The organism is Burkholderia sp. E168m22, from assembly GCF_001319805.1.
GTDB classification, from domain to species: domain Bacteria; phylum Pseudomonadota; class Gammaproteobacteria; order Burkholderiales; family Burkholderiaceae; genus Burkholderia; species Burkholderia orbicola.
Window position 1 is genome coordinate 1 of record NZ_BBSK01000023.1, and the last position, 47,632, is coordinate 47,632.

A 47,632-nucleotide genomic window follows, 5' to 3' on the forward strand; every position below is an offset into this window, starting at 1 on the left:
GATCGTCGTCCCGTCGAATTCGACGGTGCACGGGCTGGCCGACCTGAAGGGCAAGACGATCTCGGTGCCGTTCGCATCGACCGCGCACGGCATGCTGCTGCGCGCGATCAAGGCCCAGGGCTGGAACCCCGACACCGACGTGAACATCGTCACGCAGGCGCCCGAAGTGGCCGGCAGCGCGCTGAAGGCGAACAAGATCGACGCGCATGCGGATTTCGTGCCGTTCGCCGACCTGTTCCCGTACCGCGGCATCGCGCGCAAGATCTACGACGGCGCGCAGACCCACGCGCCGACCTTCCACGGCGCACTCGTCGATGCGGACTACGCGCAGCGCTATCCGGAAATCGTCGTGGCCTATCTGCGTGCCGCGATCGAGGCGAACCGCCTGCTCGCGCAGAACCCGGAAAAGTACAGCCTGCTGATCGAGAAGGTCACCGGCATCGAGGCGCCGGTCGACTACCTGTATCACGGGCCGCTCGGCATCCAGACCCGCGATCTGACGTGGAAGCCCGAATACCGGCAAGCGGTCGCGACGGCGATCGATACGCTGAAGCTGCTGAAGAAGACCGACTCCGCGCCCGACCCCGCGACGTTCGTCGACGACCGCTATATCCGCGCGGCGTTCAAGGCGTCCGGGCTCGATTACGACGCGGCGTTGAAACACTACGGCAAGCAGCCGCTCGTCGCGAACGATGCGACGACCGGCAAGCCGATCCGCGATTTCAACGACGTCGCGCAAGTGTGGCTCGCCAACGACGAACCGGTACGCAACTACGCGAGCCCCACCGCCGCGTTCGTGGCGCTCGGCAAGCTCGGCCCTTCCGCGAAGGTGCGGGCGGTGTTCGTGCACGACCATGCGAGCGGCCTGAAGCTGTTCGCCGACCAGGCGTGGTACGTGAAGGACGCGCACGGCGTGCTCACCGCGTTCCTGCTGAAGTCGGGCGCCGACGCGTACGCGCAGCAGGTATCGGGCGCTGTGGTCGACTACGCGGCCGCGAAGACCGTCACCGCGCAGGCGCTCGCCGCCCGCTGAACGTCGCGCGCCTTTCCCCTTCCATTCGTCGACCCCGGACTTCCGCATGGCTGCCACCCTCGACCTCGTCAAACGCCGTCTCGCCGACGCACCGCGCAGCGGTGACACCCGCTCGCCGCATTCCGCCGCGCGCCGCCGCTCGACCCCGATGCGCCGCCGCGCATGGCGCATCGCATCGCTCGCCGCCTGCATCGCGCTGTGGCAGGCGGCCGTCCACTGGCGGCTGTCGCTCGGCATCGTCACGTTCGCGAACGTGCCCGCGCCGAGCGACGTCGGCCCCGCGCTGGCAGCGTTCCTGCAATCGCCGAAGCTGCCGATGCACCTGTTCGCGAGCATCACGCGCGTGCTGGCCGGCTTCGTCGCGGCGGCGGTCACCGGCATCGGCCTCGGGCTCGCGATCGGCCGCTATCGCGCGCTCGAGGACACGCTGCTGCCGCCGCTCGAGATGCTGCGGCCGATTCCGGCCGTCGCGTGGATTCCGCTCGCGATCCTGATGTTCCCGTCGTCCGAGCTGAGCATGATGTTCATCACGTTCGTCGGCGCGCTGTTTCCGATCCTGCTCAATACCGTGCATGGCGCCGAAGCCGTCGACCCGCGGCTCGTCGCGACCGCGCGCAGCCTCGGCACGCGCGGCCTCGCGCTCTATGCGGAAGTGATCCTGCCCGGCGCCGCGCCGTCGATCTTCACGGGCCTGTCGATCGGAATGGGTACCGCGTGGTTCTGCCTCGTCACGGCCGAGATGATCGCGGGCCAGTACGGGATCGGCTATTTCACGTGGGAATCCTATACGTTGCAGAACTACCCGGACATCGTGGTCGGCATGGCGCTGATCGGCCTGCTCGGGATGGGCAGCAGCCTGCTCGTCAAGCGTATCGGCGCGGCGCTCACGCCGTGGTACGCACCGCGTGGAGGCCGATCGTGAGTACGCCGGACATTGCGTCGCCCGCGCCCGGCCGCATCGGCGTGCGCGCGCTGACGATCGAACTCGGCCCGCCGCATGCGCGCTTCGCGGCGCTCGATACGCTCGACGTCGACATCGCACCCGGCGAATTCGTCTGCGTGCTCGGGCCGTCCGGCTGCGGGAAATCGACGCTGCTCGGCGCGCTCGCCGGCCACGTCGCGGCCACGCACGGCGAAATCGTCGTCGACGGCGAACGCGTCGACCGCCCGCATCCCGATCGCGGGCTCGTGTTCCAGCAGCACACGCTGTTTCCGTGGAAGCGCGTGATCGACAACGTCGCGTTCGGCCCGAAGATGAAAGGCGTGCCCGCGCGGGAGCGCCGCCGCGAAGCGGCCGAACTGCTCGAGCTCGTCGGGCTCGGCGGCTTCGGCGCGCACTATCCCGCGCAGCTTTCCGGCGGCATGCAGCAGCGTGTCGAGATCGCCCGCGTGCTAATCAACCGGCCGCGTGTGCTGCTGATGGACGAGCCGTTCGGCGCGCTCGACGCGCAGACGCGCCGGATGATGCAGACGCTGCTGCTCGACATCTGGTCGCGCATCGGCACGACCGTGCTGTTCGTCACGCACGACATCGAGGAAGCGCTGTTTCTCGGCGACCGCATCCTGATGCTGTCGCCGCGGCCCGCGCGCATCGTCGCCGATATCCGCGTGCCGCTCGCGCGGCCGCGCACCGACGACAGCACGACCGAGCCCGCGTTCGTCGACATCAAGCGCCGCTGCCTCGCGCTGTTGCGCGATGCCGCCTGAGCGCACGTGCCCGCCCATTCACCGCACCGACTCTTTCCCATGACCGCTTCTTCCTCCGCTTTCCCGCTGCCCGGCGTGCCGGCCGCCGATCATGCCGCGCTCGTCGCGCGCCTCGCCGCAGCCGACGCATCGGTGCGCCGCATCGCGCTGCTCGAACTCGCCGATCTCGAAGCGCCCGAACTCGTGCCGTCGTTCATCGCGGCGCTGCGCGACGACCCGTCGGCCGACGTGCGCAGCGAGGCCGCGCGCGTGCTCGACGCATGGGAGCAGCCCGAGGTCGTCGACGCGCTGTGCCACGCGCTGCTCGATCCGGACAACGGCGTGCGCGCCACCGCCGCGCAAAGCCTGTCCGAACTGAAGGACGCGGCATCGGGCGCCGTGCTGTGCCGCTGGGCCGACCGGTCCGAGCCGTTCGTGCGCGGCGCCGTGCTGCGCGGCTTGCGCGAGTTGCGCGACCCCGACGCGTTCGCGCCCGCGCTGCGCGCGCTCGACGCGAGCGCCGCTGCCGTCCGAGCCGAGGCGGTCGTCGTGCTCGGCTGGCTCAAGGACGGCCGCGCGCTGCCGCCGCTCGCCCGCGTCGCGACCGCGGACGCCGACGCGGACGTGCGGCGCGCCGCGGTCGGCGCAATCGGGTTTGCGGCGGCGGGCGATACCGCCGTCGTCACCGCGTTGCTCGCGGCGCTGCGTGACGCCGAATGGCAGGTGCGCGAAGAAGCGGCTGCCACGCTCGGCAAGCTGCGCATCGCCGCTGCGCGCGACCCGCTCGTCGCCGCGCTCGACGACGACTACTGGCAAGTGCGCGTGCGTGCCGTCCGCGCGCTGGGCCAATTGCGCGATGCGGCCGCGGCGTCGGCCGTCGTCGCGCTGCTCTCGCATACGATCAGCAACCTGCGCAAGGAAGCCGCGCTCGCGCTCGGCGAATTGCGCGACCGGGCGACGCTGCGGGCGCTACACGACGCACTCGACGATCGCGACCCCGAAGTCCGCAAGGCCGTGCGGATCGCGATCGGACAGATCGACGAGGCGTCGCGATGATCGCGCCGACCGAAATCGCACTCGATCACCCGGCACGCGCACTGACGCTGCGCTGGCCCGACGGCGCGACGCAACGTATCGGCTATGCGCAGTTGCGCAGCGATTGTCCGTGTGCGGAATGCCGGAGAATCCGCTTCGATGGCGGCCGTATCGACGCCCGCGCCGGCCTGACGCTCGACGGCGTCGAGGCGCTCGGCTACGGCGTGCGCCTTCTGTTCGGCGACGGCCATGCACGCGGCATTTATCCGTGGCCGTACCTGGCGGGGATCGCATAGCGGCGATGGCGCGGCTTCCGCGCTCGCGCGGGTCACATGGCAGAGGCGCGTAAACGCTGCGATACTGACGCCCACGATCGTCGCCACCTACCGTGGGAGCCGCACCATGCAAACCGCAGTCGGATTCATCGGCCTTGGCGTGATGGGCACGCCGATGGCGCTCAATCTCGCGCGGGCCGGCACGCCGCTCGTCGCGTGGAGCCGTTCGCACGGCAGCGACGATGCGCTGCGCGACGCCGGCGCACGCGTGGCCGAAAACGTCGACGACGTCTTCGCGTCCTGCCGCACCGTGATCCTGATGCTCGCGAACGACGCGGCAATCGACGCCGCCCTTGCGCGCGGCTCACCCGGTTTTGCCGCCCGGGTCGGCGGACACACGATCGTCAACATGGGCACGAATGCGCCCGAATACTCTCGCGCACTCGCCGACGAAATCGCCGCCGCATCGGGCCGCTACGTCGAGGCGCCCGTGTCGGGCTCGCGCAAGCCGGCCGAAGCCGGTCAACTCGTCGTGATGCTGGCCGGCGCGCCGGAGGACGTCGACGCCGTACGCGCGCTGGTGAAGCCGCTGTGCCGCGACAGCTTCGTATGCGGCGACGTGCCGTCGGCGCTGACGATGAAGCTCGCCGTCAACCTGTTCCTGATCACGATGGTCACCGGTCTCACCGAAGCCACGCACTTCGCGCAACGCCACGGTATCGACCTTGCACGCTTCGCCGACGTGCTGAATGCCGGCCCGATGGCCAGCGACGTGTCGCGCGTGAAGCTCGGCAAGCTCGTCGCGGAAGATTTCTCGGTGCAGGCCGCGATCACCGACGTGCTGAAGAATGCGCGCCTCGTCGCCGAATCGGCACGCAGCATCGGCATCGCGTCGCCGCTGCTCGACATCTGCCATGCACTGTACGGTGAAACCGAGCGAGCCGGACATGGGGCGGCCGACATGGTCGCCGTGATTCGTGCGATCGAACAGCGTACCGGAGACGCGCGATGAGCCGCGTGCACGTAGTACCCGCGTTCGTTCGAACCGACAGGTAGGCGCGACCATGTCCGCAACCGGCACGTCCGCAACCGGCATGTCCGCAACCGGCAACGCTACCCCCTTGCGCCCCATTCCCGCCGTGATCGGCATCGTGCTGCGCGAACGCGACGTGCTGCTCGTGCGCCGCGCGAATCCACCCGATGCAGGCTGCTGGGGCTTCCCCGGCGGCAAGATCGAGCCGGGCGAGCCGCTCGCGGATGCGGTCGTGCGCGAAATCGCGGAAGAAGCGACGGTCGACGTGGAAGCGCTCGACGCCTTTACCGCGCTGGACGCGTTCGATTACGATGCGCACGGCGTCGTGCGCCAGCATTTCGTCATGGTCGCCGTGCTGTGCAGATGGCTGCGCGGCACACCGGCCGCCGGCGACGATGCGCTCGACGCGCGCTGGTTCGGCATCGACGAACTCGACCGCGACGATTTGCCGATGAGCGCCGGCGTGCGCGACATCGCGCGGCGAGCGATCGAGCGGGCGGCGGTGCCAGGCAACGCGCGACCGCCATCCGGCTGACACACCGCTGTCGCTTGCGCATCACCGCGACGCGTTCGCTCCGTCACGACGCCCGCTACCCGCCGAGCGCCAGATCACCACCCGTCAAACCATGATCAGAATCCGACAATCCACCGAGGCCGACGGCACATACGTTCTGGACATCTGGCGCAACGCCGTCGATGCCACGCATCACTTCCTGAGCGACAACGACCGTCGCGCGATCGAATCCGAAGTCGTCGCATTTCTGCCGGGCGCGCCGCTCGATCTAGCCGTCGACGAAACCGATCGCCCGATCGGTTTCATGCTGCTCGACGGCGGCCACATGGAAGCGCTGTTCGTCGATCCCGCCCACCATGGTGCGGGGGTCGGGCGGCGGCTGGTCGAAGAAGCGCTCAAGCGCCATTCCAACTTGTCGACCGACGTCAACGAACAGAACGAGGCGGCTGCGGGATTTTATGAACGGCTCGGATTCGAGCGCTGCGGGAGATCGGCACTGGATGGACAAGGTCGGCCTTATCCGCTGATTCACCTTCGTTATCGCGGTGGCGATCGGGACTGAGCCGGCGTCCCGACGAGAACGGGACGCTGTACCGGCCCGGTCCGGATGCGCTGAAACGGCACCGCACTTGCGGCATCGCGATCACCCCGAGGCGCTGCCGGTCCTCAGCGGCCAGCGCCCCAATACGTCGTAGTGCGACTTGCCGAGCCAGCTATCGATCAGGACGAAGTCGAACACGGTCCAGGTAATCGGCTCGATCCGATACTCATCGGGCCTCTGTGCGCCATACAGCAGCGTCACGTGCGGGGTGAAACTCGAGGGGAAAACAGGCACGCCTACCCTTTTCAACGCGTCTCGCAACTGCCGCCGAAAATCGATCAAGTCTTCCAGACCGGCCTTCCCCGTCAGCACCAGCGGCTGACGACCGGACCGCCTGTTGAAGCTGATGATCTTGTCGAACCTCACCGAGAAAGACGGCACTTCCATGCGATCCGCGACCGCGCGGGCTCGTGCAAGCGTAGCGCCCGGCACGTAAGCGAAGTCGCCTAGCGAGCCCAGCGTGATGTGCAGACGCTCGGTGTCCACCGGGCTGTCCTTCTCCTGCTGCAAGCTTTTGGCGACACCGGCAATGCGCGCGGCCGTGGCCGTGTCTGGCATCACGGCGAAAAAGAAGCGGTGCACGGGAGCCGGCGGCGGCGCATCGAATCCGGGTAGCGTCAGTTGAGTCACGGCAGCATGTCCGACTGGCGTGGAGCGAAATTTCATTATCGTCAATCGGTAGCCGGCCCGCTCGCTGCTCACCGCTAGACGAATCCGCCGTTCACACGCCTGAAGATGCTACCCTCTCGGCCACACTCGACACCCTCTGATGACGCCCCCGAATTCAACCATGCAAACCGTCGCGGTACTGGACTTCGAAACAACCGGCCTGTCGCCGAATCTGGGCGACCGTGCAACCGAAATTGCCGTCATCCTGCTGCGCAACGGGCAGGTCGTCGACCGTTTCCAGAGTTTGATGAATGCCGGCCGACGCATCCCGTCCGATGTCGTTGCGCTCACCGGCATCACGAACGACATGATCGCGACGGCGCCGCCGGCGTCCGAAGTCATGAAGGAAGCGGCGGCGTTCGTCGGCAAGCATGCGGTCGTGGCCCACAACGCCGGTTTCGACAAACGCTTCTGGCAGTCGGAACTCGGGATGCTCGGCATGTCGGCCGACCATGCGTTTGCGTGCACGATGCTGGTGGCGAGACGAATCTACCCGGACGCGCGGAGTCACCGCCTGTCGAGCCTCGCCGAGATGCTGCGGCTGCCGCAAACGGGTCGTGCGCACCGCGCGATGGTCGATGCGGAGATGGCCGGCCATCTGTGGTGCCGGTTGCAGCAGGATATTTCGCGGACTTACGGGCTGGATCGCATCGATCACGCGCTGATGTCGCGTGTTCAGGCGACGACCAAGGCGAAGGTGCCGATGTACTTGCGTTCGCTCGTGCGCGCGCACGCGTGAGCAATTCACGCACTGTGTAAACGCAAAACGGCTTGGCAACATCCAAGCCGTTTCTTGTACCCCGGCAGCGTCAGGCACGCTGCTTCATCAGCCCGGCCAGCAGTGTCAGCGCTTCCGTCAGATCGTCGAACGACGGGCCGCCGAGGCAAAGTCGAATCCCGCTCGCCCGATCTTCCGGGTTCACCATCATGGATTCCGGAGGAGTCAACTTGATACGCATCGCCGCGGCAGCGGAGGCGAAACGAATGGCGGCGTCACGCTCCATCGGCAGCCACGCGTTGTAGGCGCCGGGATGCGAGACCAGTTCGCCCGCGCCGAGCAGCGCGATGGCCAGACTGGATCGACGCCGCGCCTCATGGTGCAGGTCCCGCTGGATCGATGAGATGACGTCGGCGGCCAGCCATTCCTCGATCACTGCGCAAGAGAGCGGCGACGGCGCCATCGGCAGGTCCCGCAGCGCGTCTTCCGCGGCATCGTCGAATCCGACCGGCAGTGCGAGCACGCCGATCTGCAAACCGGGGCCAAGCGATTTGGACAGCCCGTTCACATGAAAGGTGATCTCGGGCGCCAACGCCGCAAGCGGCGGCGAAGCCGATTCGGCCGGCGCATAGACGCCGTCCTCGATGATCCACGCGCCCGCCCGGCGGCAAATATCCACGATGGCCTGCCTGCGTTCCGTGCTCATTGTCGCGGTGGTCGGATTGTGTAGCGTCGGTGTGAGATAGACCGCCTGGTTGCCGGTCGATGCGGCGCCGTCGAGTGCGTCCGCCAGTGCCTCCGGCGCCATCCCTTGCGCGTCGGTCTCGATGCCGCGCATCCGATATCCGTTGCGCCGAGCCAGCGCGATCGCGCCCGGATAGGTGATCCGCTCGGTCAGAAGCAGCCCTTGCGAGCCGCACGCAAGATCGAAGGCCAATGACAGCGCCTGGCGGGCGCCGCTCGTGAGCACCAGATGCGACGGTTCCACCATCAGGCCCAGCGTTTCGAGCCAGCGGGCCAGCACACGTCGGTGCTCCATATGCCCGGCGGCCGGTGCATAGAGATTGAGATGGTCCGCATCGATCTTGCGTGCGATCCCCGTCAGTGTTCGCGCCAGCAAGCGCGCGTCGAGCATGGCTGGCGGCACATTGAACGAAAGGTCGATCTGGCGATCATGGTGCGCCTGGCGGATCGCCACAAAGGTTCCGCGCCCCTTGATGCTGCGCGTCAGGCCTCGCCGTTCAAGCGCGGCATAAGCCTTCGTCACCGTGCCAAGCCCGATCCCCAGTTTCAACGCGAGATCGCGATGAGCGGGCAGTCGGTCGCCTCCCGTCAGCCGCCCTTCGACGATGTCGTCGGCCAGGGCGAGCACCAACCGCTCGGCGGTATTCGCATCGATGTCGGCAAGCCGTGGTGACCAGGGGGATCGCAGGAGCATGTTTGCCGCCCAGATATTAGTGTCACGTGACACTATTTATGAAAACAACAAGCGTAACATGCGCGATGTGATCGGATGAAGTCATGCATTTCTGGAGGCGCCTGATCGCCATGACGGGCGCGTGGAGAGTCGAATGTTCAGCCATGTAACCGTTGGCGCGCGTGATCTTGGGCGGGCAGGCCGTTTCTATGACGCGGTGCTCGCTCCGCTCGGACTGAAGCGTCGCGTCGTCACGTCCGATGGCGGGCCGCCGGCCCTGTGCTGGGTAACCGGTCAAACGCCGCTGCCGCGCTTCTATGTCTACCTTCCTTACGATGGCAAGCCGGCGACCATCGGCAACGGCAGCATGGTCGCCTTTCTCGCCCCGTCGCAGGAAGCCGTGAACACGGCCTACGCGAAGGGTCTCGAGCACGGCGGGACGGACAACGGTGCGCCCGGGTTACGCCCCCGCTACGGTGACGGCTACTACGGCGCGTATCTGCGCGACCCTGACGGGAACAAGGTCCATATCGTTCATCGCGGGGATCTCCAGCCGTGACGCTGGAGACACTCGCCTCTCTGGAGAACCTCGAATGATCGCCAGTCAGATCGCACTCGTCTACGGCACCTATCTCGTCGCCACAGCCAGCCCCGGGCCGAGCAACATGGCGATCATGGCAACAGCGATGCGTGACGGCCGTCTGCCGGCCCTCGTGCTGGCCGCCGGCGTCATCACGGGCTCGCTCTTCTGGGCGATCCTGGCGGCGACCGGCGTTTCCGCCGTGCTGGCGGCCTATGCCGAGGCACTCGTCGTGATCAAGATGGTTGGCGGTGTCTATCTGCTCTACCTGGCGTTCCGCACGGGCAGGTCGGCGCTGAAACCGGGCCCCGGCTTCGCGAAGATGGAACCCGGACGCCCGACACCGCCCTATCGGCGACTCTACCGTCAGGGCATTCTCATGCATATCGGAAACCCGAAGGCGGTTCTGGCCTGGATGGCCATCATGTCCCTCGGGCTTCAGGAACACGCGTCCGGCGGCACCTTGCCGGCGATCATCGGCGGTTGCGCGCTCCTCGGCGTCATCGTGTTTGGCGGTTATGCGGTCCTCTTCTCGACCGCTCGGATGATCGCCGTGTATGCCCGCCTCCGGCGCTGGATTGAAGGCACGCTATCCGCGGTGTTCGCCGTTGCGGGAGTCAACCTGCTTGCCTGGCAACGTTGATATCCCGGCTCGCCGGCGCCGTCACGAACTGATCTGAATTGAAAGAGCGATGTCATGAGCTTTGCGATCCATATGGTCGACGTCTTCGGCGCCGAACCGCTTTCGGGCAATCCGCTGGCGGTCGTCATCGGTGCCGACGCCCTGGCAACGGATGACATGCAGCGGCTGACGCGGTGGTTCAACCTGTCCGAGACCGCGTTTCTGTTGCCGCCCACGCATCCCGAGGCGGACTACCGGGTCAGGATCTTCACGCTGGACAGGGAGATGCCTTTTGCCGGGCACCCGACGCTCGGCAGTTGCCATGCGTGGCTCTCGACTGGCCGCGTGCCGAAGCGCGCAGCGGAAATCGTCCAGGAATGCGGAGTCGGGCTGGTTCCGATCCGACGCGATCACGAGCGGCTTTCGTTCGCCGCCCCGCCGCTGATCCGCTCCGGCGCGCCGACCCACGATGAATTGGACCGGGCTCGGCGACTGCTGGGGATCGAATCCGGCGATATCCTGGATGCCGCCTGGATCGACAATGGCCCCGGATGGCTGGGCATCAGGCTGGTATCGGCGCAGACGGTGCTTGCGCTCGATCCGCTCCGCAGTTGGCCCGGCCGGATCGATGTCGGTGTGATTGGCCCTCATGCAACGGGCGGCGATGCCGCCTTCGAGGTTCGCACGTTCTTCAGCGACCATCTGGGCGCTATCGTCGAAGACCCGGTCACCGGCAGCCTCAATGCTTCAATGGCGCAGTGGTTGTTCGCGACGGGTGTAGTCGAGGACGACTATGTCGCCGCCCAGGGGACACGCGTCGGCCGCCATGGCCGCATTCATTTGACCCGCGACGCGGCTGGCCAGATCTGGGTCGGCGGCAGGACGCGCACGCATGTCGAGGGCCGGCTCCAAGGCCTGTGAACAGGCAAACGAGAAAGCGGCAACCTGATGTTCGGGCGGGCTGGCGCACGTGACGCCCGTCCGGGTCGCGCCATACGCCGAGCAGCTTGCGCGCAGGACTACTACCGGTGTGGCACGACGACACCGGATCAACCCGAGCATTGTTCCGACGTTCGAAACCACGCAAGGAGTTTCAGCATGTCTGCCCTCCCGCAGAACCCGATTGCGCCATCCGGAACTACCGATCGCATCACACTGCCCGCCTCGGCAGCAGACACCTTGAGCATGCTGGTGCGCTACAAGTCCTGGGCGAACGGACTGACGTTCAAGAGCGTGATGGACCTACCGGCTGGCGAAGCCCTTCGGCAGAGACCAACGCGGTTCGGAAACATGGTGCATACCTTGAATCATGTCTATGTAGTCGACGACATTTTCAGACATCATCTGCAAGGAAAGAAGCACACCTACACCTCGCGCAACACCGACCACACGCCTGCAGTTTCCGATCTCTGGAACGCGGTTCAGGAAATGGACCGCTGGTACGTCGAGCTTGTCGACAACTGGTCGGACGAGGATCTCGCGACAGCCATTCGTTTCGAGTTTGTGGGTGGGGGAGAAGGCGTCATGACCCGCGAGCAGATCGTGCTGCATGTCGTCAATCACGCGACCTATCACCGCGGCTTTGTCGGCGACATGATGTATCAGGTGCCTTTTGTGCCGCCGTCAAATGATCTTCCGGTATTCATCAGGGATCACTATCGCGACGCTCGGTGAGCGCCCGGTCGCTGGCCCGGCGCTCACCCGCCACTTGTCTCGTCCGACGCCAGCCTGTTCCGCCGGCCGGCGGCCGCCATCGATAGCTGCCGCAACACATTGCTTCGTTACCGCAGTTTTTCGATGGCTGGCGATCGTCCCTGAAGGACGTCAATTCACTCCCACTCGATCGTCGCCGGCGGCTTACCCGAGATGTCGTACACGACCCGGTTGATCCCGCGCACTTCGTTGATGATGCGATTCGACGCGCGACCGAGCAGCGCATACGGCAGATGCGCCCAATGCGCAGTCATGAAGTCGGTCGTCTGCACCGCGCGCAGCGACGTCACGTAGTCGTATGTCCGCCCATCGCCCATCACGCCGACCGACTTGACCGGCAGGAACACCGCGAACGCCTGGCTCGTCAGGTCGTACCAGCTCTTGCCGACATCGGCCTCGCCGCACAGGCCGGCAGCCGCGTCCTGCGCGGTCGCGGTCGTGTTGCGCAGTTCCTCGATGAAGATCGCATCCGCGCGGCGCAGCAGCTCCGCGTATTCGCGCTTCACTTCGCCGAGAATCCGCACGCCGAGGCCCGGGCCCGGGAACGGATGGCGGTACACCATCTCCGGCGGCAGACCGAGCGCGACACCCAGCTCGCGCACTTCGTCCTTGAACAGGTCGCGCAGCGGCTCGAGCAGCTTCAGGCCGAGCGTTTCCGGCAGGCCGCCGACGTTGTGGTGGCTCTTGATCGTCGTCGCCTTCTTCGTCTTCGTGCCGCCCGATTCGACCACGTCCGGGTAGATCGTGCCCTGCGCGAGCCACTTCGCCTTCGACAGCTTCTTCGCCTCGGCCTGGAACACCTCGACGAACTCGCGGCCGATGATCTTGCGCTTCGCTTCCGGATCGGTCACGCCGGCCAGATGGCCGAGGAACTGGTCGGATGCGTCGACGTGCACGACCTTCGCGTGCAGGCGGCCCTCGAACATGTCGAGCACCATCTTGCCTTCGTTCAGGCGCAGCAGGCCGTGATCGACGAACACGCAGGTCAACTGATCGCCGATCGCGCGATGGATCAGCGCGGCCGCGACGCTCGAATCGACGCCGCCCGACAGGCCGAGAATCACTTCCTCGTCACCGACCTGCTCGCGGATCTTCGCGACGGCTTCCTCGATGTGGTTCTTCATGATCCAGTCGGGCTTCGCGCCGGCGATCTGCAGCACGAAGCGCTCGATGATCTGGCGGCCCTTCACCGTGTGCGTGACTTCCGGGTGGAACTGCACCGCGTAGTAGCCGCGCGCCTCGTCGGCCATGCCGGCGATCGGGCAGCTCGGCGTCGACGCCATCAGCGCGAAGCCCGGCGGCAGCTCGGCCACCTTGTCGCCGTGGCTCATCCAGACCTTCAGCATCCCGTGGCCTTCGGCCGTCGTGAAATCCTCGATGCCGTCGAGCAGGCGCGTATGGCCGTGCGCACGCATTTCCGCGTAGCCGAATTCGCGATGGTCGCTCCACTCGACCTTGCCGCCGAGCTGCACGGCCATCGTCTGCATGCCGTAGCAGATGCCGAGCACCGGCACGCCGAGATCCCACACGGCCTGCGGCGCGCGCAGTTGATGGTCTTCGTACGTGCTCGCGTGGCTGCCCGACAGGATCACCGCCTTCGGCGCGAACTCGCGGACGAAGTCGTCGGACACGTCGTTCGGATGGATTTCGCAGTAGACGTGCGCTTCACGCACGCGCCGTGCAATCAGTTGGGTGACTTGCGAACCGAAGTCGAGAATCAGGATTTTGTCGTGCATGGCTGCGGACGGGATGAAGAGAATAAGAAAAGCAGCGCACGAAGCGCTGCGTCAAAAGCATGGACAGCGGCGTCGGGCGGCAGGCGGCTCGCGCGACGCATCGCCGGTCAATCCTGCGACGGCGGGCGCGCGTCGAATGCGACGCTGCCTGACGCGCGATCGGATGCGGCCGATGGGGTCGCCGCGACCGGCGCCGAAGGCGCCACCGGACGGCTGACGACCGGCTCGACCCGCGGCTGCGGCGTGGATGCCGGCGCCGGTTCGACCGGACGCTTCGCGTCCCGGCTCTCGAGCGCCTGCGCCTTCTCACGCCGGCGCACGGCCGATGCGAGCCGCACACCGCCGAGACCGAGCACGATCAGCGCAACCCCGGCCACCGCCGACAGCACCCGGCCGGCGGCCGCCAGCGCGGGCCCGCTGCCGGTGCCGATCGACCACACGACCGTCAGCACGCCGGTCAGCCAGTTCACGTGGCCGACCACCCGTGCGACGGGCGCCGTGAGGTCGCCGTTGAACGCCGCATGAAACGCGAGCCACGCGAGCCCGAGCAGCGCGATCCCGAACGCCTGGCCGAGCATCGCCGGCTGGATGTTCGCCAGTTGCAGCGCGTCGAACAGCGCCTGCCAGGGCGTCAGCACGAACAGCACGCCGAACGCCAGCAGCAGCACGGCATCGACGATCAGCACGGCTCGCAGCAGCGGTTTCATCGGCGATCAGTCCACGTGGTAGTTCGGCGCTTCCTTCGTGATCTGCACGTCGTGCACGTGCGACTCGCGCATGCCCGCCGCGGTGATCTGGACGAATTCGGCCTTCTCGTGCAGCTCGTCGATCGTCTTGCAGCCGCAGTAGCCCATGCTCGCGCGCACGCCGCCGACCAGCTGGAACAGGATCGCGTTGACCGAACCCTTGTACGCGACACGGCCTTCGATGCCTTCCGGCACGAGCTTGTCGATGTTCGCCGAGTTGTCCTGGAAGTAGCGGTCAGCCGCGCCGTCCTTCATCGCACCGACCGAACCCATGCCGCGATACGACTTGTACTGGCGGCCCTGGTACAGGAACACGTCGCCCGGCGCCTCTTCGGTGCCCGCGAACATGCTGCCCATCATCACCGCGTTCGCGCCGGCCGCGAGGGCCTTCGACACGTCGCCCGAGAAGCGCACGCCGCCGTCGGCGATGCACGGCACACCGGTGCCCTTCAGCGCTTCCGACACGTTCGCGATCGCGCTGATCTGCGGCACGCCGACACCCGCGACGATCCGCGTCGTGCAGATCGAACCCGGGCCGATGCCGACCTTGACCGCGTCCGCGCCGTATTCGACCAGCGCCTTCGCGGCGGCGGCCGTCGCGATGTTGCCGCCGATCACCTCGACGTGCGGGAAGTTCTGCTTGACCCAGCGCACGCGCTCGAGCACGCCCTTGCTGTGACCGTGCGCGGTATCGACGACGATCACGTCGACGCCGGCCTGCACCAGCAGCTCGACGCGCTCTTCGTTGTCCGGACCGACGCCGACCGCCGCGCCTGCGCGCAGCTTGCCGTGTTCGTCCTTGCATGCATCCGGGTGCTCGGTCTGCTTCGTGATGTCCTTGACGGTCATCAGGCCGCGCAGTTCGAACGCGTCGTTGACGACCAGCACGCGCTCGAGGCGGTGGCTGTGCATCAGCGCCTTCGCTTCGGCGAGCGGCGTGCCTTCCTTGACCGTGACGAGGCGCTCGCGCGGCGTCATGATCGACTTGACCGGCTCGTCGAGGCGCGTTTCGAAACGCAGGTCGCGGTTCGTGACGATGCCGACGAGCTGCGGGCCTTCGACGACCGGGAAGCCCGAGATGCCATGCTGGCGCGACAGCGCGATCACGTCGCGCACCTTCATTTGCGGGGGCACCGTGATCGGGTCGCGGACGACGCCCGACTCGAAACGCTTGACCTTCGCGACTTCGCGGGCCTGTTCGGCCGGCGTGAGGTTCTTGTGGACGATACCGACGCCACCCTGCTGGGCCATCGCGATCGCGAGGCGACCTTCGGTGACCGTGTCCATCGCGGCGGACACGAGCGGCATGTTCAAGGAGATGTTGCGGGTCAGCTTGGTCTTGAGGCTGGTGTCGCGCGGGAGAACGTCGGAGAAGGCGGGAACGAGGAGCACGTCATCGAAAGTGAGTGCTTTTTGGATCAGACGCATGGCAAATCCTATGGGCGCAAAAGCGAATTATACGCGAAGCGCCGCGAATTTTCACAACACGAACAACGGCTTAGCCGGTTTCGGCCGTTCGGGGGCCGAATCGTTCGGATCGCCGTTCGGTTCGTTTTCGATCGTCTTTCGTTTCACCGCCGCATCGAGCCATTCGCGCAACCGGCGGCCGGCGGCATGTGCCCGTGTCGCGGCGGGGCCACACGGCCGCGACGGCGGCGGCCGCGCGCACGGCCCGGCGACCCGCCGAAGCGGCTTGCCAGCCCTGCTTCACGCCAGCCCGGCTGCACGGGCGATCATCGCCATGCCGCCCGCCACCACCACGCAACCGACGGTCCGCGCGACGCGCCCGCCGGCCGGCACAACGCGTTCGGCTGCGATCGCGACCGTCACGGCGGCCATCACGCGCAGATCCATCATGCCGGCCGCCAGCGCGACGGCCATCAGGTTCCCGCAACATGCGCCGCACCGGATCGCGGCGCGCACGCCGTACCGCCATGCCGTGACGGCCGCCGCCCGTGGCCGATGCACGTCGTGCGCCGCAGGGTGCCGGCAGCACGCGAGCCGGCGCGCCTTCCACCCGGAGAATTGCAACGCGCCCGCGGCCAGCACGATGGCGCCGGACACGAACGGCATCGCCCGGGCGAGCGCCGGCAGACGGGCGGCGGCCGTCGTCAGTACGGCACCGGCCGGAAACACGAGCGCGCCGAGCGCCATCCAGACCGAGAAATATCCCGCCCCCGCGACGACGACGAGCCAGGCCGACCGCGCCGCCGCCTGCGGGCCGATGCGTCGCCGGTAATGCCAGAGCTGCGGCGCGAGCACGGGCAGCATCATCGTCACCGTCATCGCGCCCCACATTCCGGCGAACGTCGCGAATGCGCGCCCGACGCCCTGCCCGCACGGTCGCAGCCAGGCGGCCGAGGCCATCCAGCCGCCGGGCATCGGTTCGCCACCCATCGCGGCCATCGACGCATGCTGCGCCAGCGTCGCCACCACGGCGACCGCGAACACGGCCGCGACCGCCACGCCGAATGCCCGCGGATCGAGGGCCGTCTCGCCGGTTATCGGCCCGGCTTTCGGCCCGGTGGTCGTTCGTGTCATCGCGTGCTCCCACCCGTGGCCACCGCGCTCAGCCGCGCGCGTACTCGTCGTGACGGCGCCACCACGGGCCGGCCTCGTTGCGGCCGCGCGGCGCGCGATCGAGCCACTGGTACATCCCCCACAGCCCGTCGAGGCCGCGCGCGTAGGTCGAATACGTGTGATAGACGGCGCCGTCCTCGCGCACGAACGCGCTCATCCCCGGCCGGTCGAGCGAATACGTGCGCGCGTCGGTGCCGCAGGTGGCCGCGAACTGCACGACGGGCGCCGGCGGCGGATCCATGTCCATCGCATGGCCGGCCCGCGCATAGTTGTATTCGACGTCGCCCGCGCGCTGCTGCGTTTCGGTGAACGACACGTTGAAGTCGAAGTTGAAATCGCTGCCGACCGACGACGCCCACGGGAACGTCCACCCCATCCGCTGCCGGTACACGAGCAGTTTCGCGAGCGGCGCGCGCGACACGGCCGCGAGCGTCACGTCGTGATGGGCCAGATGCACGGCAAAACCGTCGAAGCCGTCGGCGAGCGCCGAGCACGACGGGCAGCCCGCCTTGTAGTCGGGGCCGAACATGAAGTGATAGACGAGCAATTGCGAACGGCCGCGAAACAGGTCGTCGAGCGTCGCCTGCCCTTCCTCGGTATCGAACCGGTAGGCCTTGTCGACGCGCACCCAAGGCAGCGCCTGGCGCCGCCGCGCGAGTTCGTCGCTTTGCCGCGTCAGCGCCTTTTCCGCGTCGAGCAGCGCGCGGCGTTCGGCCAGCCATTCGTCGCGGGTTCCGGTGAGATGGGTCGTCATTGCGGGTTCCTCCTTCCGATGGGTATCCGGGCACGGCGTCCGAGGCCGTGTGCGTGGTGCTAGATTAGTGGCGGGCATCGGACCGGAGGGAGTGACAAGTGTGTCGGGATTCGGATGGATTCGCTGATCACGGCGGCCGCGCGCGCGCTCGCGACCGGTGACGCGCTCGGCGCGCTGAACCGCGTCGCGCTGCGCGACGATGCGCCGGCGCTCGCGCTGCGCGGCATCGCGCTGGCGCAGCTCGGCGATTTCGACCGGGCGCGCGCGCTCGTGCGCGCCGCCGCACGCGCATTCGGTGCGAAGGAAGCGGTCGCACGGGCGCGCTGCGTCGTCGCGGAAGCCGAGATCGCGCTCGCGTCGCGCGACCTGAGCTGGCCGACCCGCGCGCTCGACGCGGCTTGCGCGACGCTCGACACGCACGGCGACCGCGCGAACGCCGCGCATGCCCGCTATCTCGGCGTGCGCCGGTTGCTGCTGATCGGTCAGCTCGACGAGGCCGAACGGCTGCTTGCGCATCTCGATCCCGTGCCGCTGCCGCCCGCGTCACGCGCCACCCATGAATTGATCGCGGCCGGCATCGCGATGCGCCGCCTCCGCACGCACGCGGCCCGTGCGGCGCTCGACCGTGCGCGGACAGCCGCCCGCGCCGCCGGCATCGCCGCGCTGACGGCCGAGGTCGATACCGCGGCGCGCGTGCTCGACGCACCGGCCGCCCGGCTCATCGCGCGCGGCACGTCGCGACTCGTACCGCTCGACGAAGTGGAGACGCTGTTCGAGTCGAATGCGCTCGTCGTCGACGCGTGCAGCCACACGGTGCGCGATGCGCGCACGACCGTGTCGCTCGCGCGGCGTCCGGTGCTCTTCGTGCTCGCCCGTGCGCTGGGCGAAGCGTGGCCGGCCGACGTATCGAGAAACGCGCTCGTCGCCGCCGCGTTCCGTGCGAAACAGGCCGACGAATCGCATCGTGCGCGGCTGCGTGTCGAGATCGGCCGGCTGCGTGCGGTGCTGCGCCCGCTCGCGAACGTCGTCGCGACGCCGCGCGGCTTCGCGCTCGAACCGCTCGGCGTGCGCGAAACCGTCGTCCTCGCGCGTCCGGTCGACGATCGCCATGCGGCCGTGCTCGCGCTCCTCGCCGACGGCGAAGCGTGGTCGAGCTCCGCGCTGGCGCTCGCGCTCGGCGCCAGCCAGCGCACCGTGCAGCGTGCGCTGGATGCGCTCGCCGAAACCGGCAAGGTGCAGGCGCTCGGCCGCGCACGCGCGCGCCGCTGGATGACGCCGCCGCTGCCCGGATTCGCGACGACCTTGTTACTCCCGGTTGCGCTGCCGGGCGATTAGGATGGCCCCATCGAACGACGAGGTGACGAACATGAAACGCTCCACCGCAGAGATCCTTCACGAGTACGGCCCGTTCCCGGGCGTCGACGGCGTGCACGGCGTCACGTTCGACGGGCAGCACGTGTGGTACGCATCCGGCGACAAGCTGAATGCGCTCGACCCCGAGCGCGGCACGACCGTCCGCTCGCTCGACGTCGCCGCGCACGCGGGCACCGCGTTCGACGGCCGCCACCTGTTCCAGATCGTCGAGGACCGCATCGAGAAGATCGACCCCGAATCGGGTCGCGTGCTCGCAACGATCCCGGCGCCCGGCGGCGGCGCCGATTCGGGGCTCGCGTGGGCGGAAGGCACGCTGTGGGTCGGCCAGTACAGCGAACGCAAGATTCATCAGGTGGACCCGCAATCGGGCGCCGTGCTGCGCACGATCGAATCGAACCGCTTCGTCACCGGCGTGACGTGGGTCGACGGCGAGCTGTGGCACGGCACGTGGGAAGCCGACCAGAGCGACCTGCGACGCATCGATCCGCACACGGGCGAGGTGCTTGAGCAGATCGACATGCCGGCCGGCGTCGGCGTGTCGGGGCTCGAATCCGACGGCCACGACCGCTTCTACTGCGGCGGCGGCAACAGCGGCAAGCTGCGTGCCGTGCGCCGCCCGGCGCGCACGCGTACCGCCACCGACGGCACGGACGTGATACCCGATCCGGCAGACGGCTGATCCACCGCGTGCCCACGCTGCCCGAACGCGCCGCCGTGCCCCGAGTGCAGGAATGAACAAGACGCCGCCACGACGGCATCGCTAAGATGCGCGCACTTCAGTCATGTGTTCGGAGTGGTCGATGCAGCGCGGCGTGGTGTACGGTGTCCTGGCAGGCGCCCTGTGGGGCATGGTGTTTCTCGTTCCGCGGCTGCTGACCGATTTCTCGCCGCTGCTGCTGAGCGCCGGCCGCTATACGATGTACGGCCTCGTGTCGCTGGCGGCCGCACTGCCGGTCGCCCGCTCGCTGCTCGTGCGCTTGACCCGCGAGGATCTGGTCGCGCTGGTGAGGCTCGCCGTCATCGGCAACGTCGCGTACTACATGCTGCTGTCCGGCGCCGTGCACCTGATCGGCATCGCGCCCAGTTCGCTGATCGTCGGCGTGCTGCCCGTGACCGTCACGCTCGCGGGCCTCGGCGACCATGGCGCCATGCCGCTGCGGCGGCTCGCCGCCCCACTCGCGCTGGTGATCGCGGGTATCGTCTGCATCAACGTCGACCTGTTTACATCCGAAGCCGCGCATGCCACGACGCTCGCCCAGAAGCTCGCGGGCATCGCCTGCGCAGCGGGCGCGCTCGCAAGCTGGACCTGGTATGCGGTGGCGAACACACGCTACCTGCAGCGCCATCACCACTTCGGCGGCAACGAATGGTCGGTGCTGTGGGGTGTCGTGACGGGCCTGATCGGCGGACTCTGCTGGATGGCGATCCTCGCGCTGCCGGCCAACACGATACAGGCGGCCGTCCCGGCATCGCGCTGGCAGTTGTTCTGGCTGCTGAACCTCGCGCTCGCGATCGGCGCGTCCTGGCTCGGCAACGGGCTGTGGAACGCCGCGTCGAAGCGGCTGCCGCTGACGCTGTCGGGCCAGTTGATCGTGTTCGAAACCGTGTTCGCGATGCTGTACGCGTTCGTGTACGACCAGCGGATGCCGCACGCGCTCGAGATCGCCGCGCTCGTGCTACTGCTCGCCGGCGTATACGGCTCGGTGCGACGGCACGGCGACACGCCGGGCAGCGCATCGACAAACGCAAACGCCGCGGCCCATTGAGCGCCGCGGCGTTTGATCAGATCAATCGGAACGAAAAGCGCGTCAGCGCGCGTCCTTGTGCATCCACTTGCGGCCCTCGATCGAGCCGGCGCGGCGGGACTTGTCGACGCGCCGCTGTCGCGCGAGCTTCGGATCGACGATCAGCGGACGGTAGATCTCGACGCGGTCGTGATCGACGAGCGGCGCGTCGAGCGGTGCGAGCTTGCCGTACACGCCCGTCTTCGCGTGTGCGAGATCGATCTCCGGATGCAGCGCGAGCACGCCGCTCGCGTCGATGGCCGAGCGCACGGTCGCCCCTTCGGGCAGCGACAGCGGAATCAGCGTCTGGCGGTCCGGCAGCGCGTAGCAGACTTCGATCGACAGCATCGCGTCACCCCTTCCCGTAGCGTTGATCGGCGCGCTTCACGAACGAATCGACGAACGTGTTCGCGATGTGGCTGAACACCGGCCCGATGATCTTCTCGAGCAGGATGCTCGAAAACTCGTAGTGCAGCGCGAATTCGATCTTGCACGCATCGGCGCGCAGCGGGATGAAACGCCACGAACCCGTGAACTTCTTGAACGGCCCGTCCGCGAACTCCATGTCGATCCGGGTCGGACGCTGCTGCGTGTTGCGGGTCGCGAAATGCTGCTTGATACCCTTGAAGTTGATGTCGATGCGCGCTTCCATCCCGCTCTCGTCCTGACGGCGAACCTCGACACCGCCGCACCAGGGCAGGAAATTGGGGTAGTCGGCCACGTCGGTGACGAGGTCGAACATCTGTTCCGCCGAATGACGGATCAATACGGTTTTCTGGACATCTGCCATAAATCGCGCGGCATCGCTTAAAGTGGGAACGCCAAGCCGGGCGATACGCGCCCCGCTTTGCTAAAATCGTGATTTTAAACGAGTTGGCCCGATCCTTTCATGAGCATCATCGACAACAGGAAAGCGCACTTCGATTATCACATCGAGGAACGCTACGAGGCGGGGCTCGTGCTGGAGGGCTGGGAAGTCAAGGCGCTGCGCGCCGGACGCGGCCAGATCAAGGAAGGCTACGTCGTGGTGAAGAACGCCGAGATCTTCCTGATCGGGACCCATATCAGCCCGCTGCCCGAAGCCTCGACGCACATCAAGCCCGACCCGGTTCGCACGCGCAAGCTGCTGCTGCACCGCGAGGAAATCAAGAAGCTGATCGGCAAGGTCGAGCAGCGCGGCTACACGCTCGTGCCGCTTAACTTCCACTACAAGGGCGGTCGCGTGAAATGCGACATCGCGCTCGCGAAGGGCAAGAAGCTGCACGACAAGCGCGAAACCGAGAAGAAGCGCGACTGGGAACGCGAGAAGGCACGCATCATGCGCGCCGGCACCTGACACACACGGCGTTCATCGCAAACGACACGGCCCGCTCGAAGCGGGCCGTGTCGCTTTGGACTGCCTGAATCGCGCCGGCCGGTCGCGGCTGCGCGACGATTCGCCGCAGGACGATACGCACGCGGCAGCTGCGTGCGCATCGATGTCGGGCTCAGCTCTTCGCGCCGGCCCCCACGCCCGCGCTCTTGACGATCGTCAGCGCCGACGAGATCGCGGTACCGAGATCCGACAGGTTCGACGGCACGATCAGCGTATTGCCCTGCTTCGCGAGATTCGCGAACGCACCGACATACTGCTCGGCGACCTTCAGGTTCACCGCGTCCATCCCGCCTTGCGACTGGATCGCGCTCGCGATTTTCTGGATCGCCTGCGCGTTCGCCTCGGCCACCGCCAGAATCGCGGCGGCTTCGCCCTGCGCCTGGTTGATCGCGGCCTGCCGCTCGCCTTCCGACTTCTGGATCGCGGCTTCGCGCGCCCCCGACGCGAGGTTGATCTGCTCCTGCTTGCGGCCTTCGGATGCGGCGATCAGCGCACGCTTTTCGCGCTCCGCGGTGATCTGCGCCTGCATCGCATGCAGGATCTCCTTCGGCGGCGTCAGGTCCTTGATCTCGTAGCGCAGCACTTTCACGCCCCAGTTCGCCGCGGCGTCGTCGAGCGCCGACACGATGCTGTGGTTGATGAAATCGCGCTCCTCGAAGGTCTTGTCGAGCTCGAGCTTGCCGATCACCGAGCGCAGCATCGTCTGCGACAGCTGCGTGATCGCGAGCACGAAGTTGCTCGACCCGTACGACGCCTTCATCGGGTCCATCACCTGGAAATACAGCACGCCGTCGACCTGCAACTGCGTGTTGTCGCGCGTGATACAGACCTGACTCGGCACGTCGAGCGGAATTTCCTTCAGCACGTGCCGGTACGCGATGCGATCGACGAACGGCAGCACGATATTGAGACCGGGCGACAGCGTCGCGTGGTAGCGCCCGAAGCGCTCGAGCACCCATGCATGCTGCTGCGGCACGATCTTCACCGTCTTCGACACGATCACGATCGCGATGACGAGCAGGACAACCCAGATGATCAGCGAATCCATGAAGCATTTCCTCCTTGTTGTTGTATCAGCGGACGATCAGCCCGCGGGTTTCGCCACGACCACGAGGCAATTGCCGCGCACGGCGCTCACCTGGTACACGCGCGCATCGTCGCGCTCGCCGTGCGCGAGTTCGACGTCCCAGTCGGCACCGCGATACTGCACGCGCGCGCGGCCGTCACGCCACGCGTCGACCGTGACGGTCGAGCCGATATCGAGATTGACGTCGGGATTCGTCGACGTGTCGCGCTTCTGCTTGCGGCCGAGCCCCGAACGGCGCAGCACGATCATCGCGACGATCGCGACCGCGGCCGCCGCGCCGAACTGCACGTGCGGCGCGAAACCGGCCAGTTGCAACAACCCGCCGGCGAGAAAGCCGAGCGCGATCATCAACAGATAGAACGTGCCGGTCAGCAATTCGGCCACGACCAGCACGCCGACCCCGACCCACCAGAACAGATGCCCCGACATCATTGTGGTCTCCAGAAAAACGTCCCCGATGCTCACTATATTCGCTGCGCTCGCGGCTGTGCGAAGCGGTCGGTACTCTTGGACAGCCCGGCGAGTACCGAAGGAAAACGACCCCCACGCTCACTGCGCTCGCTGCCCCCCGCGGGGGCGGTCGGCACTCTTGGGGCGGCCCGGCGAGTACCGACGAAAAAAAACACCCCGGCGCTTACCGGGGTGTTTATAGCACGAACCTTGCATTTTGCCTTCAACGAAAGTGCGGCGGACCGCCCTTTCGTCGAAGTTGCATCACGACTCGTTACTTGCGGTTGGCGGCGAGCGCCTGCCACGTATCGATGATCGTGTCGGGGTTCAGCGAGATCGACACGATGCCTTCGTCCGTCAGCCATTGCGCGAAGTCCGGGTGATCGGACGGGCCCTGGCCGCAGATCCCGACGTACTTGCCCATCTTGCGGCACGTATCGATCGCACGCTTCAGCAGGAACTTGACGGCCGGGTCGCGCTCGTCGAAGTCGACTGCCAGCAGTTCCATGCCCGAATCGCGGTCGAGGCCGAGCGTGAGCTGCGTGAGGTCGTTCGAGCCGATCGAGAAACCGTCGAAGTGTTCCAGGAACTCTTCGGCGAGGATCGCGTTGGTCGGGACTTCGCACATCATCACAAGGCGCAGGCCGTTTTCGCCACGCTTCAGGCCGAACTTCTCGAGCAGGCCGACCACGCGCTCCGCCTGCTTCACGGTCCGCACGAACGGCACCATGATCTCGACGTTGGTCAGGCCCATCTCGTCACGCACGCGCTTCAGTGCACGGCATTCCATCTCGAACGCCTGCGCGAAGTCCTCGGCGATGTAGCGCGACGCGCCGCGGAAGCCCAGCATCGGGTTTTCCTCGTCCGGCTCGTAACGCGAACCGCCGATCAGCTTCTTGTACTCGTTCGACTTGAAGTCGGACAGACGCACGATCACCGGCTTCGGATAGAACGCCGCCGCGATCGTCGCGACGCCTTCCGTCAGCTTGTCGACGTAGAACTGACGCGGCGACGCGTGGCCGCGCGCCACGCTCTCGACCGCCTTCTTCAAGTCCTGGTCGATGTTCGGGTACTCGAGAATCGCCTTCGGGTGAACGCCGATGTTGTTGTTGATGATGAACTCGAGACGCGCGAGACCCACGCCGCCGTTCGGCAGTTGCGAGAAGTCGAACGCGAGCTGCGGGTTGCCGACGTTCATCATGATCTTGACCGGGATTTCCGGCAGCTCGCCGCGCTGCACTTCCGTGACTTCCGTCTCGAGCAGCCCGTCGTAGATCTTGCCTTCGTCGCCTTCCGCGCACGACACGGTGACGAGCGCGCCGTCCTTCAGGATGTCGGTCGCATCGCCGCAGCCGACGACGGCCGGCACGCCGAGTTCACGCGCGATGATCGCCGCGTGGCAGGTACGGCCGCCACGGTTCGTGACGATCGCCGCCGCGCGCTTCATCACCGGCTCCCAGTTCGGGTCGGTCATGTCGGCCACCAGCACGTCGCCCGGCTGCACGCGTTCCATTTCCGACGGATCCTGGATCACGCGCACGGGGCCCGCGCCGATCTTCTGGCCGATCGCACGACCCGTCGCGAGCACCTGCGACTGACCCTTCAGCTTGAAGCGCTGCTCTGCCTTGCCGGATGCCTGGCTCTTCACCGTTTCCGGACGTGCCTGCAGGATGAAGATCTTGCCGTCGCGGCCGTCCTTGCCCCACTCGATGTCCATCGGACGCTGATAGTGCTTCTCGATGATGACCGCGTACTTCGCCAGCTCGATCACGTCTTCATCCGTGATCGAGTAGCGGTTGCGCTGCTCGTGCGGCACGTCGACCGTCTTCACGCGACCCGGCTCGCCCGGCTGCGTGAATTCCATCTTGATCAGCTTCGAGCCGATCGAGCGGCGGATGATCGGGTACTTGTCCTGCGCGAGCGTCGTCTTGAACACATAGAACTCGTCCGGGTTCACCGCGCCCTGCACGACGGTTTCGCCCAGGCCGTAGCTCGACGTGATGAACACGGCGTCCTTGAAGCCCGATTCGGTATCGATCGTGAACATCACGCCGGCGGCACCGACGTCCGAGCGGACCATGCGCTGCACACCGGCCGACAGCGCGACTTCGGCGTGCGTGAAGCCCTTGTGCACGCGGTACGAGATCGCGCGGTCGTTGTACAGCGACGCGAACACGTGCTTCATGCGGTCGAGCACGTCGTCGATGCCGACGACGTTCAGATACGACTCCTGCTGGCCGGCGAACGAGGCGTCGGGCAGATCTTCCGCGGTCGCGGACGAGCGCACCGCGAACGACAGCTCGCTCGGCGAGCCGTTCTTCAGCACTTCGAACTGCGCGCGGATTTCCTGCTCGAGGCGCGGCTGCAGCGGTGCGTCGACGATCCATTTACGGATTTCGGCACCGGCTTCGGCGAGCGCCTTCACGTCGTCGATGTCGAGCGACTCGAGACGCTTGGCGATGCGATCGGTGAGGTCGTTGTGCTTGAGGAAATCGCGGAATGCGAGCGCGGTCGTGGCGAAACCGGTGGGTACGCGAACGCCTGCTTCGGAAAGCTGGCTGATCATCTCGCCGAGCGACGCATTCTTGCCGCCCACGATTTCCACATCGGTCATCCGCAACTGCTCGAACGGAATTACATACGCCTGGTCCTTTGCGACGTTTGCTGCGTTAGTCATACAAGCCCCTAAGTGTGAAAAAAATGCTCGATCGCGCAAGTGGGCTCGAACACGGGCGCTTGCAAAAAGGCGCGGCGCGTCTTGCGCAACCTGTTAGATAAACACTCGCAGCGGCGGAAATCTTCCGACCCGATTTGCAAAAATCCCGGCAGAAGGGCGATATTTTCAGACAAATCGCCAGACTTGCCGGGAGTTCCGGAATCGCGCGGCCCAGCCACGGGGCGCCGTTCGCGCCCTGCCCCCGCAATTGCTTATCCAACAGGTTGCCGCTATTCTACCGTGCCGGCTGCCGGATGTGGCGCGACCTTGTCACTGGGTCTGGAGGCTCGCCTCCAGCCGCCCGCGCAACTGCCCTTCACGCTCGACGTCCAGATTCATGCTGCCTACCGTATTCATCGTCTCCGACGGCACCGGGATCACTGCCGAAACCTTCGCGCACTCGATCCTCTCCCAGTTCGACCAGAAATTCCGTCTCGTGCGCGTGCCGTTCGTCGACTCGCTCGACAAGGCCTATGCGACCGTCGAAAAGATCAACGAGGCCGCCGTGCACGACGGCCGTCGCGCGATCGTGTTCACGACGCTCGTCGACAGCGAGTCGAACGACATCGTCAAACGCTCGAACGCGCTCGTGCTCGACATGTTCCAGCGCTTCGTCGAACCGCTCGAGCAGGAACTCGAGCTCAAGTCGAGCCACGCGATGGGCCGCGGCCACCAGAACGCGGACACCGAGGAATACAAGACGCGGATCGAGGCGATCAACTTCTCGCTCGCGCACGACGACGGCCAGTCGAATCGCAACCTGTCGGAGGCCGACGTGATCCTCGTCGGCGTGTCGCGCAGCGGCAAGACGCCGACGAGCCTGTATCTCGCGATGCAGTACGGCGTGAAGGCGGCCAACTACCCGCTGATTCCGGAAGACTTCGAACGCGGCAAGCTGCCGTCGGCGCTGGCGCCGTACAGCGAGAAGCTGTTCGGGCTGTCGATCGACCCGCAGCGCCTGTCGGAGATCCGCAACGAGCGCCGGCCGGGCAGCAAGTACGCGGCCCCCGAGAACTGCCGTTACGAGATCAACGAGGCCGAAGCGATGATGCGCCGCGAAGGGATCAAATGGCTGTCGTCGACGCACAAGTCGATCGAGGAAATCGCGACGACGATCCTGCAGGAAATCCGGCTCGACCGGCAGTCGTACTGAGCGCGGGTGCGCTGGCGGCCGTCAGGCCGTCGCCGAAAACAACAAGGCCGCGTCAAACGCGGCCTTGTTTCGTTTTACGGCACATGCACCGCGCGCGGCGTCACGCCGGCCGCTGCTGCCGCACCTGCTCGAACAGGCACACCGCGGCGGCAGCCGCCACGTTCAGTGATTCCATCCCGCCCGGCTGCGGAATCGTCACACGATGCGTGGCCGCGTCGCGCCAGAATGCCGACACGCCGGCACCTTCGTTGCCGAACACCCAGGCGACGGGCCCCGACAGGTCGCAGTCGTAGACCGCCTGCGCGCCGTGCGAGTCGGTCAGCGCGACCGGGACGTCGAGACGTTCGGCAAGCGCCTCAGCTTCGACGTCCTCATGGATCGACAGCAGGAAATGCGCGCCCATGCCCGAGCGCAGCACCTTCGACGACCACGCATAGGCCGTCCCCGGTGCGCAGAACACGTGACGCACGCCGGCCGCCGCCGCGCTGCGCAGGATCGAGCCGACGTTGCCGGCATCCTGCACGCCGTCGAGCACGACCGACGTGTGCGTCACGCGTTCGGGCAGCGGGTGCGCCGGCCGGTCGACCAGCAGCAGGAAACCGACGCCGTTGACGACGTTCGACAACTGCCCGAACAGCGCATCCGGCAGCGTGACGATCCGCTGCGTATCGATGCGCGCGACGATCGCCTGCGCCTCGGCGTGGCCGAGCGCACCTTCGGTCGTGACGCACAGTTCGGGCGTCGCACCCGTATCGAGGTACGCGCTTGCCAGATGGAAGCCTTCGAGCAGCGCCTGGCCACTGCGGCGCTGATGGGGCGTCGAACCCGCGAGCGCCTTCAGGCGCTTGTACAGCGGATTGTCGCGGGAAGTGATGCTTTTCATCGAATCAGGTCAAGCGCCGCACGAACCGGCGCGAACGAGCGCCGATGCGCTTCGCACGGGCCGTGCTCGCGGAGTGCGGCAAGGTGTTTCGCGGTGCCGTAGCCCGCATGCACGTTGAAGCCGTACACCGGGAAGCGTTCGTGCAGGTCGACCAGCATCCGGTCGCGCGTGACCTTCGCGAGGATCGACGCGGCCGAGATGCTCGGCACGAGCGCGTCGCCACTGACGATCGCCTCGGCACGCACGCTCAGCGTCGGGCAGCGGTTGCCGTCGATCTGCGCGAGCGTCGGCAGTACCGACAGGCCTTCGACGGCCCGCTTCATCGCGAGCATCGTCGCATGCAGGATATTCAGCGTATCGATCTCGTCGACACTCGCCGACGCGACGCAATACGCGTGCGAACGCGTGACGATCAGGTCGTACAGCGCGTCGCGCTTCTTCGCGGACAGCACTTTCGAATCGTCGAGCCCGTCGATCGGCTGTGCCGGATCGAGGATCACCGCGGCGGCGACTACCGGCCCCGCGAGCGGGCCGCGGCCGGCTTCGTCGACGCCGCAGACGATCTCGTCCGGACGGCTGAAGTCGAAACCGCCCTGCACGTCGCTCGACGCACGGCGGCGTGGCGCACGGATTGCGGTCATGCGCGCCCCTTGCGTTGTTCGAGCACGCGCACGACGGCCTCGGCCGCCTTCGCGGCCGTGTTCTGCCGCAGCGACAGATGCATTTCGGTAAACACTTCGGTCAGCGTGCGGCGGTTCGCGTCGTCGCGCAGCTGCGTGAGCGTCGCATCGGCGAGCGCCTCGGGCGTCGCGAAATGCTGCAGCAGTTCGGGCACGACGAAGCGCCCCGCGAGAATGTTCGGCAAACCCACATACGGCAGGTAGCCCTGCCGGCGCATGATCTGCCCGGTCAGCCAGGGCACCTTGTACGAGATCACCATCGGCTTTTTCAGCAGCGCGGCTTCCAGCGTGACGGTGCCACTCTTCACGAGGATCGCATCGGCGGCCGTCATCGCGACCTGCGAGCGGCCGTCGGTGATCGTCAACGCGAGTTGCGGATGCGCGTCGACGAGCGGCTGCAGCAGTTCGCGCAGTGCGGGCGTCGCGGCCGGCATCACGAACCGCACGCCGGGTTCGCGCTGCTGCATCAACGCCATCGCCGCGAAGAACGTCGGGCCGATCAGCGCGATCTCCGAGCGCCGGCTGCCCGGCAGCACCGCGATCACGGGGCCGTCGCCCGGCAGACCCAGCGCGATGCGCGCACCGTGCGTGTCGGGTTCGAGCGGGATGTCGTCGGCGAGCGGATGACCGACGTAGGTCGATGCGACGCCGGCCTTGTCGAGGATCGCCGGCTCGAACGGGAACAGGCACAGCATGTGGTCGACGGACTTCGCGATCTTCTTGATGCGGCCGCCGCGCCACGCCCAGATCGACGGGCACACGAAGTGGATCGACGGGATGCCCGCGTCGCGCGCGGCCTGCTCGACGTCGAAGTTGAAATCGGGTGCGTCGACGCCGATGAACGCGGCCGGCCGCTCGGCGAGCAGCTGGCGCTTCAGTTCGCCGCGAATCCGCAGGATCTCGGGAATCTGGCCCAGCGCCTCGACATAGCCGCGCACGGTCAGCTTGTCCATCTGCCAGTGCGAGTCGAAGCCCTGCGCGATCATGCGCTGCCCACCGATCCCGTAATACTGGGCCGATTCGGGCAGCCGCTCGCGCAGCCCGCCGAGCAGCGACGCCGCGAGCAGGTCGCCCGACGGCTCGCCGGCCACCATCGCGAGTCGCAGCTGATTGGTCGGGAGCGGCATCGCTTAGCGGATGATGCCGCGTTGCGACGCGTCGATGAACTCGACGAGCGCCGTCACCGGTGCATCGCCGTCGCCGCCCGCTTCCGCGAGTTCGCGCAGTTGCACCTTCGCTTCTTCCAGCGACAGGCCGTTCTTGTACAGCACGCGGTACGCGCTGCGCAGCGCCGAGATCGCATCGGCCGAAAAGCCGCGCCGGCGCAGCCCTTCGACGTTGATCCCGTGCGGCTCGGCCTTGTTGCCGGCTGCGATCACGAACGGGGGGATGTCCTGCACGAGCGCCGACGCGCCGCCCAGCATCGAGTGCGCGCCGATGCGCACGAACTGGTGCACGCCCGACATCCCGCCGATGATCGCGAAGTCGCCGATCTCGACGTGACCGGCCATCTGCGCGTTGCTCGACAGGATCACGTTGTTGCCCACGCGGCAGTCATGGCCGATGTGCACGTAGGCCATGATCCAGTTGTCGTCGCCGAGCGTCGTCACGCCGACGTCCTGCACGGTGCCCGTGTGGATCGTCGTGAATTCGCGGATCGTGTTGCGGTTGCCGATCACGAGCTTCGTCGGCTCGTCCTTGTACTTCATGTCCTGCGGACGACCGCCGACCGACGCGTAATGGCCGATGCGGTTGTCCTCGCCGAGCGTCGTATGGCCTTCGATCACGCTGTGCGAGCCGATCGTCGTGCGCGCGCCGATCGTGACGTGCGGGCCGACGATCGCGTACGGGCCGATCTCGACCGATTCGTCGATCTGCGCGCCCGGTTCGACGATCGCGGTAGGATGAATCCTGGTCATGCGCCGTTGCCTCTCGATATGATGTGTCGCGTTGTTCGCGTGATGTTACCCATGCGTGCCGCGTCGCTCAGGGCGCCGCGTCGGTCGTCTTGACCGTGCACATCAGTTCGGCTTCCGCCGCCACCTTGCCGTCCACTTCCGCCACTGCCTTGAACTTCCAGATGCCGCGGATGTAGCGCTCGAACGTCACGTTCAGGATCAGCTGGTCGCCCGGTTCGACCACGCGCTTGAAGCGCGCGCCGTCGATCCCGACGAAGTAATACAGCGTGTTCTCCGGGTCCTTCGGCTGCTCTTCCGCGAACGTCAGCAGCGCCGCGGCCTGGGCGAGCGCCTCGAGGATCAGCACACCCGGCATCACCGGCCGCTTCGGGAAATGCCCCTGGAAGAACGGCTCGTTGATCGACACGTTCTTCAGCGCTTTGATCCCTTTGTGCGGCTCAAGTTCGAGCACGCGATCGACGAGCAGAATCGGGTAGCGATGCGGCAGCAGCGTGAGGATCTTGTGGATGTCGAGATTGATTTTTTCAGTGCTCATGATGGTTCGTCTCACGCAGAGGCTGCGCGGTGGTGATGCAAAGGCTGAAGCGGGCCGCCGCGCGGCCCCGTCTGGCAAACCGGGCCGGTTGCGCTGGCCGTGCCCGGTTCGTGGTCTCGCATGATGCGCTCAGGCGTCGGTGCCGCCCTGGGCGGCGAGCGCGGCTTCGAGCGCCTTGATGCGCTCGCGCAGCTTGTCGAGGTTGCGCACGAGCGCGGCGCTCTTGTTCCATTCGCCGTGGTCGACGGCCGGAAACGCGCTGGTATAGATGCCGGCCTTCGGCAGCGACTTCGATACGCCCGACTTCGCGGTGATGATCACATAGTCGCCGAGCGTCACGTGGCCGGCGATCCCGGCCGCGCCACCGATCATGCAGTGGCGGCCGATCGTCGTGCTGCCCGCGATGCCGGCGCTGCCGGCGATCACCGTGTACGCGCCGATCCGGCAGTTGTGGCCGATCTGGACCTGGTTGTCGATCTTCACGCATTCCTCGATGACGGTATCCGCCATCGCGCCGCGATCGATCGTCGTGTTCGCGCCGATTTCGACGTCCGGGCCGATCGTCACGCCGCCGACCTGCGGGATCTTGACCCAGCTGCCGGTGCGCGCGTCGCCGTCACCGACGAAATCCGGTGCGAAGCCGAAGCCGTCGGAACCGATCACGGCGCCCGCATGGACGATCGCGCGCGGGCCGACCTTGCAGCCGTGGTACACCGATGCGTTCGGATAAAAGTGCGAGCCGGCGCCGATCGTCGTGCCGCGGCCGACGAACACGTTCGCGTCGAGCTGCACGCCGTCTTCGATCACCGCGCCGGCCTCGATCGTCACGTGCGGGCCGATCACCGCGGTCGCGGCGACCTGCGCGGCCGGATCGATCGTCGCGCTCGGATGCACGCCGGCCGCGCGCGGCGGCGTGGCGAGGTCGATGAACATCTGCGCGACGCGCGCGAAGTACGCGTAGGGATTCGGCGTCACGATGAAGTTGCGGGGGCCGGCCGTCCGGCCTTGAGCGGCCGCACCCAGCTTTTCCAGATCCTTCGGTGCGATCAGGACCGCACCGGCGCGGGTCGACTCGACCTGCGACAGGTACTTCGGGTTCGCGAGGAACGCGAGCTGCTGAGGGCCCGCCTGGTCGAGCGGTGCGAGCCCGCCCACCTTGCACTGTGCGTCGCCGGCGATCTCGCCGCCGAACCGTTTTACGAGTTCCTCAAGCGTCAATGCCATTCGTCGTCTGCTCCGTTCAGTTCGTCGAGCCGGACGCGAGCGCCTTGAGCACCTTGTCGGTGATGTCGATGCGCGGGCTGACGTACACGGCTTCCTGCACGATCAGGTCGTAATTCTGCTGCTCGGCGATCTGCTTGATGACCTTGTTCGCCTTTTCCAGCACGGCCGCCAGCTCTTCGTTGCGACGCTGGTTCAGGTCTTCGCGGAACTCGCGCTGCTTGCGCTGGAAGTCGGTGTCGAGCTGCGCCAGATCGCGCTGCTTCTGCGCGCGATCGGCCGCCGACAGCGACGCGCCGTTCTTGTCCAGCGAATCGGACATCGACTTCAGACGCGCCGCCAGGTCCTGCAGATCCTTGTCACGCTTCGCGAACTCGGCTTCGAGCTTCGTCTGCGCCGCCTTGGCGGGCGCCGACTCGCGCAGGATCCGATCCGAATTGACCGCCGCGATGCGGGCGACGTCCTGTGCGTGCACCGTTGCCGCGCCCAGGGCCAGCGCAACGGTCAGCGCGCACATCACTCGTTTCGAAAACTTACCGGTTAGCAAAATTACCCTCTCGTTGCTGTTGTCATGCGTTCGGTCAGAACGCCGTCCCGATCTGGAACTGGAATTTCTGGTACTGGTCGCCTTCGTGCTTCTGCAGCGGGAAGCCCAGGCTCAGCTTCAGCGGGCCGATCGGCGAGATCCACGCGAGACCCACACCGTAGCCGTAACGCAGGCCGTTGGCGCCCGTACTCGTGCCGCCCGGCGCATTGCCCCACACGTTACCGCCGTCGAGGAACGTGAACACGCGCAGCGTGCGGTCGTAACCCGTGCCCGGCAGCGGGAACGTCAGTTCGATGTTGCCGACCAGCATCTTCGAACCGCCGATCGGGTCGTTCGTCTTCGTGTCGCGCGGGCCCAGCGAGCTCGGCTCGTAGCCACGCACGGAGCCGATACCGCCCGCGTAGTAGTTCTTGAAGATCGGGTACGGGTTGCCGATACCGTTACCGTAGCCGCCTTGCAGGTTCAGGCCCAGGATGAAGCCGCGCGAGAACGAATAGTAGTACTGCGCCTGCAGGTCGGCCTTGTAGTACTGGATCTTGCCGACCGGCACGCCGTACTCCATGTTCGCCTGCGTGAAGTAGCCGCGGCTCGGAATCAGCGCGCTGTCACGCGCGTCGCGCGACCATGCGACCGTCAGCGGCACCGTGTTCGACACGCGGCCGAACTCGTTCACGTAATCCTGGTAGCTCTGCGGCGTGTTCGAATCGACGTCCAGGCGGTTTTGCTCGAAGCCCGCGCCGAAGTAGACGGTATCGACTTCCGAGAACGGAATGCCGAACTTCAGGTTGCCGCCCGCGCTGATGATCCGGAAGCTCGAGCTCGTCGAATAGTAGAGCGGCTGGTACGTGCGGTAGAAGACGTCGGTGATCCGCTTGATGCCGTCGACCGTGAAGTACGGGTCGACCTGCGTGACGGTCAGCGTGCGGTAGCTCTTCGCGGTGTTGACGTTCACCGACAGGCTCGTGCCCGAACCGAACACGTTGTCCTGCGACACGCCGGCCGACAGCACGACCTTGTCCGTCGACGAGAAGCCGGCACCCAGCGTGATCGCGCCGGTCGGCTTTTCGTCGACCTTCACGTTCACGTCGACCTGGTCGTTCGTGCCTTCGACCGGCACCGTCGTCACGTCGACGTTGGTGAAGTAGCCGAGGCGGTTCACGCGGTCCTTCGACAGCGCGAGGCGGTTCGAGTCGAACCACGAGCTTTCGAGCTGGCGCATCTCGCGGCGCACCACTTCGTCGCGCGTGCGTGTGTTGCCGACCACGTTGATGCGGCGCACGTACACACGGCGGCTCGGATCGACGACGAGGTTCAGGTTCACCTTGTGGTTCGCCTGGTCGATGTCCGGCTGCGCGTTGACGGTCGCGAATGCGTAACCGTATTCACCGAGCTTGTCGACGATCGACTTGGTGGTCTGCTGCAGCTTTTCGGCCGAGAAGCGGTCGCCCGGCTTGATCTTGATCAGCTTGTTGAGCTCGGCCTCGCGATCGAGCAGGTTGCCCGACAGCTTGATGCCCGACACCGTGTACGGCTCGCCTTCGTGCAGCGTGACCGTCAGGTACATGTCCTTCTTGTCCGGCGAGATCGACACCTGGGTCGACTCGATGTTGAACTCGAGGTAACCGCGGTTCAGGTAGTACGAGCGCACGGCCTCGAGGTCGCCCGTGAGCTTTTCCTTCGAGTACAGGTCGTTCTTCGTGTACCAGGAGAACCAGTTCGGCGTCGACAGCTGCATCTCGTCGCGCAGCGTGCTGGTGCTGAACGCCTTGTTGCCGATGAAGTTGATCTGGCGGATCTTCGCGCTCGGTCCTTCGGCCACCGCGAACAGGATCGACACGCGGTTCGCGTCGACCGGCGTGATCGTCGTCTTGACCTCGGCCGCATAGAAGCCGCGCGTCAGGTACTGGCGCTTGAGCTCCTGCTCCGCCTTGTCGACGAGCGCCTTGTCGTAGTAGCGGCCATCGGCGAGGCCGACCGCGCGCAGCGCCTTGGTCAGGTTGTCCTTGTCGAATTCCTTCGTGCCGGTGAAGTCGATCGACGCGATGGCCGGACGCTCCTGCACCTGCACGATCACGACGTTGCCCTGCGTGGCGACGCGCACGTCGTTGAAAAAGCCCGTCGCGTACAACGCGCGGATTGCTTCGGATGCCTTGTCGTCCGTGAAGGTATCGCCCTGCTTGATCGGCAGATAGGCGAACACCGAACCCGCTTCGACGCGCTGCAGCCCCTCGATCTTGATGTCTTGCACCACGAACGGTGCCGCTGCATGCGCCGCGAGGCCGTGCGCGGCGAGCGCGGCCGCTGCAACTGTCTTAGGTACAAAGCGATGAGGTTTGAACAACATGCATCCCCAATATTTAGCTGCATCAAATCGGGCGGCTGGCCAGCGGCCGCCGCCTGACGCTTCAGAAATGGATTAACCGAGCCAGATCGTTGAACAGCGCGATCGCCGACAACGCGACGATGCAGATCAACCCGGCTCTTTGCAGAATCAGCTGCCAGCGCTCCGAGACGGCTTTCCCGGTCGCGGCTTCAACCGCATAATATAACAGATGCCCCCCGTCCAAAACGGGAATCGGCAACAAGTTCAGGACGCCAAGGCTAATGCTGACAAGGGCGAGGAACGACAGGAACGCCGACGGACCGAGCCGCGCGCTCTTGCCTGCGTAGTCGGCGATCGTCACCGGGCCGGACAGGTTCTTCAGCGACGCGTTGCCCGTGATCATCCGCCCGAACATCTTCAGCGAATACACGGAAATGTCCCACGTGCGGTGCGCGCCGAGCCGCAGGCTCTCGATCGGCCCGTAGCGCACGTCCACCGATGGCGCGTGCATCGACAGCGCGGCGCCGATACGGCCGATCTGCTGCCCCGATTCGTCGTCACGCTGCATCTGCGGCACGATCGACACCGTCTGTGCGGCGCCATTGCGCTCGATCCGCAGCTCGAGCGGCTGGCCCGCATGGTGCTTCACCGTATCGATGAAACGCGCCGCGCCGCCGATCGGCTTGCCGTCGAGCGCCACCAGCTTGTCGCCGACCTTCAGGCCGGCCTGCTCCGCCGCGCTGCCCGGCTGCACCGACGCGACCGACAACGTGCCGCCGCCGGCCTCGAAGCCCAGATGGGCCATGAAGTCGTCGTCGAGCTGGCTGTCGGGCACGTTGCGGAGGTCGACGCGGAAGTCGAACGTCGCATTGCCGTCGCGCGCGCCGAGCACGACCTCGCGATGGTCGAACGCGGCCGACAGCAGCTTCCAGCGCAGGTCCGACCACGATCGCACCGGCTCGGACTCGCCGCCCTGCGCGTTGCGGATCGACACGACCGTCTCGCTGCCGTCGAAGCCCGCGCGAGCCGCTGCGGTGCCGGCGGCCGGCGGCGCGACGATCGCGGTCGGCTCGGTCACGCCGGTGGCGAATACGAGGGAAAACAGTGCGATTGCCAGCAGGAAGTTTGCAATCGGCCCGGCCGCGACGATCGCGATGCGCTTGTAGACCGACTGGCGGTTGAATGCCTGGCCGAGCTCTTCGGCCGGGACACCGCCCGGGCCCGGATCGCGCTCGTCGAGCATCTTCACGTAGCCGCCGAGCGGCAGCACGGACAGCGTCCACTCGGTGCCCGTCCTGCGGCTGACCCAGCGCGCGATGGGCTGGCCGAAGCCGATCGAGAAACGCAGCACCTTCACGCCGCACCAGCGCGCGACGCGATAATGTCCGTACTCATGCACGACGACCAGTACCCCGATCGCCACCGCAAACGCGACCAGTTCGACCAGCACGTTCATGAGCACCCCATTCAGACAGTACGCTCCACGCGTGGCGCAGGCGCTTTCGCAATGATCGCGGCGGCGAGGCGGCGAGCCTCGGCATCCGCCGCGAGGACGTCGTCGAGCCCGTCGGGCGCGCGGTTCGGCAGCGTGTTGAGCACGGCGTCGACCGTCGCCGCGATCGCCATGAAGCCGATCCGGCGCTCGAGAAATGCTTCGACCGCCACTTCGTTCGCCGCGTTCAATGCGGCGCTCGCGATACCGCCTTCCTCGAGTGCCTTCAGCGCGAGCGCGAGGCACGGGAAGCGCGCGTAATCGGGCTTCTCGAACGACAGCTGGGCGATCTGCGCGAGGTCGAGCTGGTCGACGCCCGCGTCGACGCGCTCGGGGAATGCGAGCGCGTGGGCGATCGGCGTGCGCATGTCGGGGTTGCCGAGCTGCGCGAGCACCGAGCCGTCGCGGTACGACACGAGCGAATGGATCACGCTCTGCGGATGGATCAGCACGTCGATCCGGTCGCCCGGCAGCCCGAAGATCCAGTGCGCCTCGATCACCTCGAGGCCCTTGTTCATCATCGTCGCGGAATCGACCGAGATCTTGCGGCCCATCACCCAGTTCGGATGCTTGCACGCCTCGTCCGGCGTCACGTCGACGAGCGTGGCCGGCTCGCGCGTGCGGAACGGCCCGCCCGACGCGGTCAGGATGATCTTCGAGATCCCGCCGTGCTCGGCCGCGTCGCGCGGCATGCACTGGAAGATCGCGTTGTGCTCGCTGTCGACCGGCAGCAGGATCGCGCCATGGTCGCGCACGGCGTCCATGAAGATCGCGCCCGACATCACGAGCGCTTCCTTGTTCGCGAGCAGAATCCGCTTGCCGGCGCGTGCGGCCGCCAAGCTCGGCGCGAGGCCGGCCGCGCCGACGATCGCCGCGACCACCGTGTCGCAGCCGTCGCTCTTCGACACGTCGACGAGCGCCTGCGGCCCGTGCAGCACGACCGTCTTGCTGCCCGCCGCGCGCAGTTTCGCGTCGACGTGCGCGGCGGTTGCGGCATCGCCGACCACCGCCACCTCAGGCGCGAAGCGCAGACACTGCTCGACGAGCTTGTCGCCGTTGCGGTGCGCGGTCAGCGCGTAGACCGAGAAGCGCTCGGGATGGCGCGCGACCACGTCGAGCGTGCTGTCTCCGATCGAGCCCGTGGAACCGAGCAATGTCAGACGTTTTTGCATAACAGGAATAATGGTTTAACCAAGCAGCAGCATCGCGAGCGGCAGCACCGGCAGCAGCGCGTCGACACGATCGAGCACGCCGCCGTGGCCCGGCAGCAGTCCGCTCGAATCCTTCACGCCCGCCTGCCGCTTCAGCAGCGACTCGAACAGGTCGCCGATCACGCTGTAGGCAACCAGCAGCGTCAGCGCGGCCCACGCACCGGGCATCCCGTAGCGCGCGGCAAATGCAGAAAACAGGGTCGGTTCGAATGCGTGCACGGCCATCGCGACACCGGCGACGACCATCACCGCGAACCAGCCGCCGATCGCGCCTTCCCAGCTCTTGCCGGGGCTGATCGTGATGGCCAGTTTACGCTTTCCGAAGGCCTTGCCCGCGAAGTATGCGCCGATATCGGCCAGCCAGACGACGAGAAGCAGCGACAGCACGAACGGCACGCCCTGCGCGCGGGCTGCCACGAGCGCGTGCCAGCAGGCGGCAAACACGACCAGGCCGGCGGCCAGCAGGAACGGGCGCCAGACGCCGCCCGCGAGTGCGGGCTTGCGCCGCAGCGCGAACGGGCCGACCAGCAGCCAGAACACGCCGGCCGCCATGAAAAGGGGACGGGACGCAGCCGCATCGACGCCGAGCGGCGCGGTGGCTGCGAGCGCGAGCGCCGCGACGAGCGCATAGACGACCGGACCGGCGCCGCCGAGCTTCAGCAGGCGCGCCCATTCCCACGCGGCAAACACCAGCACGACGCCGATCAGTGCGCCGAACCCGGCGAGCGGCGCGAACAGCGTCACCGGCAGCAGCACTGCCAGCATCACGATCGCCGTGATCACACGGGTTTTCAACATGAAAGGGAGTCGGCGTTCTGCGATTGCGGTTCGAGCTGCGCACTCGTGCGCCCGAAACGGCGCTCGCGCTCGGTATACGACGCCATCGCGTCGGCCAGTGCCGCGCCGTCGAAATCCGGCCAGTACTTGTCGGTGAAATAGAATTCGGCGTACGCGAGCTGCCACAGCAGGAAGTTGCTGACGCGTTGCTCGCCGCCGGTGCGGATGAAGAGATCGGGCTCCGGCGCGTAGGCCATCGCCAGGTGCGGCGCGAATGCGTCCTCGGTCACCTCGACCTCGCGGCCTTCGCGCACGGCCTGCTCGACGAGCTTCTTCGTCGCCTGCAGGATGTCCCATCGGCCGCCGTAGTTGGCCGCGATGGTGAGCGTCAGACGGGTATTGCGCGCCGTCTTGGTTTCGGCACGGCGAATCAGCTCGCGGATGCGCGGCTCGAAACGGTCGAGATCGCCGACGACACGCAGGCGGATCCCGTTCGCATGCAGCTTGCCCACTTCGCGCTCGAGCGCGGTGATGAACAGCCGCATCAGGAACGACACTTCGTCGTTCGGCCGGCGCCAGTTTTCCGAACTGAACGCGAACAGCGTCAGGTATTCGACGCCGGCGCGCGCGCAGCCTTCGACTACCGCCCGCACGGCATCGACGCCCCGGGTGTGCCCCGCGACGCGCGGCAAGCGGCGTTCGGTCGCCCAACGGCCATTGCCGTCCATGATGATCGCGATGTGACGCGGCACGACACCGACGTCAGGCACGCGAACGGTAGAGCTGGTATAGGTCATGGCCGTTGAGACAGTAATGCGGGAAGAAGGCGGCGCGCGAGGACGGTCGTCAGACCGTCATGATCTCGGCTTCCTTGGTCTGCACGAGCTTGTCGATTTCGGCAACGTGCTTGTCGGTCAGCTTCTGCACGTCGTCGCTCGCGCGGCGCTCGTCGTCTTCCGAGATTTCCTTGTCCTTCACGAGCTTCTTCAGCGCTTCGTTCGCGTCGCGGCGCAGGTTGCGGATCGCGACCTTGGCCGTTTCGCCTTCGCTCTTCACGACCTTGGTCAGCTCGCGGCGGCGCTCTTCCGTCAGCGCGGGCATCGGCACGCGGATCAGGTCGCCGGTCGTTGCCGGATTCAGGCCCAGATCGGCTTCGCGGATGGCCTTCTCGACCTTCGCGACCATGTTCTTTTCCCACGGCTGCACGCCGATCGTGCGCGCGTCGACGAGCGTCAGGTTCGCGACCTGCGAGATCGGCACCATCGAGCCGTAGTAGTCGACCTGCACGTGATCGAGCAGACCGGTGTGTGCACGGCCCGTACGGATCTTGGCCAGATCGTTCTTGAACGCTTCGATCGAGCGCTGCATCTTTTGCTCGACGCCCTTCTTGACATCAGCGACACTCATTTCAACCTCCGAACCTTCAAACCTTCAAAGAACACGAGCCCCGCCCGGCGCATGTCGCGCGCCGCGGCCGGTCGCCCGCATCCGCGGGAGTTTACACGTGGACGAGCGTACCTTCGTCCTCGCCCAGCACGATGCGCTTGAGCGCGCCCGGCTTGTTGATCGAAAACACGCGAATCGGCAGCTTCTGGTCGCGGCACAGCGCAAACGCCGTCGCGTCCATCACCTGCAGGTTGCGGCTGATCGCCTCGTCGAAGCTGATCGTCGTGTAACGCGTGGCCGACGGATCCTTCTTCGGATCGGCAGAATATACGCCATCGACCTTGGTCGCCTTCAGCACGACTTCGGCGCCCACTTCCGAACCGCGCAGCGCGGCGGCGGTATCCGTCGTGAAGAACGGGTTGCCGGTGCCGGCCGCGAAGATCACGACGCGGCCTTCCTCGAGCTGACGGATCGCGCGGGGCCGGATGTACGGCTCGACGACCTGGTCCATGCGCAGCGCGGACTGCACGCGCGCCTCGATGCCGGCGTGGCGCATCGCGTCCTGCAGCGCCAGCGCGTTCATCATCGTCGCCAGCATCCCCATGTAGTCGGCCGTCGCGCGGTCCATGCCGGCCGCGCCGCCCGCGACACCACGGAAAATATTACCGCCACCGATCACGACCGCGAGCTGCGTCCCGAGACGCACGACTTCGGCGATATCGGCCACCATCCGTTCGATCGTCGCGCGATTGATGCCGAAGGCATCGTCGCCCATCAGCGCTTCGCCGGAGAGTTTGAGGAGGACGCGTTTATAGGCATTGGACATAGGGGCTTCCGAGCGACGAGAGGATGACAACCACGAACTGTAGGGGCGAAATACTGATTCGGGCAAGCGCCGACGACCGGACCGGGGTTCCCGGCCGGCCGGCGGCGCCGCCGGCCGCGGCGGAGCGGACGCCCGCCGCGGATGCTGCCTGACTGCTTACTGCTGCTTTGCTGCTGCGACTTGCGCGGCCACTTCGGCGGCGAAGTCGTCCTGGCGCTTCTCGATGCCTTCGCCGACGACGAACAGCGCGAACTTCTGCACCGTCGCATTCGCTGCCTTCAGCATCTGCTCGATCGTCTGCTTGTCGTTCTTCACGAACGTCTGGTTCAGCAGCGACACTTCCTTCAGGTACTTCTGGACGCTGCCGTCGACCATCTTGGCGACGATTTCGGCCGGCTTGCCCGATTCCGCGGCCTTCTGCTCGGCGACGCGGCGTTCCGTGTCGATCAGTTCAGCCGGCACGTCGGCCGACGACAGCGCGACCGGCTTCATCGCGGCGATGTGCATCGCGACGTCCTTGCCGACCTGCTCTTCCGCACCCGTGTACTCGACGATCACGCCGATACGCGCGCCGTGCAGGTACGTGGCGATCTTGTTCGCGGTTTCGAAACGGACGAAACGGCGGATCGACACGTTCTCGCCGATCTTGCCGATCAGCGCCAGACGCACTGCGTCGACGGTCGAGCCTTCGAGCGGCAGCGCCGACAGCGCGGCCACGTCGGCCGGGTTCTGCGTCGCGACGAGTTCCGCGACCGTCTTCGAGAACGCGAGGAAGTCGTCGTTCTTCGCGACGAAGTCGGTTTCGCAGTTCAGTTCGACCAGCGCGCCTGCGTTGCCGCCGACGAACGATGCGACGACGCCTTCTGCCGTCACGCGCGATGCGGCCTTGCTCGCCTTGTTGCCGAGCTTGACGCGCAACAGTTCTTCAGCCTTGGCCAGATCGCCGTCGGCTTCCGTCAGCGCCTTCTTGCACTCCATCATCGGTGCGTCGGTCTTCGCGCGCAGTTCTGCCACCATGCTTGCGGTAATTGCCGCCATCATTCGCTCCTTGAGTCTGTATTCACAACGCCGCCCGCTTGGACGCGAACGGCCGAGATTCGTTTCCGGACCCGCGCCGATTCGGCGCGATCAGGTCCGGCGCACAAGCTTAAAAAAAGGGGGCCTGTTGAGAGCCCCCTTTTTGCGCCGGCTCGGGGCCAGTTACGCGTTTTCCTCGACGTACTCGTCGTCGCCGCGTGCGGCCTGGACCACTTCGTTGACCGCGTTCGCGCGGCCTTCGAGGATCGCGTCGGCCACGCCTTCGGCGTACAGCGCGACTGCCTTGCTCGAGTCGTCGTTACCCGGGATCACGTAATCCACACCTTCCGGCGAGTGGTTCGTATCGACCACGGCGATGACCGGCACGCCCAGCTTGTTCGCTTCCGTGACGGCGATCTTGTGGTAGCCGACGTCGACGACGAAAATTGCGTCCGGAATGCCGCCCATGTCCTTCACGCCGCCGATCGACTTCTGCAGCTTGGCGATTTCGCGTTCGAACAGCAGCGCTTCCTTCTTGCTCATCTTCTCGGTTTCGCCCGATTCGACGGCCGCTTCCATGTCCTTCAGGCGCTTGATCGATACCTTCAGCGTCTTGAAGTTGGTCATCATGCCGCCGAGCCAGCGTGCGTTGACGTACGGCATGCCCGCACGTTGCGCTTCCTGGGCAATCGTGTCACGCGACTGGCGCTTCGTGCCGACGAACAGGATCGTGCCGCGGTTCGCTGCCAGCTGGCGCACGTACTTCTGTGCGTCCGTGAACATCGGCAGCGTCTTTTCGAGGTTGATGATGTGAATCTTGTTGCGGTGACCGAAAATGAACGGAGCCATCTTCGGGTTCCAGAAGCGCGTCTGGTGACCGAAGTGGACACCCGCTTCCAGCATTTGGCGCATCGTAACTGCCATGTAAATTCTCCACGAGGGTTGGGTCTTAAGCCGGCTGCCGTACCGCCGCGCGAACCCGCCTCGAAGGACGTGGACTCCGCACGGACGGCACCCTGGTTGCGCCGGCTTGCGATTCGGCACGTGCAAAACGCCCGTGCCGTAAGCCTTTCACCGCGATGCCGCCCCGAAATGGGGCACAACGGCAAATTTGGATATCGACTTAGCCAAAGAGTATAGCACGCGGATTTGTCCGCTCTCAAGTCGCGCGGCACTTCCGCTTGCCGCGCGGCAGCAGGTCGGACAATCCGCGAAAACCCGCATCCGCGCGGCCGGCAGGGGCTGCGAGGCCCGCCATAAGGTGCGATAATCCGTCAATTCACCGCATTCCAGGCATACCTCGATGGCTATTACGCTCAAAAACGAACACGATATCGCGGAGATGCGCGTCGCCTGCCGTCTCGCCAGCGAAGTGCTCGACTTCATCACGCCGCACGTCGTCGCGGGCGTCACGACCGCCGAACTCGACCGCCTCTGCCACGAGTTCATGCTCAACGAGCAAGGCACGATCCCCGCGCCGCTGAACTACCAGCCGCCCGGCTATCCGCCGTACCCGAAGGCCACCTGCATTTCGGTCAACGACGTGATCTGCCACGGCATTCCCGGCGAGAAGGTGATCAAGAACGGCGACGCGCTGAACATCGACATCACCGTGATCAAGAACGGCTACTTCGGCGACACCAGCCGGATGTTCATCGTCGGCGAGGGTTCGATCCTCGCGAAGCGCCTCGTGCAGACCACCTACGAATGCATGTGGCTCGGCATCGACCAGGTCAAGCCCGGCGCGCACCTCGGCGACATCGGCTACGCGATCCAGAAGCACGCGGAGGCACAGGGCTACAGCGTCGTGCGCGAATACTGTGGCCACGGCATCGGCACGGTGTTCCACGAGGATCCGCAGGTCGTCCACTACGGTCGCCCGGGCACCGGTATCGAACTGAAGGCCGGGATGATCTTCACGATCGAGCCGATGATCAACGCCGGCAAACGCGACATCCGCACGATGCCCGACCAGTGGACGGTCAAGACGCGCGACCGCAGCCTGTCCGCGCAGTGGGAGCACACGGTGCTCGTCACCGAAACCGGCTACGAAGTGCTGACCGTGTCGGCCGGCACGCCGGCGCGCCCCGTGTTCGCGCAACCGGCCGCCGCCGTCTGAGCGCCGTCGCGCCAGCCCGCCCCACTCCGCACCTGAACGGCCGCCCATGAGCGCTCACGCTGCCCCCTCGCCCGAAGCGCTGTCGCGGCGCGCCGAATTCAAGGCCGCCAAGACGGAGATGCTGGAGCGCTTTCGCCACGCGGCGAACGTCGCGTCGCTGATGCACGCGCTGTCGAAACTCACCGACGATGCATTGAAGCGCGTGTGGGACGAATGCGGACTGCCCGCGACGCTCGCGCTCGTCGCCGTCGGCGGCTACGGGCGCGGCGAGCTCGCGCCCTATTCCGACGTCGACATCCTCGTGCTGCTGCCGGATGCGCACGACGCGGCGCTCGACGCGCGCATCGAGCGCTTCATCGGGATGGCGTGGGATCTCGGCCTCGAGATCGGCAGCAGCGTGCGCACGGTCGCGCAGTGCATCGAGGAGGCGTCGCAGGACGTCACGGTGCAGACCTCGCTGCTGGAAGCGCGCCGCATCGTCGGCAGCACCGCGCTGTTCGAGCGCTTCACCGTGCGCTACCACGAAGCGCTCGACGCCCGTGCGTTCTTCACCGCGAAGGTGCTCGAGATGCGCCAGCGCCACGCGAAGTTCCAGGACACGCCGTACAGCCTCGAACCGAACGTGAAGGAAAGCCCCGGCGGGCTGCGCGACCTGCAGACGATCCTGTGGATTGCGCGCGCCGCCGGCTTCGGCAGCAGCTGGCGCGAGCTCGACACGCGCGGCCTCATCACCGACCGCGAAGCGCGCGAGCTGCGCCGCAACGAAGGCTTCCTGAAGACGCTGCGCGCGCGGCTGCACGTGATCGCCGGGCGCCGCCAGGACATGCTCGTGTTCGACTTGCAGACGCAGGCCGCCGAGAGCTTCGGCTATCAGCCGACGCAGGCCAAGCGCGCGAGCGAGCAACTGATGCGCCGCTACTACTGGGCCGCGAAAGCCGTCACGCAGCTCGCGACGATCCTGATCCAGAACATCGAGGCGCAGCTGTTCCCCGCAACGAGCGGCATCACGCGCGTGCTGTCGGCCGATCGCTTCGTCGAGAAACAGGGGATGCTCGAGATCGTCGACGACGGCGTGTTCGAGCGCCATCCCGACGCGATCCTCGAAGCGTTCCTGCTGTATGAGACGACCCGCGGCGTGAAGGGCCTGTCCGCCCGCACGCTGCGCGCGCTGTACAACTCGCGCGAGATCATGAACAACGCGTGGCGCCGCGATCCGCAGAACCGCGCCACGTTCATGCGGATCCTGCAGCAGCCCGAAGGCATCACGCACGCATTCCGGCTGATGAACCAGACGAGCGTGCTCGGCCGCTATCTGCTGAACTTCCGCCGCATCGTCGGCCAAATGCAGCACGACCTGTACCACGTGTACACGGTCGACCAGCACATCCTGATGGTGCTGCGCAACATTCGCCGCTTCGCGGTGGCCGAGCATGCGCACGAATACCCGTTCTGCAGCCAGCTGATCGGCAACTTCGAGCGCCCGTGGGTGCTGTACGTCGCGGCGCTGTTCCACGACATCGCGAAGGGCCGCGGCGGCGATCACTCGACGCTCGGGATGGCCGACGCGCGACGCTTCTGCCGTGAGCACGGCATCGCCGGCGACGACGCGGCGTTGATCGTGTGGCTCGTCCAGCATCACCTGACGATGAGCCAGGTCGCGCAGAAACAGGACACGAGCGACCCCGAGGTCATCAAGCGCTTCGCCGAGGTGGTCGGTAACGAACGCTACCTCACCGCCCTCTACCTGCTGACCGTCGCCGATATCCGCGGCACGAGCCCGAAGGTGTGGAACACCTGGAAGGGCAAGCTGCTCGAGGATCTGTACCGCATCACGCTGGCGGTGCTCGGCGGCGCGAACCCCGACGCGCATTCGGAGCTGAAGTCGCGGCAGGAGCAGGCGCTCGCGCTGCTGCGCCTGGAAACCGTGCCCGACGACGCGCACCGCGCGCTGTGGGATCAGCTCGACGTCGGCTTCTTCCTGCGTCACGACGCGGCCGACATCGCGTGGCAGACGCGCGTGCTGTACCGGCACGTGAACGCCGAAACCGCGATCGTCCGCGCGCGGCCGTCGCCGATCGGCGACGCGCTGCAGGTGCTCGTGTACGTGAAGGACCGCCCCGACCTGTTCGCGGGCATCTGCGCGTATTTCGACCGCAACGGGCTGTCGGTGCTCGATGCGCGCGTCAGCACGACGCGGCACGGCTACGCGCTCGACAACTTCATCGTCACGCAGACCGAACGCGACGTGCGTTACCGCGACATCGCGAATCTCGTCGAGCAGCAGCTCGCGACGCGGCTCGCCGAAACCGCATCGCTGCCGGAACCGTCGAAGGGCCGCCTGTCGAGGCTGTCCCGGACGTTTCCGATCACGCCGCGCGTCGATCTGCGGGCCGACGAGCGTGGTCAGTACTACATCCTGTCCGTGTCCGCCAACGACCGGCCGGGCCTTCTCTATTCGATCGCGCGCGTACTCGCCGAACATCGGATCGGCGTCCATGCGGCGCGGATCAATACGCTCGGCGAGCGCGTCGAAGACATCTTCCTGCTCGCGGGCGCCGGCCTGTCCGACAACCGCCTGCAGATCCAGCTCGAAACCGAATTGCTGCGTGCGATCGCAGTCTGAATGAATCCCAGCGTTTATGCGCACCAAATTAACCGTCAAGAATCCGAAGCCGGCGTCGCCGACTCGCGCCCCTGTCCGCTCCGGCAGCCTCGTCGCCCGCAAGGCGGTGCGCCCCGCCGCGCCGCCCGCGGGGGATAAGCCGGCCCGCCCGAAAAAGGCGCCCGCTGCGGCCGCCGCCACCGGCGAGCGCTCGTTCAAGCCGCGCGGTGCGGCCGGCGCCGAGCGTCCGGGCGCGGATCGCGCACCGGCCAAGCGCGCACCGCGTGACGGCGGTGCCGAGCGTGGCGCGCGCGCGCCGTATCGCGAGAACGCGGCCGGTGAAGGTGCGAAGCGCAGTTTTGGCGATCGACGCACATCGTCCGATCGTCCGGCTCGCCGCGATGACGATGCACGTCCGCGTCGCGCGGGTGCGAAGGCAGCAC

Annotated in this window: 48 protein-coding genes and 1 pseudogene; 21 read left to right on the top strand and 28 right to left on the bottom strand. The window is 66.6% G+C overall.

Features of this window, described 5'->3' with window-relative positions; translation table 11 throughout:
• From AP428_RS07460 to AP428_RS07495, 8 genes are all read left to right on the top strand, one after another.
• Nucleotides 1–1,033, top strand: a 1,033-nt coding sequence (locus AP428_RS07460; RefSeq protein ID WP_054927920.1) for an ABC transporter substrate-binding protein, incomplete at its 5' end; no start/stop codon positions are given.
• Nucleotides 1,034–1,079: 46 nt separating this feature from the next.
• Complete coding sequence (locus tag AP428_RS07465; RefSeq protein WP_011549572.1) at nucleotides 1,080–1,955, top strand: ABC transporter permease; 876 nt, start codon at nucleotides 1,080–1,082, stop codon at nucleotides 1,953–1,955.
• On the top strand, nucleotides 1,952–2,740 hold the full coding sequence (locus AP428_RS07470; RefSeq protein WP_054927929.1) for an ABC transporter ATP-binding protein: 789 nt from the start codon (nucleotides 1,952–1,954) through the stop codon (nucleotides 2,738–2,740). Before AP428_RS07465 ends, AP428_RS07470 begins: the two co-directional genes overlap by 4 nt.
• A 39-nt stretch (nucleotides 2,741–2,779) precedes the next feature.
• Nucleotides 2,780–3,775 (top strand): HEAT repeat domain-containing protein, encoded by a 996-nt coding sequence (locus AP428_RS07475; RefSeq protein ID WP_054927921.1) that lies wholly within the window; start codon nucleotides 2,780–2,782, stop codon nucleotides 3,773–3,775.
• The gene (locus AP428_RS07480; RefSeq protein ID WP_011549569.1) at nucleotides 3,772–4,050 is read left to right on the top strand and encodes a gamma-butyrobetaine hydroxylase-like domain-containing protein; all 279 of its coding nucleotides are present in this window, start codon (nucleotides 3,772–3,774) and stop codon (nucleotides 4,048–4,050) included. The genes AP428_RS07475 and AP428_RS07480 overlap by 4 nt, the downstream gene beginning before the upstream one ends.
• Complete coding sequence (locus tag AP428_RS07485) at nucleotides 4,004–5,041, top strand: NAD(P)-dependent oxidoreductase (protein WP_333966844.1); 1,038 nt, start codon at nucleotides 4,004–4,006, stop codon at nucleotides 5,039–5,041. The genes AP428_RS07480 and AP428_RS07485 overlap by 47 nt, the downstream gene beginning before the upstream one ends.
• Nucleotides 5,042–5,093: 52 nt before the next feature.
• Complete coding sequence (locus AP428_RS07490) at nucleotides 5,094–5,597, top strand: NUDIX hydrolase (protein WP_011549567.1); 504 nt, start codon at nucleotides 5,094–5,096, stop codon at nucleotides 5,595–5,597.
• A 91-nt stretch (nucleotides 5,598–5,688) separates the two neighbouring features.
• Nucleotides 5,689–6,138, top strand: coding sequence for an acetyltransferase (locus AP428_RS07495; protein WP_011549566.1), 450 nt, complete (start codon nucleotides 5,689–5,691; stop codon nucleotides 6,136–6,138).
• Nucleotides 6,139–6,219: 81 nt separating this feature from the next.
• On the opposite strand, the gene AP428_RS07500 is transcribed toward AP428_RS07495, so the two are convergent.
• Nucleotides 6,220–6,843, bottom strand: a complete 624-nt coding sequence (locus AP428_RS07500; protein ID WP_011694311.1) for a 2'-5' RNA ligase family protein — start codon at nucleotides 6,841–6,843, stop codon at nucleotides 6,220–6,222.
• 124 nt (nucleotides 6,844–6,967) lie between these two features.
• Between AP428_RS07500 and AP428_RS07505 the strand changes: the two genes are divergently transcribed.
• Nucleotides 6,968–7,585: a PolC-type DNA polymerase III gene (locus AP428_RS07505; protein ID WP_041489536.1), complete on the top strand. Its 618-nt coding sequence runs from the start codon at nucleotides 6,968–6,970 to the stop codon at nucleotides 7,583–7,585.
• 70 nt (nucleotides 7,586–7,655) lie between these two features.
• Here AP428_RS07505 and AP428_RS07510 read toward each other — a convergent pair whose 3' ends face one another.
• Nucleotides 7,656–9,002 carry a PLP-dependent aminotransferase family protein gene (locus AP428_RS07510; RefSeq protein ID WP_054927922.1) on the bottom strand — a complete coding sequence of 449 codons (1,347 nt, stop codon included), beginning with the start codon at nucleotides 9,000–9,002 and terminating at the stop codon, nucleotides 7,656–7,658.
• Between the two features lie 133 nt (nucleotides 9,003–9,135).
• Between AP428_RS07510 and AP428_RS07515 the strand changes: the two genes are divergently transcribed.
• From AP428_RS07515 to AP428_RS07530, 4 genes are all read left to right on the top strand, one after another.
• A complete protein-coding gene (locus AP428_RS07515) occupies nucleotides 9,136–9,540 on the top strand; it encodes a VOC family protein (protein WP_011549562.1) in 405 nt (134 codons plus the stop codon).
• A 34-nt stretch (nucleotides 9,541–9,574) separates the two neighbouring features.
• Nucleotides 9,575–10,204, top strand: a complete 630-nt coding sequence (locus AP428_RS07520; protein ID WP_011549561.1) for a LysE family translocator — start codon at nucleotides 9,575–9,577, stop codon at nucleotides 10,202–10,204.
• Nucleotides 10,205–10,258: 54 nt separating this feature from the next.
• Nucleotides 10,259–11,104: a PhzF family phenazine biosynthesis protein gene (locus AP428_RS07525; RefSeq protein WP_011549560.1), complete on the top strand. Its 846-nt coding sequence runs from the start codon at nucleotides 10,259–10,261 to the stop codon at nucleotides 11,102–11,104.
• Between the two features lie 177 nt (nucleotides 11,105–11,281).
• Nucleotides 11,282–11,857 carry a DinB family protein gene (locus AP428_RS07530; RefSeq protein ID WP_011549559.1) on the top strand — a complete coding sequence of 192 codons (576 nt, stop codon included), beginning with the start codon at nucleotides 11,282–11,284 and terminating at the stop codon, nucleotides 11,855–11,857.
• Nucleotides 11,858–12,012: 155 nt separating this feature from the next.
• Here AP428_RS07530 and guaA read toward each other — a convergent pair whose 3' ends face one another.
• From guaA to AP428_RS07555, 5 genes are all read right to left on the bottom strand, one after another.
• Nucleotides 12,013–13,632 (bottom strand): glutamine-hydrolyzing GMP synthase, encoded by a 1,620-nt coding sequence (gene guaA / locus AP428_RS07535; protein ID WP_011549558.1) that lies wholly within the window; start codon nucleotides 13,630–13,632, stop codon nucleotides 12,013–12,015.
• A gap of 107 nt (nucleotides 13,633–13,739) precedes the next feature.
• Nucleotides 13,740–14,339 carry a hypothetical protein gene (locus AP428_RS07540; RefSeq protein ID WP_054927923.1) on the bottom strand — a complete coding sequence of 200 codons (600 nt, stop codon included), beginning with the start codon at nucleotides 14,337–14,339 and terminating at the stop codon, nucleotides 13,740–13,742.
• 6 nt (nucleotides 14,340–14,345) lie between these two features.
• Entirely contained in the window at nucleotides 14,346–15,806 is a 1,461-nt protein-coding gene (guaB, locus tag AP428_RS07545) for an IMP dehydrogenase (protein WP_027784746.1), read from the bottom strand.
• Nucleotides 15,807–16,085: 279 nt separating this feature from the next.
• Nucleotides 16,086–16,919, bottom strand: a complete 834-nt coding sequence (locus AP428_RS07550) for a DUF2182 domain-containing protein (protein ID WP_054927924.1) — start codon at nucleotides 16,917–16,919, stop codon at nucleotides 16,086–16,088.
• A 28-nt stretch (nucleotides 16,920–16,947) separates the two neighbouring features.
• Nucleotides 16,948–17,712, bottom strand: a complete 765-nt coding sequence (locus AP428_RS07555) for a DUF899 domain-containing protein (protein WP_054927925.1) — start codon at nucleotides 17,710–17,712, stop codon at nucleotides 16,948–16,950.
• Nucleotides 17,713–17,826: 114 nt separating this feature from the next.
• Between AP428_RS07555 and AP428_RS07560 the strand changes: the two genes are divergently transcribed.
• The 3 genes from AP428_RS07560 to AP428_RS07570 all read left to right on the top strand — a co-directional run bounded on the left by AP428_RS07560 (nucleotide 17,827) and on the right by AP428_RS07570 (nucleotide 20,852).
• Nucleotides 17,827–19,047 (top strand): hypothetical protein, encoded by a 1,221-nt coding sequence (locus tag AP428_RS07560; protein WP_054927926.1) that lies wholly within the window; start codon nucleotides 17,827–17,829, stop codon nucleotides 19,045–19,047.
• Between the two features lie 31 nt (nucleotides 19,048–19,078).
• Nucleotides 19,079–19,765, top strand: a complete 687-nt coding sequence (locus tag AP428_RS07565; protein WP_043888494.1) for a glutaminyl-peptide cyclotransferase — start codon at nucleotides 19,079–19,081, stop codon at nucleotides 19,763–19,765.
• 121 nt (nucleotides 19,766–19,886) lie between these two features.
• A complete protein-coding gene (locus tag AP428_RS07570) occupies nucleotides 19,887–20,852 on the top strand; it encodes a DMT family transporter (protein WP_054927930.1) in 966 nt (321 codons plus the stop codon).
• Between the two features lie 42 nt (nucleotides 20,853–20,894).
• Here AP428_RS07570 and AP428_RS07575 read toward each other — a convergent pair whose 3' ends face one another.
• Nucleotides 20,895–21,218: an RnfH family protein gene (locus AP428_RS07575; RefSeq protein WP_006478513.1), complete on the bottom strand. Its 324-nt coding sequence runs from the start codon at nucleotides 21,216–21,218 to the stop codon at nucleotides 20,895–20,897.
• A 4-nt stretch (nucleotides 21,219–21,222) separates the two neighbouring features.
• Entirely contained in the window at nucleotides 21,223–21,660 is a 438-nt protein-coding gene (locus AP428_RS07580; protein WP_006478512.1) for a type II toxin-antitoxin system RatA family toxin, read from the bottom strand.
• A 99-nt stretch (nucleotides 21,661–21,759) separates the two neighbouring features.
• Between AP428_RS07580 and smpB the strand changes: the two genes are divergently transcribed.
• Nucleotides 21,760–22,206: an SsrA-binding protein SmpB gene (gene smpB, locus AP428_RS07585; protein WP_006478511.1), complete on the top strand. Its 447-nt coding sequence runs from the start codon at nucleotides 21,760–21,762 to the stop codon at nucleotides 22,204–22,206.
• A 151-nt stretch (nucleotides 22,207–22,357) separates the two neighbouring features.
• Here smpB and AP428_RS07590 read toward each other — a convergent pair whose 3' ends face one another.
• The 3 genes from AP428_RS07590 to ppsA form a co-directional block, all read right to left on the bottom strand.
• Nucleotides 22,358–23,293, bottom strand: a complete 936-nt coding sequence (locus AP428_RS07590) for an SPFH domain-containing protein (protein WP_011549551.1) — start codon at nucleotides 23,291–23,293, stop codon at nucleotides 22,358–22,360.
• A gap of 36 nt (nucleotides 23,294–23,329) precedes the next feature.
• Complete coding sequence (locus AP428_RS07595) at nucleotides 23,330–23,764, bottom strand: NfeD family protein (protein WP_011549550.1); 435 nt, start codon at nucleotides 23,762–23,764, stop codon at nucleotides 23,330–23,332.
• A gap of 292 nt (nucleotides 23,765–24,056) precedes the next feature.
• Entirely contained in the window at nucleotides 24,057–26,459 is a 2,403-nt protein-coding gene (ppsA, locus tag AP428_RS07600) for a phosphoenolpyruvate synthase (protein WP_006478508.1), read from the bottom strand.
• Nucleotides 26,460–26,835: 376 nt separating this feature from the next.
• On the opposite strand from ppsA, the gene AP428_RS07605 reads away from it, so the two are divergent.
• Nucleotides 26,836–27,651, top strand: coding sequence for a pyruvate, water dikinase regulatory protein (locus AP428_RS07605; RefSeq protein WP_011549549.1), 816 nt, complete (start codon nucleotides 26,836–26,838; stop codon nucleotides 27,649–27,651).
• 100 nt (nucleotides 27,652–27,751) lie between these two features.
• Here the strand turns inward: AP428_RS07605 and AP428_RS07610 are convergent, their stop codons facing one another.
• The 16 genes from AP428_RS07610 to rpsB form a co-directional block, all read right to left on the bottom strand.
• Nucleotides 27,752–28,534 carry an RNA methyltransferase gene (locus tag AP428_RS07610; protein WP_027813226.1) on the bottom strand — a complete coding sequence of 261 codons (783 nt, stop codon included), beginning with the start codon at nucleotides 28,532–28,534 and terminating at the stop codon, nucleotides 27,752–27,754.
• On the bottom strand, nucleotides 28,531–29,175 hold the full coding sequence (gene rnhB / locus AP428_RS07615) for a ribonuclease HII (protein ID WP_011549547.1): 645 nt from the start codon (nucleotides 29,173–29,175) through the stop codon (nucleotides 28,531–28,533). The genes AP428_RS07610 and rnhB overlap by 4 nt, the downstream gene beginning before the upstream one ends.
• A complete protein-coding gene (gene lpxB / locus AP428_RS07620) occupies nucleotides 29,172–30,341 on the bottom strand; it encodes a lipid-A-disaccharide synthase (RefSeq protein WP_054927927.1) in 1,170 nt (389 codons plus the stop codon). The genes rnhB and lpxB overlap by 4 nt, the downstream gene beginning before the upstream one ends.
• Before the next feature lie 3 nt (nucleotides 30,342–30,344).
• Nucleotides 30,345–31,133, bottom strand: coding sequence for an acyl-ACP--UDP-N-acetylglucosamine O-acyltransferase (gene lpxA, locus AP428_RS07625; protein WP_006478502.1), 789 nt, complete (start codon nucleotides 31,131–31,133; stop codon nucleotides 30,345–30,347).
• A 67-nt stretch (nucleotides 31,134–31,200) separates the two neighbouring features.
• Nucleotides 31,201–31,668 (bottom strand): 3-hydroxyacyl-ACP dehydratase FabZ, encoded by a 468-nt coding sequence (fabZ, locus tag AP428_RS07630; protein ID WP_017331951.1) that lies wholly within the window; start codon nucleotides 31,666–31,668, stop codon nucleotides 31,201–31,203.
• Between the two features lie 129 nt (nucleotides 31,669–31,797).
• Nucleotides 31,798–32,892: a UDP-3-O-(3-hydroxymyristoyl)glucosamine N-acyltransferase gene (gene lpxD / locus AP428_RS07635; protein ID WP_012328756.1), complete on the bottom strand. Its 1,095-nt coding sequence runs from the start codon at nucleotides 32,890–32,892 to the stop codon at nucleotides 31,798–31,800.
• 16 nt (nucleotides 32,893–32,908) lie between these two features.
• Nucleotides 32,909–33,406 carry an OmpH family outer membrane protein gene (locus AP428_RS07640; protein ID WP_011549544.1) on the bottom strand — a complete coding sequence of 166 codons (498 nt, stop codon included), beginning with the start codon at nucleotides 33,404–33,406 and terminating at the stop codon, nucleotides 32,909–32,911.
• A 64-nt stretch (nucleotides 33,407–33,470) separates the two neighbouring features.
• The gene (gene bamA, locus AP428_RS07645) at nucleotides 33,471–35,780 is read right to left on the bottom strand and encodes an outer membrane protein assembly factor BamA (protein ID WP_034196349.1); all 2,310 of its coding nucleotides are present in this window, start codon (nucleotides 35,778–35,780) and stop codon (nucleotides 33,471–33,473) included.
• Between the two features lie 61 nt (nucleotides 35,781–35,841).
• Nucleotides 35,842–37,215 carry an RIP metalloprotease RseP gene (gene rseP, locus AP428_RS07650; protein WP_027805694.1) on the bottom strand — a complete coding sequence of 458 codons (1,374 nt, stop codon included), beginning with the start codon at nucleotides 37,213–37,215 and terminating at the stop codon, nucleotides 35,842–35,844.
• 11 nt (nucleotides 37,216–37,226) lie between these two features.
• Nucleotides 37,227–38,423 (bottom strand): 1-deoxy-D-xylulose-5-phosphate reductoisomerase, encoded by a 1,197-nt coding sequence (locus AP428_RS07655; RefSeq protein ID WP_006483824.1) that lies wholly within the window; start codon nucleotides 38,421–38,423, stop codon nucleotides 37,227–37,229.
• A gap of 15 nt (nucleotides 38,424–38,438) precedes the next feature.
• Nucleotides 38,439–39,260, bottom strand: a complete 822-nt coding sequence (locus AP428_RS07660) for a phosphatidate cytidylyltransferase (protein WP_027805696.1) — start codon at nucleotides 39,258–39,260, stop codon at nucleotides 38,439–38,441.
• Nucleotides 39,254–40,036 (bottom strand): polyprenyl diphosphate synthase, encoded by a 783-nt coding sequence (gene uppS / locus AP428_RS07665; RefSeq protein ID WP_006478494.1) that lies wholly within the window; start codon nucleotides 40,034–40,036, stop codon nucleotides 39,254–39,256. The genes AP428_RS07660 and uppS overlap by 7 nt, the downstream gene beginning before the upstream one ends.
• 49 nt (nucleotides 40,037–40,085) lie before the next feature.
• On the bottom strand, nucleotides 40,086–40,646 hold the full coding sequence (gene frr, locus AP428_RS07670; RefSeq protein WP_006478492.1) for a ribosome recycling factor: 561 nt from the start codon (nucleotides 40,644–40,646) through the stop codon (nucleotides 40,086–40,088).
• Nucleotides 40,647–40,737: 91 nt separating this feature from the next.
• Nucleotides 40,738–41,451, bottom strand: coding sequence for a UMP kinase (pyrH, locus tag AP428_RS07675; RefSeq protein WP_006402648.1), 714 nt, complete (start codon nucleotides 41,449–41,451; stop codon nucleotides 40,738–40,740).
• Between the two features lie 156 nt (nucleotides 41,452–41,607).
• Nucleotides 41,608–42,489, bottom strand: a complete 882-nt coding sequence (tsf, locus tag AP428_RS07680) for a translation elongation factor Ts (protein WP_011549541.1) — start codon at nucleotides 42,487–42,489, stop codon at nucleotides 41,608–41,610.
• A gap of 162 nt (nucleotides 42,490–42,651) precedes the next feature.
• A complete protein-coding gene (rpsB, locus tag AP428_RS07685; RefSeq protein ID WP_011352461.1) occupies nucleotides 42,652–43,392 on the bottom strand; it encodes a 30S ribosomal protein S2 in 741 nt (246 codons plus the stop codon).
• 379 nt (nucleotides 43,393–43,771) lie between these two features.
• Between rpsB and map the strand changes: the two genes are divergently transcribed.
• The 3 genes and pseudogenes from map to AP428_RS37395 all read left to right on the top strand — a co-directional run.
• Complete coding sequence (gene map, locus AP428_RS07690) at nucleotides 43,772–44,587, top strand: type I methionyl aminopeptidase (RefSeq protein WP_012328760.1); 816 nt, start codon at nucleotides 43,772–43,774, stop codon at nucleotides 44,585–44,587.
• Nucleotides 44,588–44,633: 46 nt separating this feature from the next.
• Nucleotides 44,634–47,210: a [protein-PII] uridylyltransferase gene (locus tag AP428_RS07695; RefSeq protein ID WP_006478486.1), complete on the top strand. Its 2,577-nt coding sequence runs from the start codon at nucleotides 44,634–44,636 to the stop codon at nucleotides 47,208–47,210.
• Between the two features lie 16 nt (nucleotides 47,211–47,226).
• Nucleotides 47,227–47,632: pseudogene (locus AP428_RS37395) on the top strand (pseudouridine synthase); the annotation flags it as partial.

Excerpts from the sequence above, each read along its gene's own strand:
- ppsA (WP_006478508.1), bottom strand. The coding sequence starts at position 26,459 with ATGACTAACGCAGCAAACGTCGCAAAGGACCAGGCGTATGTAATTCCG.
- AP428_RS07610 (WP_027813226.1), bottom strand. The coding sequence starts at position 28,534 with ATGAAAAGCATCACTTCCCGCGACAATCCGCTGTACAAGCGCCTGAAG.
- AP428_RS07480 (WP_011549569.1), top strand. The coding sequence starts at position 3,772 with ATGATCGCGCCGACCGAAATCGCACTCGATCACCCGGCACGCGCACTG.
- AP428_RS07490 (WP_011549567.1), top strand. The coding sequence starts at position 5,094 with ATGTCCGCAACCGGCACGTCCGCAACCGGCATGTCCGCAACCGGCAAC.
- AP428_RS07475 (WP_054927921.1), top strand. The coding sequence starts at position 2,780 with ATGACCGCTTCTTCCTCCGCTTTCCCGCTGCCCGGCGTGCCGGCCGCC.
- smpB (WP_006478511.1), top strand. The coding sequence starts at position 21,760 with ATGAGCATCATCGACAACAGGAAAGCGCACTTCGATTATCACATCGAG.
- AP428_RS07515 (WP_011549562.1), top strand. The coding sequence starts at position 9,136 with ATGTTCAGCCATGTAACCGTTGGCGCGCGTGATCTTGGGCGGGCAGGC.
- AP428_RS07520 (WP_011549561.1), top strand. The coding sequence starts at position 9,575 with ATGATCGCCAGTCAGATCGCACTCGTCTACGGCACCTATCTCGTCGCC.
- lpxB (WP_054927927.1), bottom strand. The coding sequence starts at position 30,341 with ATGCCGCTCCCGACCAATCAGCTGCGACTCGCGATGGTGGCCGGCGAG.
- uppS (WP_006478494.1), bottom strand. The coding sequence starts at position 40,036 with ATGACCTATACCAGCTCTACCGTTCGCGTGCCTGACGTCGGTGTCGTG.
- AP428_RS07500 (WP_011694311.1), bottom strand. The coding sequence starts at position 6,843 with ATGAAATTTCGCTCCACGCCAGTCGGACATGCTGCCGTGACTCAACTG.
- rseP (WP_027805694.1), bottom strand. The coding sequence starts at position 37,215 with ATGAACGTGCTGGTCGAACTGGTCGCGTTTGCGGTGGCGATCGGGGTA.
- AP428_RS07575 (WP_006478513.1), bottom strand. The coding sequence starts at position 21,218 with ATGCTGTCGATCGAAGTCTGCTACGCGCTGCCGGACCGCCAGACGCTG.
- AP428_RS07505 (WP_041489536.1), top strand. The coding sequence starts at position 6,968 with ATGCAAACCGTCGCGGTACTGGACTTCGAAACAACCGGCCTGTCGCCG.
- pyrH (WP_006402648.1), bottom strand. The coding sequence starts at position 41,451 with ATGTCCAATGCCTATAAACGCGTCCTCCTCAAACTCTCCGGCGAAGCG.
- lpxA (WP_006478502.1), bottom strand. The coding sequence starts at position 31,133 with ATGACCAGGATTCATCCTACCGCGATCGTCGAACCGGGCGCGCAGATC.
- AP428_RS07695 (WP_006478486.1), top strand. The coding sequence starts at position 44,634 with ATGAGCGCTCACGCTGCCCCCTCGCCCGAAGCGCTGTCGCGGCGCGCC.
- AP428_RS07640 (WP_011549544.1), bottom strand. The coding sequence starts at position 33,406 with ATGTGCGCGCTGACCGTTGCGCTGGCCCTGGGCGCGGCAACGGTGCAC.
- map (WP_012328760.1), top strand. The coding sequence starts at position 43,772 with ATGGCTATTACGCTCAAAAACGAACACGATATCGCGGAGATGCGCGTC.
- AP428_RS07540 (WP_054927923.1), bottom strand. The coding sequence starts at position 14,339 with ATGAAACCGCTGCTGCGAGCCGTGCTGATCGTCGATGCCGTGCTGCTG.
- AP428_RS07495 (WP_011549566.1), top strand. The coding sequence starts at position 5,689 with ATGATCAGAATCCGACAATCCACCGAGGCCGACGGCACATACGTTCTG.
- bamA (WP_034196349.1), bottom strand. The coding sequence starts at position 35,780 with ATGTTGTTCAAACCTCATCGCTTTGTACCTAAGACAGTTGCAGCGGCC.
- AP428_RS07595 (WP_011549550.1), bottom strand. The coding sequence starts at position 23,764 with ATGATGTCGGGGCATCTGTTCTGGTGGGTCGGGGTCGGCGTGCTGGTC.
- AP428_RS07550 (WP_054927924.1), bottom strand. The coding sequence starts at position 16,919 with ATGACACGAACGACCACCGGGCCGAAAGCCGGGCCGATAACCGGCGAG.
- AP428_RS07605 (WP_011549549.1), top strand. The coding sequence starts at position 26,836 with ATGCTGCCTACCGTATTCATCGTCTCCGACGGCACCGGGATCACTGCC.
- rnhB (WP_011549547.1), bottom strand. The coding sequence starts at position 29,175 with ATGACCGCAATCCGTGCGCCACGCCGCCGTGCGTCGAGCGACGTGCAG.
- AP428_RS07530 (WP_011549559.1), top strand. The coding sequence starts at position 11,282 with ATGTCTGCCCTCCCGCAGAACCCGATTGCGCCATCCGGAACTACCGAT.
- AP428_RS07510 (WP_054927922.1), bottom strand. The coding sequence starts at position 9,002 with ATGCTCCTGCGATCCCCCTGGTCACCACGGCTTGCCGACATCGATGCG.
- AP428_RS07570 (WP_054927930.1), top strand. The coding sequence starts at position 19,887 with ATGCAGCGCGGCGTGGTGTACGGTGTCCTGGCAGGCGCCCTGTGGGGC.
- AP428_RS07560 (WP_054927926.1), top strand. The coding sequence starts at position 17,827 with ATGGATTCGCTGATCACGGCGGCCGCGCGCGCGCTCGCGACCGGTGAC.
- AP428_RS07525 (WP_011549560.1), top strand. The coding sequence starts at position 10,259 with ATGAGCTTTGCGATCCATATGGTCGACGTCTTCGGCGCCGAACCGCTT.
- fabZ (WP_017331951.1), bottom strand. The coding sequence starts at position 31,668 with ATGAGCACTGAAAAAATCAATCTCGACATCCACAAGATCCTCACGCTG.
- tsf (WP_011549541.1), bottom strand. The coding sequence starts at position 42,489 with ATGGCGGCAATTACCGCAAGCATGGTGGCAGAACTGCGCGCGAAGACC.
- AP428_RS07465 (WP_011549572.1), top strand. The coding sequence starts at position 1,080 with ATGGCTGCCACCCTCGACCTCGTCAAACGCCGTCTCGCCGACGCACCG.
- AP428_RS07660 (WP_027805696.1), bottom strand. The coding sequence starts at position 39,260 with ATGTTGAAAACCCGTGTGATCACGGCGATCGTGATGCTGGCAGTGCTG.
- AP428_RS07655 (WP_006483824.1), bottom strand. The coding sequence starts at position 38,423 with ATGCAAAAACGTCTGACATTGCTCGGTTCCACGGGCTCGATCGGAGAC.
- lpxD (WP_012328756.1), bottom strand. The coding sequence starts at position 32,892 with ATGGCATTGACGCTTGAGGAACTCGTAAAACGGTTCGGCGGCGAGATC.
- rpsB (WP_011352461.1), bottom strand. The coding sequence starts at position 43,392 with ATGGCAGTTACGATGCGCCAAATGCTGGAAGCGGGTGTCCACTTCGGT.
- AP428_RS07565 (WP_043888494.1), top strand. The coding sequence starts at position 19,079 with ATGAAACGCTCCACCGCAGAGATCCTTCACGAGTACGGCCCGTTCCCG.
- guaB (WP_027784746.1), bottom strand. The coding sequence starts at position 15,806 with ATGCGTCTGATCCAAAAAGCACTCACTTTCGATGACGTGCTCCTCGTT.
- AP428_RS07580 (WP_006478512.1), bottom strand. The coding sequence starts at position 21,660 with ATGGCAGATGTCCAGAAAACCGTATTGATCCGTCATTCGGCGGAACAG.
- guaA (WP_011549558.1), bottom strand. The coding sequence starts at position 13,632 with ATGCACGACAAAATCCTGATTCTCGACTTCGGTTCGCAAGTCACCCAA.
- frr (WP_006478492.1), bottom strand. The coding sequence starts at position 40,646 with ATGAGTGTCGCTGATGTCAAGAAGGGCGTCGAGCAAAAGATGCAGCGC.
- AP428_RS07485 (WP_333966844.1), top strand. The coding sequence starts at position 4,004 with ATGCACGCGGCATTTATCCGTGGCCGTACCTGGCGGGGATCGCATAGC.
- AP428_RS07590 (WP_011549551.1), bottom strand. The coding sequence starts at position 23,293 with ATGGATTCGCTGATCATCTGGGTTGTCCTGCTCGTCATCGCGATCGTG.
- AP428_RS07555 (WP_054927925.1), bottom strand. The coding sequence starts at position 17,712 with ATGACGACCCATCTCACCGGAACCCGCGACGAATGGCTGGCCGAACGC.